The organism is Streptomyces sp. NPDC039423 (assembly GCF_055598725.1).
This window is the reverse complement of sequence record NZ_JBVKAH010000003.1, coordinates 560,958-618,404: the sequence shown is the minus strand read 5'-3', so window position 1 is coordinate 618,404 and position 57,447 is coordinate 560,958. Positions and strand designations below refer to the sequence as shown.

General features: G+C 74.0%; 47 protein-coding genes (2 of these 47 running past the window's edge). 19 read left to right on the top strand and 28 right to left on the bottom strand.

Features of this window, described 5'->3' with window-relative positions; genetic code table 11:
- Positions 1-632: the 5' portion of a peroxidase family protein gene (locus ACZ7LK_RS13465; RefSeq protein WP_471140407.1), read on the bottom strand. Its footprint begins 961 nt before the window's first position; 632 of the gene's 1,593 nt are visible here — the first part of the coding sequence; the start codon lies at positions 630-632; its stop codon lies beyond the left edge, outside the window.
- 124 nt (positions 633-756) lie between these two features.
- Positions 757-2,079 carry a cytochrome P450 gene (locus ACZ7LK_RS13460; protein ID WP_471140404.1) on the bottom strand — a complete coding sequence of 441 codons (1,323 nt, stop codon included), beginning with the start codon at positions 2,077-2,079 and terminating at the stop codon, positions 757-759.
- A 215-nt stretch (positions 2,080-2,294) separates the two neighbouring features.
- Between ACZ7LK_RS13460 and ACZ7LK_RS13455 the strand changes: the two genes are divergently transcribed.
- The 6 genes from ACZ7LK_RS13455 (at position 2,295) to ACZ7LK_RS13430 (ending at position 7,042) form a co-directional block, all read left to right on the top strand.
- Complete coding sequence (locus tag ACZ7LK_RS13455; RefSeq protein ID WP_392272740.1) at positions 2,295-3,287, top strand: acyl-CoA desaturase; 993 nt, start codon at positions 2,295-2,297, stop codon at positions 3,285-3,287.
- Positions 3,288-3,457: 170 nt separating this feature from the next.
- Positions 3,458-4,687, top strand: coding sequence for a beta-ketoacyl-[acyl-carrier-protein] synthase family protein (locus ACZ7LK_RS13450; protein WP_469465125.1), 1,230 nt, complete (start codon positions 3,458-3,460; stop codon positions 4,685-4,687).
- A gap of 126 nt (positions 4,688-4,813) precedes the next feature.
- Positions 4,814-5,050 carry an XRE family transcriptional regulator gene (locus ACZ7LK_RS13445; protein ID WP_471140399.1) on the top strand — a complete coding sequence of 79 codons (237 nt, stop codon included), beginning with the start codon at positions 4,814-4,816 and terminating at the stop codon, positions 5,048-5,050.
- A gap of 549 nt (positions 5,051-5,599) precedes the next feature.
- A complete protein-coding gene (locus tag ACZ7LK_RS13440; protein WP_469465126.1) occupies positions 5,600-5,992 on the top strand; it encodes a DUF2267 domain-containing protein in 393 nt (130 codons plus the stop codon).
- Positions 5,993-6,071: 79 nt separating this feature from the next.
- Positions 6,072-6,632 (top strand): VanZ family protein, encoded by a 561-nt coding sequence (locus tag ACZ7LK_RS13435; RefSeq protein WP_471140396.1) that lies wholly within the window; start codon positions 6,072-6,074, stop codon positions 6,630-6,632.
- Between the two features lie 248 nt (positions 6,633-6,880).
- Positions 6,881-7,042, top strand: a complete 162-nt coding sequence (locus tag ACZ7LK_RS13430; RefSeq protein ID WP_471140394.1) for a hypothetical protein — start codon at positions 6,881-6,883, stop codon at positions 7,040-7,042.
- An 8-nt stretch (positions 7,043-7,050) separates the two neighbouring features.
- On the opposite strand, the gene ACZ7LK_RS13425 is transcribed toward ACZ7LK_RS13430, so the two are convergent.
- Positions 7,051-8,502: a hypothetical protein gene (locus ACZ7LK_RS13425; protein WP_471140391.1), complete on the bottom strand. Its 1,452-nt coding sequence runs from the start codon at positions 8,500-8,502 to the stop codon at positions 7,051-7,053.
- Positions 8,503-8,759: 257 nt separating this feature from the next.
- Here ACZ7LK_RS13425 and ACZ7LK_RS13420 point away from each other — a divergent pair, with 257 nt between their 5' ends.
- Entirely contained in the window at positions 8,760-10,586 is a 1,827-nt protein-coding gene (locus tag ACZ7LK_RS13420) for a patatin-like phospholipase family protein (RefSeq protein ID WP_471140388.1), read from the top strand.
- Entirely contained in the window at positions 10,520-11,977 is a 1,458-nt protein-coding gene (locus ACZ7LK_RS13415; protein WP_471140385.1) for a hypothetical protein, read from the top strand. Before ACZ7LK_RS13420 ends, ACZ7LK_RS13415 begins: the two co-directional genes overlap by 67 nt.
- A 175-nt stretch (positions 11,978-12,152) precedes the next feature.
- On the opposite strand, the gene ACZ7LK_RS13410 is transcribed toward ACZ7LK_RS13415, so the two are convergent.
- Both ACZ7LK_RS13410 and ACZ7LK_RS13405 read right to left on the bottom strand, forming a co-directional pair.
- Positions 12,153-12,437: a hypothetical protein gene (locus ACZ7LK_RS13410; RefSeq protein ID WP_392272745.1), complete on the bottom strand. Its 285-nt coding sequence runs from the start codon at positions 12,435-12,437 to the stop codon at positions 12,153-12,155.
- Between the two features lie 39 nt (positions 12,438-12,476).
- Positions 12,477-14,696 (bottom strand): alpha/beta hydrolase family protein, encoded by a 2,220-nt coding sequence (locus ACZ7LK_RS13405; protein WP_471140382.1) that lies wholly within the window; start codon positions 14,694-14,696, stop codon positions 12,477-12,479.
- A 510-nt stretch (positions 14,697-15,206) separates the two neighbouring features.
- Here ACZ7LK_RS13405 and ACZ7LK_RS13400 point away from each other — a divergent pair.
- Complete coding sequence (locus ACZ7LK_RS13400) at positions 15,207-16,217, top strand: isopenicillin N synthase family dioxygenase (protein WP_469465130.1); 1,011 nt, start codon at positions 15,207-15,209, stop codon at positions 16,215-16,217.
- Between the two features lie 65 nt (positions 16,218-16,282).
- Here the strand turns inward: ACZ7LK_RS13400 and ACZ7LK_RS13395 are convergent, their stop codons facing one another.
- The 13 genes from ACZ7LK_RS13395 to ACZ7LK_RS13335 all read right to left on the bottom strand — a co-directional run bounded on the left by ACZ7LK_RS13395 (position 16,283) and on the right by ACZ7LK_RS13335 (position 34,075).
- A complete protein-coding gene (locus ACZ7LK_RS13395) occupies positions 16,283-17,086 on the bottom strand; it encodes an endo alpha-1,4 polygalactosaminidase (RefSeq protein WP_469465131.1) in 804 nt (267 codons plus the stop codon).
- Positions 17,083-18,042, bottom strand: a complete 960-nt coding sequence (locus ACZ7LK_RS13390) for an NAD-dependent epimerase/dehydratase family protein (RefSeq protein WP_471140379.1) — start codon at positions 18,040-18,042, stop codon at positions 17,083-17,085. Before ACZ7LK_RS13390 ends, ACZ7LK_RS13395 begins: the two co-directional genes overlap by 4 nt.
- 7 nt (positions 18,043-18,049) lie before the next feature.
- Positions 18,050-18,763 (bottom strand): nucleotidyltransferase family protein, encoded by a 714-nt coding sequence (locus ACZ7LK_RS13385; RefSeq protein ID WP_392272750.1) that lies wholly within the window; start codon positions 18,761-18,763, stop codon positions 18,050-18,052.
- Between the two features lie 31 nt (positions 18,764-18,794).
- Positions 18,795-19,796: a GDP-mannose 4,6-dehydratase gene (locus tag ACZ7LK_RS13380; RefSeq protein WP_469465133.1), complete on the bottom strand. Its 1,002-nt coding sequence runs from the start codon at positions 19,794-19,796 to the stop codon at positions 18,795-18,797.
- A 101-nt stretch (positions 19,797-19,897) separates the two neighbouring features.
- Positions 19,898-21,217, bottom strand: a complete 1,320-nt coding sequence (locus ACZ7LK_RS13375; protein ID WP_471140375.1) for a hypothetical protein — start codon at positions 21,215-21,217, stop codon at positions 19,898-19,900.
- Positions 21,214-22,725, bottom strand: coding sequence for a GT4 family glycosyltransferase PelF (gene pelF / locus ACZ7LK_RS13370; RefSeq protein ID WP_471140372.1), 1,512 nt, complete (start codon positions 22,723-22,725; stop codon positions 21,214-21,216). The genes ACZ7LK_RS13375 and pelF overlap by 4 nt, the downstream gene beginning before the upstream one ends.
- A gap of 85 nt (positions 22,726-22,810) precedes the next feature.
- Positions 22,811-24,973, bottom strand: a complete 2,163-nt coding sequence (locus tag ACZ7LK_RS13365) for a hypothetical protein (protein ID WP_471140369.1) — start codon at positions 24,971-24,973, stop codon at positions 22,811-22,813.
- Between the two features lie 431 nt (positions 24,974-25,404).
- Positions 25,405-25,941, bottom strand: a complete 537-nt coding sequence (locus tag ACZ7LK_RS13360; RefSeq protein WP_469465311.1) for a hypothetical protein — start codon at positions 25,939-25,941, stop codon at positions 25,405-25,407.
- A 318-nt stretch (positions 25,942-26,259) separates the two neighbouring features.
- Positions 26,260-27,450, bottom strand: coding sequence for a PP2C family protein-serine/threonine phosphatase (locus ACZ7LK_RS13355; protein ID WP_471140366.1), 1,191 nt, complete (start codon positions 27,448-27,450; stop codon positions 26,260-26,262).
- 159 nt (positions 27,451-27,609) lie between these two features.
- Positions 27,610-29,949, bottom strand: coding sequence for an Orn/Lys/Arg family decarboxylase (locus ACZ7LK_RS13350; protein WP_471140363.1), 2,340 nt, complete (start codon positions 29,947-29,949; stop codon positions 27,610-27,612).
- 101 nt (positions 29,950-30,050) lie between these two features.
- On the bottom strand, positions 30,051-31,640 hold the full coding sequence (locus ACZ7LK_RS13345) for a SpoIIE family protein phosphatase (RefSeq protein WP_469463434.1): 1,590 nt from the start codon (positions 31,638-31,640) through the stop codon (positions 30,051-30,053).
- A gap of 1 nt (position 31,641) precedes the next feature.
- Positions 31,642-32,226 (bottom strand): methanogen output domain 1-containing protein, encoded by a 585-nt coding sequence (locus ACZ7LK_RS13340; RefSeq protein WP_471140360.1) that lies wholly within the window; start codon positions 32,224-32,226, stop codon positions 31,642-31,644.
- Positions 32,227-32,404: 178 nt separating this feature from the next.
- Complete coding sequence (locus ACZ7LK_RS13335) at positions 32,405-34,075, bottom strand: sigma-70 family RNA polymerase sigma factor (protein WP_392272760.1); 1,671 nt, start codon at positions 34,073-34,075, stop codon at positions 32,405-32,407.
- Between the two features lie 166 nt (positions 34,076-34,241).
- Here ACZ7LK_RS13335 and ACZ7LK_RS13330 point away from each other — a divergent pair, with 166 nt between their 5' ends.
- Entirely contained in the window at positions 34,242-35,042 is an 801-nt protein-coding gene (locus ACZ7LK_RS13330; protein ID WP_471140357.1) for a DUF1206 domain-containing protein, read from the top strand.
- An 80-nt stretch (positions 35,043-35,122) separates the two neighbouring features.
- Here ACZ7LK_RS13330 and ACZ7LK_RS13325 read toward each other — a convergent pair whose 3' ends face one another.
- Entirely contained in the window at positions 35,123-36,892 is a 1,770-nt protein-coding gene (locus ACZ7LK_RS13325; RefSeq protein WP_471140658.1) for a S8 family serine peptidase, read from the bottom strand.
- Between the two features lie 387 nt (positions 36,893-37,279).
- Between ACZ7LK_RS13325 and ACZ7LK_RS13320 the strand changes: the two genes are divergently transcribed.
- The 3 genes from ACZ7LK_RS13320 (at position 37,280) to ACZ7LK_RS13310 (ending at position 38,868) form a co-directional block, all read left to right on the top strand.
- Positions 37,280-37,843, top strand: coding sequence for an antibiotic biosynthesis monooxygenase (locus ACZ7LK_RS13320; RefSeq protein WP_471140354.1), 564 nt, complete (start codon positions 37,280-37,282; stop codon positions 37,841-37,843).
- Between the two features lie 123 nt (positions 37,844-37,966).
- Complete coding sequence (locus ACZ7LK_RS13315) at positions 37,967-38,386, top strand: VOC family protein (RefSeq protein WP_392272763.1); 420 nt, start codon at positions 37,967-37,969, stop codon at positions 38,384-38,386.
- Positions 38,387-38,508: 122 nt separating this feature from the next.
- On the top strand, positions 38,509-38,868 hold the full coding sequence (locus tag ACZ7LK_RS13310; protein WP_392272764.1) for a phage holin family protein: 360 nt from the start codon (positions 38,509-38,511) through the stop codon (positions 38,866-38,868).
- Here the strand turns inward: ACZ7LK_RS13310 and ACZ7LK_RS13305 are convergent.
- From ACZ7LK_RS13305 to ACZ7LK_RS13295, 3 genes are all read right to left on the bottom strand, one after another.
- Entirely contained in the window at positions 38,865-39,407 is a 543-nt protein-coding gene (locus ACZ7LK_RS13305; protein ID WP_471140349.1) for a hypothetical protein, read from the bottom strand. The genes ACZ7LK_RS13310 and ACZ7LK_RS13305 overlap by 4 nt on opposite strands.
- Before the next feature lie 265 nt (positions 39,408-39,672).
- Positions 39,673-41,247, bottom strand: a complete 1,575-nt coding sequence (locus ACZ7LK_RS13300; protein WP_392272766.1) for a glycerol-3-phosphate dehydrogenase/oxidase — start codon at positions 41,245-41,247, stop codon at positions 39,673-39,675.
- Positions 41,244-41,843 (bottom strand): TetR/AcrR family transcriptional regulator, encoded by a 600-nt coding sequence (locus ACZ7LK_RS13295; protein WP_469463435.1) that lies wholly within the window; start codon positions 41,841-41,843, stop codon positions 41,244-41,246. Before ACZ7LK_RS13295 ends, ACZ7LK_RS13300 begins: the two co-directional genes overlap by 4 nt.
- Positions 41,844-41,917: 74 nt before the next feature.
- On the opposite strand from ACZ7LK_RS13295, the gene ACZ7LK_RS13290 reads away from it, so the two are divergent.
- Positions 41,918-43,513, top strand: coding sequence for an FAD-binding oxidoreductase (locus ACZ7LK_RS13290; protein ID WP_392272768.1), 1,596 nt, complete (start codon positions 41,918-41,920; stop codon positions 43,511-43,513).
- Positions 43,514-43,566: 53 nt separating this feature from the next.
- Positions 43,567-44,448, top strand: coding sequence for a diacylglycerol/lipid kinase family protein (locus tag ACZ7LK_RS13285; RefSeq protein WP_392272769.1), 882 nt, complete (start codon positions 43,567-43,569; stop codon positions 44,446-44,448).
- A gap of 205 nt (positions 44,449-44,653) precedes the next feature.
- On the opposite strand, the gene ACZ7LK_RS13280 is transcribed toward ACZ7LK_RS13285, so the two are convergent.
- The gene (locus ACZ7LK_RS13280) at positions 44,654-45,550 is read right to left on the bottom strand and encodes a GNAT family N-acetyltransferase (RefSeq protein ID WP_469463436.1); all 897 of its coding nucleotides are present in this window, start codon (positions 45,548-45,550) and stop codon (positions 44,654-44,656) included.
- Positions 45,551-45,767: 217 nt separating this feature from the next.
- On the opposite strand from ACZ7LK_RS13280, the gene ACZ7LK_RS13275 reads away from it, so the two are divergent.
- Entirely contained in the window at positions 45,768-46,445 is a 678-nt protein-coding gene (locus tag ACZ7LK_RS13275) for a hypothetical protein (protein ID WP_469463437.1), read from the top strand.
- Positions 46,446-46,455: 10 nt separating this feature from the next.
- Here ACZ7LK_RS13275 and ACZ7LK_RS13270 read toward each other — a convergent pair whose 3' ends face one another.
- Positions 46,456-48,699, bottom strand: a complete 2,244-nt coding sequence (locus ACZ7LK_RS13270) for an MMPL family transporter (RefSeq protein WP_471140344.1) — start codon at positions 48,697-48,699, stop codon at positions 46,456-46,458.
- Positions 48,700-48,988: 289 nt separating this feature from the next.
- On the opposite strand from ACZ7LK_RS13270, the gene ACZ7LK_RS13265 reads away from it, so the two are divergent.
- Both ACZ7LK_RS13265 and ACZ7LK_RS13260 read left to right on the top strand, forming a co-directional pair.
- Positions 48,989-50,833 carry a glycoside hydrolase family 15 protein gene (locus ACZ7LK_RS13265; protein ID WP_471140341.1) on the top strand — a complete coding sequence of 615 codons (1,845 nt, stop codon included), beginning with the start codon at positions 48,989-48,991 and terminating at the stop codon, positions 50,831-50,833.
- 146 nt (positions 50,834-50,979) lie between these two features.
- Entirely contained in the window at positions 50,980-51,204 is a 225-nt protein-coding gene (locus ACZ7LK_RS13260) for a hypothetical protein (protein ID WP_471140338.1), read from the top strand.
- Between the two features lie 2 nt (positions 51,205-51,206).
- Here ACZ7LK_RS13260 and ACZ7LK_RS13255 read toward each other — a convergent pair whose 3' ends face one another.
- Entirely contained in the window at positions 51,207-52,238 is a 1,032-nt protein-coding gene (locus ACZ7LK_RS13255) for a lactonase family protein (protein WP_469463440.1), read from the bottom strand.
- 67 nt (positions 52,239-52,305) lie between these two features.
- A complete protein-coding gene (locus tag ACZ7LK_RS13250) occupies positions 52,306-54,372 on the bottom strand; it encodes a discoidin domain-containing protein (RefSeq protein ID WP_471140335.1) in 2,067 nt (688 codons plus the stop codon).
- A gap of 200 nt (positions 54,373-54,572) precedes the next feature.
- Here ACZ7LK_RS13250 and ACZ7LK_RS13245 point away from each other — a divergent pair, with 200 nt between their 5' ends.
- Positions 54,573-54,959 carry a VOC family protein gene (locus ACZ7LK_RS13245; RefSeq protein ID WP_392272777.1) on the top strand — a complete coding sequence of 129 codons (387 nt, stop codon included), beginning with the start codon at positions 54,573-54,575 and terminating at the stop codon, positions 54,957-54,959.
- 65 nt (positions 54,960-55,024) lie between these two features.
- On the opposite strand, the gene ACZ7LK_RS13240 is transcribed toward ACZ7LK_RS13245, so the two are convergent.
- Both ACZ7LK_RS13240 and ACZ7LK_RS13235 read right to left on the bottom strand, forming a co-directional pair.
- Positions 55,025-55,870, bottom strand: coding sequence for a C40 family peptidase (locus ACZ7LK_RS13240; protein WP_392272778.1), 846 nt, complete (start codon positions 55,868-55,870; stop codon positions 55,025-55,027).
- A 134-nt stretch (positions 55,871-56,004) separates the two neighbouring features.
- On the bottom strand, positions 56,005-57,447 hold the final stretch of the coding sequence (locus tag ACZ7LK_RS13235) for an nSTAND1 domain-containing NTPase (RefSeq protein WP_471140331.1). The gene runs 2,517 nt beyond the window's last position; the window shows 1,443 of its 3,960 coding nt (coding positions 2,518-3,960); its start codon lies beyond the right edge, outside the window — the gene reads right to left on this strand; the stop codon is at positions 56,005-56,007.

The window sequence follows — 57,447 nt, the reverse complement described above, 5'->3', positions numbered from 1 at the left end:
CTGAGGGCGCCGAACTCCGCCTTGATCCGCCCGCCGTCGCACAGCAGGGGAGGGAACTCCCCGCCGTTGACGGTCCGGCTCTTCAGCCGGCCGCCCTCGAACTCCCGCAGGCAGGCCGTCATCTCCTGGGTCGCGCCGTAGAGCTGCACCATGTCGATGGTGTGCGGCGAGTCGGTGCGCCGCGGGTCGCCGCCCCTGCCGTGCCCCCGCAGGAACCCGTCCGTGAACCACTGGGCGAAGGCCGGCAGCAGTGCCGTCGACCGGGCGCAGGACCGGCCCTCGCCGTCCCGGCGGAACAGCTCGGCCGCCCGGTGCGGGGTCGGGCGGCCCGGGTGCGGCGCGCTGTCCGGGGGCAGGTGCCGGCCCACGTACGACCGGTCCGTCAGGGAGACCCACGAGGTGTAGGGCGCCAGCGTGCTCAGCGGGTTGGGCCGGGGCGGCGCCTTGAGGATGGCGAGGTCCGTCAGCACCGCGTTGGTCCTGCGGTACAGCCACCGATTGCCCTGCACGGCCCGCCACAGGGGCGCGTAGTGCGTGAGCACGTGCGCCTCCACACGGTTGCGCAACCCGTCCCTGGAGGGGTCGCGGCCGTCCTCCGCCCCGGTGCGCGCGCGGCGCGCGATGGTGGTCATCCGTCCCTGCTCCCTCGTCGGTGCGTCAGGTGCGTCAGGTGCGTCGGGTGTGGCGGTGCGTCGGGTGTGTGGCAGGGATGTCCGCCGCGCCGGCGCGGTGACCGGGTCCCGGCGGGCGGTAGCGTCACGAGGACGGCATCGCGCCCGCCGTCACCGTGTAGTGCTGGGGGTACGGCGTGCCCGCGAAGTCCAGCTCCCGCTCGGCGCCCGGCAGCGGCCTGATGCCTGGCCGCAGCAGCACCCGCCGCACCATCTCGGGGACGATCGCCCGGGCCGGGTACTTGCCCACGCACTCGTGCGCCCCGTACCCCAGCACCATGTTGTGCACCGGGGTCCGGTCCGGCCGGAAGGCGTACGGGTCCTCGACGACCGTCTCGTCGAACATCGCGGACGCCATGTGCGCGTGCACCACGGTGCCGGGGGCGAGCCGCGTGGCGCGCGGGGTCCCGGCGGCCAGCACGTGCTCGCGGACGCACAGCCGCGGCGTCGACGGCACGAAGGGGTGGAACCGCAGGGCCTCCCAGACGAAGCCGTCGAAGCCCGCCGGGTCCTCCTCGGCCGCCGCGCGCTCGGCCCGGGCCAGCTCCTCGGGGCGTGCGGCCAGCTCCTTCAGGGCCGTCACCGCGCACTGCGCGGCGTTCTGCTGGTAGCCGATCAGAAAGCCGACGAGCTGGTTGTTGATGCGCTCGTCGGTCAGCTCCGGCCCGGTCCCCGGCGGCAGGGCCGTACGCAGCATCCGGCCGAGGACGTCGTCCGTCCCGCCGTCCGCCGCCCCGGACGCGCCGTCCGGCCCGGCCCCGGCGGCCCGGCGCCGCTGGATGACGCCCGCCACGATGTCGTGCAGTTCCTTGCCGGCCGCGACACCCGAGGCGTGCACCTCCGGGTCCCGCTCCTGGTTCACGAACACCGCCCGCTGCACCCGCTGCGACAGCGTGTGCAGCACCTCCACCGGCACGTCCGTGAAGCCCAGGTACTCCACCGCCACCCGGGCGGCCACCGGGGCCGCGTACTGCCGCACGTGGTCGAAGGTGGTACGCCCCTCGATCCGCGCCACCGCCACCGCACGGTCCAGGGCGTCGTCGGCGATCCGCGCGGTCAGCCGGCGCACCGGGCCGAAGTCCTCCGCGGGCAGCATCAGCCGGGCGTGCGCGCGGTCGTGCCCGTGCAGGTCGGCACCGTCCCGCGCCAGCATGAACGGCCCGTGCAGCGCCTCCTCCAGCACCGGCCCGTACACCCCGACGGTGAACACCTCGGGGGTGGACAGCACCTCCACCACATCGGGCATCCGGGTGACGAAGACGCCCGCCGGTGTGTCGAACACCGGCCGCTCGGCCCGCAGTTCACGCAGCAGGGCCGGACCGTCCGCCTTCATCCGCCGCCTCAGCAGACCCACCCGTCCCGCGGCGTCGGTCTGCGGGATCGCGTCGTACGCCGCGAGGAACTCCATGGGACCACCCAGACGTCATCGGGCGACACCGAAGCGGTCGCCGGCGGATGCCCTCCCATTACGGCACGGCGCCCCCGGGGGCGCACCCGGACCGCGCCGGCGGTGTGAATATGCGCGCAGCACGCCGTCCCGGCCGCGCGCCGCCGCCCCGCCGCACCACCGGCGGCCCCAGCATGGACCCGAACCCGCCCCGCTCGGTCCAGGAGGCCGCACGCATGCTTCGACGAGGCGAACCCCCGAAGACGGCCACCGGCGACCCGGGGGACCCACCCACCGGCACACCGCCCGGCACCGTGCCGGTGTCGGGCGCCGAGTACACCGGCTACCTGGTCGGCATCATCGTCCTGCCCTTCCTCGTCCTGGCGGCCGCCCTGCCCTTCGCGTGGAACTGGGGCGCGAGCGGCCTCGACCTGGCCCTCGGGCTGGTCATGTACGCGATCTCCATCGCGGGCATCTCCACCGGCTACCACCGCCACTTCACCCACCAGTCCTTCAAGGCGAAACGGCCCCTGCGCATCGCCCTCGCCCTGGCCGGCGGCATGGCGATGGAGGGACCCGTCTCGCTCTGGGTCGCCGAGCACCGCCGCCACCACCAGTTCTCCGACCGTGCGGGCGACCCCCATTCCCCCTGGGCCTTCGGCACCGGGCGCCGCGCCCTGCTGCGCGGCCTGTGGCACGCGCAGATCGGCTGGTTCGCCCGCCGGCGCCGCGCCGACCTCGACCACTACGCGCCCGACATCCTCCACGACCCCGACATCGGCCGGCTGGACCGCTGGTACTGGCTAACCGTCACGGTGTCGTTCGCGCTTCCCCCGCTGGCCGGCGGACTGTGGACCATGTCCTGGCAGGGGGCCGCCACCGCCTTCTTCTGGGGCAGCCTGGTGCGCTACGCCGTCGTCCACCACGTCACCTGGTCGGTCAACTCCCTCGCCCACGCCTTCGGCCCGCAGCACTACCGCAGCCGTGACCAGTCGCGCGACACCGGCTGGGTCGCCCTCCTCACCTTCGGCGAGGGCTGGCACAACCTGCACCACGCCGACCCCACCAGCGCCCGGCACGGCGCCCTGCGCGGACAGCCCGACGCCACCGCCGCCCTCATCCGGCTCTTCGAACGCCTCGGCTGGGCCCATGACGTCCGCTGGCCCGACAAGGACCGCCTCGCCTCCCGCATGCTGCCCGGCACGACCCCACGTTGGAGTGAACGGTGAGGTCACCCCGCGTGTCGCGGTGACCGACCGGGCCCGGCGCGGGCCGGCGTGGGGTAGGCAGGGTCCGACCGTTCCCCACCCCCGCACAACGCCACGCACCCCCGTCCCGGGACGCCACCGGCCGGACGGGCGTGCACGGCCGTGCATGCCCCACCTCCGGAGGCCCCCCGTTGGACCCGCGCACGCGCGACGTCGCCGTCACCGGCGTCGGGCTCCTGTCCCCGGCGGGGACCTGCCCCGACTCGAGCTGGGCCACCCTGCTGCGCGGCGCCTCGGTGGCGCGCCCCGACCCCGTGCTCGCCGGGCTGCGCACCGACTTCTCCTGCGCGGTTCCCGACTTCTCGGCCCGTACGGTCCTCGGGCACGCCACGGCGCGCCGCCTGGACCCCTACGCCCAGATGGCGGTGGTGGCCGCCCGGCAGGCGGTGGACGACGCCGGACTGGACCCCACGGGGTGGCGCGGCGACCGGGTCGCCGTCGTCCTCGGCGTGGGCAGCAACAGCCTGCACTCCTACGAGGAACCCTTCCGGCTCCTCCGCGAGAACCGCGGCGACCGGGTCTCGCCGTACCAGGTCACCCGCAGCGTGCCCAGCATGGCCGCGGCCGAGGTGGCGCTCGACCTCGGGGCGCACGGCGTCAACTTCACCACCAGCAGCGCCTGCGCGTCCGGGGCCACCGCCCTGGGCACCGCGCTGGACCTGCTGCGGGCGGGCCGCTGCGACATCGTGCTGGCCGGCGGCAGCGAGTCGGCCCGCAGCCGGATGACGACCACCTGCTTCGGCCAGATGCGCGCCATGTCGTCACGCCGCTCCGACCCCGCCACCGCCTCCCGGCCCTTCGACGTCGAACGCGACGGCTTCGTCCCGGGCGAGGGGGCCGCCGTGATGGTCCTGGAACGCACCGACGACGCCCACCGGCGCGGCGCGGCGGTACGCGGCTACCTCGCCGGCTACGGGGCCAGCGCCGACGCCCACCACCCCGCCGCCCCGCACCCGGAGGCGCGCGGGGCCGAGGCGGCGGTGCTGGCGGCGCTGGCCGACGCCGGCTGCACGGCCGCCGACATCGACCACGTCAACGCGCACGCCACCTCCACCCCGCTCAACGACGTCACCGAGGCCCGCATGCTGCGCCGGCTCTTCCGGCACGACCCGCCGGTGACGGCCAACAAGAGCGTCATCGGCCACGCCCTGGGCGCTGCGGGCGCCATCGAGGCCGTACTGACCCTGCTGAGCCTCCAGCACCGCACGGTCCCGCCGACGGCGAACCTGACGCGCCAGGAACCCGGCGCGGAACTGGACGTCGTCACCGGGACGCCCCGTCCCGTCCGGATGCGCACGGCCCTCAGCACGTCGTTCGGGTTCGGCGGCCAGAACACCGCCCTCGTCCTCCGCGCCCCCTGAACGAAGCGGCACACGGCGCCCCGTGGCGGCCGGCGGCCGGGGGTCAACCGCCGGCCGGGCGGGGCCCCGCTACTCCGAAAGGGTTGGTTCCCGTATGACGGCGGTCGGCCGGGGCAGGCGGGATACATGGCCGACCTTGGAGAACTTCTGCGAGTAACCATGCGCCGCCGTCACCTGACCGCGCAAGCTCTTGCGGACCGGACCGGTATTCGCACTCCGCGTATCAGGGCGTTCGCCCAAGATGGCGCACAGGGCCCTGTTCCTCCCACCGAACTGGAATTGGCCGAGATCGCTACGGCGCTGAGGCTGCCGCTCACCGACATCCTTGACGCCGCCCGTAGTCCTGCCGGGACGATGGCCTGACACCTGAGTCCGCCGTGGTGGTAATGCCGGTGATGCTCCGCAAGGATCGGTAAGCAGCGACGATCGTTTGCGGTTCTGGATCACTTTCCGCGCAGTGCGATAGCGATCAGGAGTGCTTCGAGTGCCTGGAGGGCTGTCGCACTACCTGGCGCCGCTGCTCGGCGCCGTCCGCCCAGCCAGTCGCCAGTTCTGATCCGTCCTGGAGCACACGGTGCACTGCGAGCCCGGCCGACGTGCGGAGCAACGTCGGGAGTTCGGGCAGCAGTCCTCGCGATGGGGCTGACCGGGAGGACTGGCGACGAGCGCGCGGAGGCAACGGCTTCGGAGCCGTCTCCACCATATTCCGCACACCAAGCGCAGCCGAGGCCCGCTTGCCCCAGGAAGGCTCCATCACGACGCGCAGGCCTCACCCACTCGAAGGAACCCACTGCTCCGACGCGAGCTGGTGCAGGATTGCCGCCCAGGATGCCGGGTAGCTGGACGGTCACCCTGCGTATCCGCCACCTGTCCGGTGGTGCTGCGGTGGAGACAGCGAAGGAGGGAGCGTTTATGAACGCGTCCGTGGAAGTGCTGCTTGATCGGGTCCAGGAGCGCGGAGGTTACGCGGTCCGCCAGGAGGCGGCCGGAGCGGTACAGAGTGTGCTGGAGGTGCTGGGCGCGCATCTGGTGGGTGATGACCGCACGGACCTGGCCGCTCTGCTGCCCCGGCAGTGTGGCCCGCTGCTCACCGACATCGCCCCGGCCAGTGAACCCCTGACTCCTCCGGGTTTCGTCGAGGCGGTCGCCGCACGCAGTGACGTCGATGTCGCGCAAGCTCGCCGCGCTGTCACCGCGGTGCTCGCCACGGTCGCAGAGGTGGCCGACGACGCACTGCTGCGCCGCATCCTCACCCAACTTCCGCCAGGCCACGCGGGGCTGTTCGGCCGTACGGACCCTGTGTGAACCCGCCGCACACCGAGTAGCCCCCTCCGAGCGGGTTATCGGACGGTGCAAGCAGACCAACCCTGACTGGGGGCTCGTGATGGCACGGACAGTCCTGCACGACAAGACCGCGAAGGAACCAGAAAGACAAAACCTCCCCGGCAAACCGCCTCTCTCCAAGCGCGGGCGCGCGGTGGCCATGCTGCTGGCTCTCGCCGGGACTGTGATCTTCGCAGTGCTACTGGCCCGGCTGACGCTGGAGTCCTCGGCCGCTTCCGCACCGTTGACGCACACCAACCTGCGGCCGGGTGACTCCATCCGCGACTATCTCGCGCAGTCGGCCTTCCGTGACACCGTCAGACAACTTGGCGGCAACGTTGTGCTGGGCATGCCGTTCGGTCTGCTACTGCCAGTGCTGGTGCCCCGCGCCCGGGGACTCGTTCGCGTCATAGCGGTCACCGCGCTGGTGATGACGCTGGTCGAGTTGATCCAGGGCGCACTTATCGCCGGGCGTGCATTCGACGTCGACGATGTCCTGCTCAACACGACGGGCGCCCTCCTCGGCTACCTGCTGATCGGTCGCCGCCTGGGCCGCGCTGTCCATCCCCGCCGCCGGCACTGGTGGCACCGCTTCACCAAGCAACCGACCGCCGTCAGCTAGCGGTGGGCTGGGTGTCGCCCCCATGAGCGGGGCATCCGGCCGAGGCCGGACGGACTGTTGCCTCGCTGCTGTCCTGGCTTCTTCAGGATGAAGCCGACCGCGCCACGGACCCCAGCGGCCACAGCCACCAGCCACACGCCACGGCTTGAACGTGGTGAGATGCCGACGGAATCGGCGCCGAGGGCGCCAGTGCAGCGGCGGGCGTCATCGACGGTGTGAGGACAGCTGAGCCTCCCACCCTCGCCCGGGTGCAGCAGCACGTCGGCGCGCCGGCGTCCGCCCGGGCCGCGGACTTCAGGCTCTGCCTCATGACCGGCCGCACGCATGGCGGTGTCGACCTGGAGCTCGAGGAGCCGGTGTTCCATGCTTTGACGGGCAGGGTGCAGCACCGCCCCGTAGCCCTGTGCTGATTGTGTCGTCAGGTCCCGCCTGCGTCGCTCCGCCGACCCAGGCGGGTCCAGAAGCCGCGCCGCGGCGCGGCCGGTGTTTCAGGCTTCGCTGGCGCGGGCCCGCTCGGCTCCGTGCCATGCTGCTGTCCAAGGACGGCAGCACGCACAGCTTCCCAGTCCTCGGTCAGCCACCATCCGAAGAGGCCGATGGCGGGAATGACTGGGTGCCGGAGCGTGGCTACGAACTCACGGCGCCCGTACACCTCCCGCGTGCGCTGCGCCGGGTCGAGCCTGTGCTGATGGTTGACGACCAGAACTCCGCGAGTGACCGGCTGGTCAGGACGCAGCTTCGGCCAGGTGCCCAGATGGCGCTCCAGGTCGGCCACCAGAGCTTCCTTCGCTTGGCCGCCTTCAGACTTCACCTCTACCAGGCATGTCTCCTCGCCCAAGATCGCAAGCAAGTCCGCGGACTTCGTGCCCAGCTCCGCGTCCAGGTCGGTGACGTCGAAGCCGGCCGCGCGCAGCACAACTGCGACGGCGTCGACCAGCTCACTGCCGGTGCCGAACAGCAGCCCGTGTCGTACCGGCTGGGCCGCCTCCTTCGCTCGTTTCTGCTCGGCTTCCAGGCGGGCCTTCTCAGCGGCGTAGTGGCGTCTCAGCTCTTCCAGCGCGAGGCGCGCCGATGACTCGGCCTTCGTCTCCAGGTCGGGATTGACGCTGTGGGGCGAACGGACCCGGCGAAGCGCGCCCGGGACGTGCGCGGGCAGGGCCTGCTGGACGAGCCAACTAACCAGGGTGTCCCAGTTGATCCCGTCCGGGACGATGTACCAGATCTGCTTGCCGTCGTTGGGCATCCAACGGGCCACGACCGGTTCACTGAGGGTGTCCACCAAGATCGGGACAAGCTCACCCTCCGGCCGGTGGACGGTGGTTCCTGACGGCGCCTCCGCCGTCACTGGCTGAGCCTGCATGGCCCACCACGGGCCGTCACCTGAACTGTTGCGGATCCGGAGCGCGAGATCCTGATCAACCGGATCAAGGCCCGGCGCCAGCGTGATCTCGGAACCCGTTCCGAGCCGCTTGCCGACGATCGAACCAGCGAAGCCGCACAAGTACACGCTGGCAACATCCCCACCGAAGACCGAGAGCTGTGGCTCGCCGGTCTTGCTGCCTATCGTGGCGATGATCAAGGCCGTCTCGCCGCGTGAAGCTGCTCCGTCGAGGAACCGTGTGAACTCGTCCGCGCCCCGCCCGTGGAAGCAGCTCGGGTTGATGGCCGCGACACAGGTGCTGGTGTCCATCCCGAGCCACCGCGGTTGGGCACCCGCCTTGTCCCAATTGATGCCCTCGTACTTCTGAGCGGCTGCCCACAGCTCCCGCGCGTATTCAGCTGCGTCCGGATCGGGCTCCGGGAACTCGGCGGGGTTACGGACGGCGACGTGGACAGCGACGAGCCCGCTCCGGGCTGCGGAGTGTTCCATGCGATCACCGTAGCGGCCGCAGCCGTCAGCACGAACGCTTCGGCCGGCAGGCTCTCCCCGTCCCGCGCGCGGTGCTACCCATCGCTGCCTCTCCGGGCAGCGGCGGCTAGCAAGGACGGGCTACCGGGCGTCGCTTCAACGGCGTGTCAATGTCTAAAGTTCAAGGATTAGGGCGACCGATTGGACGATGTCGTGGCAATCGCGAAAGCCCCCGCGCGTCCACTGACATACTGTGCGCGTCTCACTACCGTGCATGGATGCCAAGTGGGACGACGGAGCCGACGCGGTACACGCAGCAGCTGCCTGATGTTTCGAAGCTGCAGGTAGGACTGTGCGCCACGGCGGCCGCTCTGGGGCTGGGGTGGGCACTGGTCTATTTGTGCCACCCGCTCTGGTGGAACCGGCCGAAGGCCGGGGAGGTGGGCCTGCAGCTCGCCGGGAACGGTGCGAGGGCCCGGGAGGTCCTCACCAAGCAGGAGGCGCCACTGTTCCTGGAGGGCATCTGGCAGGACTGGGTGATGTTAATCCCCGGGTACACCCTGCTCCTCGCCGGGGCCTTCAGCCTGGGCCGCCTCCTCCTCTACCGCGACTCCGCTCGGCTGTGGGCGCTGCGCGGCCTCGTGCTGACCGGGGTCATGGCACTGGCCGACGCGGCCGGCGAGAACCTGTTCCTCGCCGAGGCCCTCGGCCGAATCAAGAACGACACATATCCCGATCTGCCACTCGCGGCGGCCGCCTGCTTCGCCCTGCTGAAGTGGACTCTTGCAGTCCCGCTGGCCGTCACGGCCTTTTGGGTCCTGGGGCTCCTGCTGGCCAGAGGCCTCCGCCCACCGCAGAAGGTCATCAGCGGAAAGACGGGCCGGACCAAACCGGAGATCTCATACACCTACGACGTCGCCGCTGACACGGCGAGCGGCGAAGACAGGCCCGATGTAATCGTTCCGCCGCTGGCCCCGCACGACTGGGTACCGCGCGGCAAATGGACCGCCCCGCCGCCGAAGGGGGACAGCGGCACGGAGCCGGACGCCGCGAAACCGACGGACAGCACACCGCAGACCGGGGAGAGGAGCACAAATCCGGGCGTCGCGAAAGACAGCGAGCCTCCGACGGGAAACAGCGGTACACAGTCGGGCGACAGTGTCCTGGCCCGCTGGCGCACCCGTGCCTACCGACTGCCCGGACGGAAGCCGGCCGAGTCGGGCTTCTGCGTTTCTGGCGGCGGAATCCGCTCCGCCGCCGTCACCATGGGCGCGCTCCAAGCCCTGCGTCGACACCTGCTGCAGTCCCGGTATCTGGTGGCGGTGTCCGGCGGCGGCTATACGGCTGGCGCACTGCAACTCGCCCTCACCCCACAGCCCACCGGCCAGGACGGCAACCCGATTCGGCCGCAAGAGCATCTGGCCACCCTCGCGGATGCGTTCGCGGCTGGCAGCCCAGAGGAAGACCACGTCCGCCGGCACGCCAAGTACCTGGCGGACAGTCCCAAGGAATACCTGGTGGCCGCCGGCACCGTGCTGCGCGGTCTGGCCCTGTCTTTCGGCCTGCTGACCCTGGCCTTCGCCGCGCTCGGCCAGTACCTCCACCTCTTCTATACGCACCTGCCGCTCACCGACCTGAGGCGGTTCATCTGGCGGGCCCCGAAGTTCACCCCGACCTGCCGCGTGCCAGTCGAACCCGCCTGCTTCCGCGAGCAGCTGGTGTTCCCAGCCCTGAAGCTGTACCCGCATGCCTGGGTATCGGTCCTCGCCCTGCTCGGGCTCGCCGGGGTGCTCTCGGTGGTGTTCGCACTGTGGCAGGTCTACGGCTTGATGTTCCGCCGGCCCTGGCACGCCTCCGGCCGATCACAGTTGCGCGATGTGAAGTCCCGCCGGCCCTGGCAGCGCAGCACGGTCACGGCGGTGGTCGGGCTGGCGGCGGCGGTGTCCATCTACGTGATCGTGCTGCCGGCGGTGATCTGGTTCTTCACCTGGCTGGCTGGCAGTGGGTGCCGGGGAACGGCGGACGGGCGCTGGGGCTGTTGGGCGCGGTCACCGCCGCGGCGACCGCGCTCGGCACCCTGTTCGTTACCGCCTACCGCGGTGTGAAGAAGGTGCTGCCCACCGGGGAGAAGGCGCCGCTGCGCAGCGGCGGTAAGACGTTGCTGGCCAGCGTGGGCTCCCGCGGCTGGATCCGTGCCGTGGTCTGCTGGCTGGTCCTGCTGCTGGTGGCGTTTTTCGGCCTCGCGCTGATGTCCTGGACCGTGGTCCACTCGGGCCGGTGGCACTGGGCCTTGCAGGCGGGAGTGCCGGTGGTGCTGGTCGTGCTGGCGGTGAGCATCGACCAGACCGTGTTCAGCCTGCACCCCTTCTACCGGCGGCGGCTGGCCGGGGCCTTCTCCCTGCGGCGGGCAGTGCTCCGGGACGGTTCGGTCGGCGTGCTCCCATACGACTACTTTGCCGAGGGCACCCCGCTCAGCCGGTACGCGGCCCGGGTGGAGAAGGAGAAAGAGACCTTCCCGCAGGTGCTGTTCGTGGCCTCGGCGGCCGTGTCCACCCGCAACCGGACCGCACCCGGCCGCCCGGCGGTGCCCTTCACCTTCGCCGCCGACTACGTGGGCGGCCCCGACACCGGCTGGGTGCGCACCGACACCATGGAGAAGACCGCTCCGCCGCTGATCGCCCGGGACCTGACCGTGCAGTCCGCCGTGGCCGCCTCAGGGGCCGCGTTCGCCTCCGCGATGGGCACCCAGACCACGTTCATGGAGCGGCTCCTAGCGCTGACGAACCTGCGGCTGGGCACCTGGATCCCCAATCCGCTCTACCTCGCGGAGCTGGTTGCGCAAGGCCCCGACCACAGGCTGCCCCGGCTGCCCTGGGTACGGCGGCTGCGATACCAGCTCCAGGAACTGGTCAACCGATACTCCGACACCACCCCCCTGCTGCTGTGCACCGACGGCGGTCACTTCGACAACCTGGGGCTGGTCGAGCTACTCCGGCTACGCTGTCGGACGGTCTTCGTGATCGACGCCAGCGGGGACGACCCGCCACTGGCCACCACACTGGCCCAGGCCGTCACCCTGGCGTACGAGGAGCTCGGCGTACGGATCACGTTCGACGGCCCGGACGACCTCGACCCGCTGGACCTGGTGCCGGGCAGCGGCACACCCCGGGGACCCGAGGAGCCCATGAAGGCACTCAACGCCAGGTTCTCCAAGCGGTGCGCGGTACGCGGAACGATCACCTACCCCGAACGGCTTCCGTTCTCCGAGGGGAAGCCGCCCGACGACAAGGGCACAATCATCTTCGCCAAGGCCAACCTCACCTCAGACATGCCCTACGAGCTGCTGAGCTACGCCGTGGAGGAAGAGGCGTTCCCGCGCATTTCCACGATGGACCAGTGGTTCGACCACACTCAGTTCGACGCATACCGGGCGCTCGGCCACTTCATGGGAACGCAGGCGGCGGACTTGATTCCACGCCCGCCCCGCGAGCCGTAGCTGGCCACGCGGTCTGCTTGACGCGGCGACACATGCGCAGCTCTCGACCCCGCGCGTTGTCGGCCCCTAGAAGCTGACCGCGTGCAGGTTCCGCTGCTCTCAAGCGTGAGAATCTGCGAACCTGTGCGCTTTCGGTTGCGGGTCCCGCAAGCTCGCGCCGGGACCGGCAGATCCGTCAGGGCACGCGGCCGGCCACCGCCGGGCTTCCGTCCACGGCCCGGGCCGCGTGCCTGCCGAGGACGGCCGCCGCCTCCGCCAGGTCCGCCGCGGCCGCCCGGCAGCACTCCGCCTGCCGGCGCAGCGTGGGCACGCACCAGTCGGGCACCCCGGGCCGCCCCTCCAGCGCCGCCGCCCGCTCCAGCAGCCGGCGTGCCGTACCGGTGAGCACCTCGGCGTCGGCCCGCAGCCGCGCCTCGTGGGCGGCCGTGCCGCCGTCCCCGCCTGCCGGGTCCACGGTCATCCGGGTACCTCCCTCTCCTGGCGTCGTCCTGCCCGCAGCTCAGCGGGGCAGGGGTGCCCCGGCCCCCCGGCGGGCCTGGTACTCCGGCGTGCTCAGCACGCACAGCGGCCGCGCCCCGTCCAGCCCCAGCGCCCGGGCCTGCCGCACCAGCGGCTGCTCCGCCGCCCCGGGCCCCGGCGCGCAGCGCAACCGCAGCCGGGGCGCGGCGTGGAACCGCTGGCGTCCCGCGCAGTGCACCATCGAGCGCAGGGTGGCGTCGGCCGTACGCCCGTACAGCACCGAGTCCACGTGCGGGGCCGGCAGGTACGGGCCGAGGTCGCCGCTCAGCGCGAGGAGCGGCGGGGGCGCCTCGCCGTCCGGCCCGGGGCCCGACCCGGCCAGCACCGCGTGCAGCCGGTTGCCCGCCAGCCGCACGTCCACGAAGGCCGTCCCGGCCGGCTGGCCCCACACCTCCCGGCTCACCGCCGCCGCCTCCTCGGACGTCACGGCCAGCGCGGTCACCTGGCGCCCGGTGCGGCGGGCGTCCGCCCGGCGCAGCAGCTCGCGCAGCACGTCATGGGCGCGGGGCCGCCACAGGTCGTTCACCAGCACGGCCAGGCTCAGTTCGCGGTACGGACCGAGGCTCGCGCAGCGGTGCTCGTACGCGGACAGCGCCACCAGGACGCGCCGTCCGAACCGGCTCGGGCTCATCCACGAGGTCCCGGACAGCAGACAGGCAGCCCGGTCCGGGTCCACGGCGAACACCGCCACCACGGCCGTCGAGTCGTAGTAGCGCACCGGCACCTCGGCCGGGCCCGCGGAGGTGTCCACCGTGCTCACCGGCACCGCCATCAGGGGGTACCCCTGCGGCGGGTTCGCCCGGTCCTTGAGCTGGTACACCTGGGAGCGCAGCACCGGCCCCCGGTACGGCGCCAGCGCCTCGTCGATGTCCCGCCGGGCCTCGTCCAGGTCCGTCTCCAGGTTCCCCATGTACGTGCCGAGCGAGTGGCAGAGCGGGAAGTCGTGACTGGGGTCGGTGTAGTCCACCTCGTACCAGTCGGGGTGCGGGGTGAACACCGCCCCGGAGCCCGCGCCCCTGCCGTCCAGGGTGGGCACCAGGTCGTGCTGGTTGGTGACGCTCGCCACCCAGGTGCGGGCGTCGGCGGGCCTCTTGTTGTCGATCGGCGACCCCACGGCCACCACGTGCGTCACCCGGAAGCGGCGGCAGAAAGCGCCGTTCTGCGCCAGGTTCATCAGGGCGATGCCGCCCTCGCTGTGGCCGACGAGCGCCAGGTCCGCGCCGGCGGGCAGCCCGTACTCCTCGATCGCCAGCAGGATGCCGCGGGTGTACGGGGACTCCGGGTCGAACAGGTTGCTCCACGCGCCGACGAAGTCCTGGGGCGAGTCGTTGCGCGGCTTGCCGGGAGCCATCCCGGGCGCCTGGAGGACGTGCCGCACCACGCCGTCGGGCCCCCGCACGTCCTGGATCAGGATGCGCCCGTCCGTCCCCAGCAGGTCGATGTTGCGCAGGAACCCCATGAGGGAGCCCTCGCCGGCGAGCGACCGCCGCCCGTCCTCGGCCAGGTCCACCGCGACGGCGGCCCCCTCACCCGCGTCGAAGGCCGCCAGGTGGCGCGCCGAGATCCCGAACCACGGATCGGCGTGCAGCGCCTCACCGGTCGCGATCTGCCAGCCCACCTCGTCGTTGAGCGGGTTCTCGTCCAGCAGCGCCCGGATCGCCGACAGCTCCGCGAACAGCGGCGCCACCGTGGACATCGCCCGCTCGGCGCCCTTGTCCTTCAGCAGGGCCCGCAGCGCGCGCAGCGCCTCCACGTCCCGGTCGCCCGTCACGGCGTCCATCAGGCGCCGTACGCCCGGGTCCCGCCCCAGCTCCGGGTGCTCCGCCAGCACCGCGGCGGCACGCAGCCGCAGCGACGTCACCGCCACCCGGTTCGCGAGGCTCTCCCGGCCGCAGACCTCGCCGGCCTGGCCCACCCGCCTGAGCACCCCGTCCCCGGCGCCCAGCGCGAAGCCGAGCCCCGCCTCGCTGGTCAGCGCCCGGACGAGCGCCCACTGGGCGGCCATCCCGGTCCGCGGGTGCCGGAGGCTCGACCGGGTGAACCGGGACGAGCCCAGCACCGCCCCGGTCCGCGCGGCGACGTCCCGGATCTCCCGCGCACCGCGCGACACCTCCAGGGCCGCCTCGCGCAACAGTCGCGCGGTCCCGGCCGCGTCGGCCGCGCCGGGGTGCCCGGCACCGGCATGGTGGTGGGACGCCATGGCGGCCTCGCAAGGACGTGAGAGCCGGGCCGACCGGTTCGGCCCCTCCCGGCCGATCATCGGCCCTGCCCTCCGGCCGCGCATCCCGGGACCCGTCCGGATCCGGACACGGCCCACGGGCACGGGGGGCGAGCGTCACCGGGCCACGGCCGAGCGCCTCCGGGCCACGGCCGAGCGCCGCCGGGCCCGGGCGGGCGGCGGGCCCGGCGCCGTGGGCGGGGGGCACCGCCGCCCGGTGTGGCCAAGATCTCCGGGCCGGCCGCCCCGGCCCGGGTTAAGCTCACCGGGTGACTCTTCTCGTGATGCGCCGGCACGTGGACTACGTGCGCGTCACGACCATGAGCTGTCTGCCGCAGGACTGACCTCTTCCTCACCGTCCCCACCGGTCCTGTCGCGGACACGCGGCCCCTCGGCACACCCCTGCCGACCGGCCCTGCGTACCCCCGCGATCCCGCCATCTCCGGGAGCAGGGCCTCGTCACCGCAGAAACGGAAGGCCATCATGCCGTCCATGCCACCAGCATTCCCGGGCTCCCTGCCCGTCATCGATCTGTCCTTGGCCGACGACCCCGAGACCCGGGCGGCGTTCCACAAGGAACTGCACGACGCCGCGCACCACGTCGGCTTCCTCCACCTGACCGGGCACGGCATCAGCTCCGCGGAGACCGACCGGATATTGCGCCTCACCAGGGAGTTCTTCGCACTGCCGGAAGCCGACCGGCTGGCCGTCAGCAACCTGCGCTCGCCGCACTTCCGCGGCTACACCCGGATCGGGCACGAGCTCACCGGCGGCCGCTCCGACTGGCGCGACCAGCTCGACGTCGGCGCCGAACGGCCCGCGCCCGCGGTGGGCCCCGACGACCCCGCGTACCTGTGGCTGGAAGGCCCCAACCAGTGGCCGGCCGCCTTGCCGGAGCTGCGCTCGGTGGTGCTCGACTGGCAGGAGCGGCTGGCGGCGGTGGCCCACCGGCTGCTGCGGGAACTGCTCGTGTCCGTCGGAGCGCCGGCCGACTTCTTCGACGAGGCGTTCGCCGACCGGCCCCACCTGCACACCAAGCTGATCCGCTACCCCGGGTCGGCCCCCTCCGGCAGCGGCCAGGGGGTGGGCGCGCACAAGGACTACGGCTTCCTCACCCTGCTGCTCCAGGACGACGTGGGCGGGCTCCAGGTCCGCTCCGGCGACACGTTCCTCGAAGTGCCGCCGCTGCCCGGCGCGTTCGTGGTCAACCTCGGCGAGCTGCTGGAGATCGCGACCAACGGCTACCTCGCGGCGACCGACCACCGTGTCGTCAGCCCCCCGGGCGCGGTGGAGCGCTTCTCGGTGCCGTTCTTCTACAACCCCCGCCTCGACGCGGTCATCGACACCGTCCCCGGCGCCTACCTGAGCCGGGCACCGGGCATCGCGCACGACCACACCAACCCGCTGCACGCCGAGTACGGGCGCAACGAGCTCAAGGGCTGGGTCCGGGCCCACCCGGAGGTCGCCCGCCGCCACCACCCCGAGCTGGTCGGCGCCGGCTGACCCGCCCGGGCGGTACGGGGGGGCGGCCGCGCCACCGCCCCCCGCCCGCCCCGGTGCCGTCCCCGTCAGCAGGCCTGGCGCCAGGGGTCGAGCCGCAGCCGCTTGCGCATCGACGACAGGCCGAGCCGGCGCGTCTCGGCGCAGAAGTCGCCCGGCGCCAGCGCGTACTCGACGTGGAACACCGCCTTGCCCGCCCGGACGAACGGCACCAGCCGCGCGCACTCGTCGAACTCGGCGCACTGCTCGTTGACCGCGAAGTCGAACCGGCCCACCAGCTCCGGGATCTGCGGCAGGTCGTTCTTCAGCCCCACCGACAGGCCCCGCCGGTGCGCCGCGTCGGCGATCATGCGGTTGTACGCGAGCTGGTGGGCCGCCCGCAGCGGGAACCCGGTGTCATGGAGGTACCCGTCCATCAGGTCCGGCTCCACCGCGTCGAAGCCCTTGCGCCGGCACATGTCGAGCCGCCGCTCCATCAGCGGCCGCAGCACGTCCAGGCGCCGGACGTCGAGCCAGCGCTCACCGCTCCAGCCGTTGGGCCTGCCCCGTACGGACGCGGGGAAGTCGTCCTTGTCGGGCCGGAAGTCCTCCCACGCGCCGGCGTTGAGGTAACAGATGACGCGGCGCCCGTCGCGGTGCAGCCGCGCCACGTCCCCGGCGGTGTTCTCGAACCCGTCGATGTCGTACACGGGGACGTCGGCCCGCGGATCGACCCGCCCGTCGAGCTGCCACTGCCAGGCCGTGCCCGGGCGCGGCACCCAGCGCCCCGCCGGGGGCCGGGGTCCGGCCGGTGCCGTGCACCCGGCGACCACCAGCAGCACCACCGCGAGCAGCGCCGTCCACCGCGCCCCCCGTCCGCCGGACCCGGTCACCGCACCGTGCCCCTGCCGGACTCCGGCACCGCACCGGTCGGCGCCTCCGGTCGCGCGGGCGGCCGCGGACCGGCCAGGTCCGCCCAGAGCGCGGCCACCGAGTCGTCCAGGCCGAAGCGGGGCGACCAGCCGAGCGCCCAGCGCGCCGCCGAGACGTCCGAGCACTGCCACGCCACCGCGGCCGAGCGGGCCGACCCGTCGCCGGCCTCCTCGACACGGCCCGGGAAACCGGCCGTCCGGACCAGCCCGTGGACCAGGTCCCGCACCGGAACCGCCCGCCCGCCGCCGACGTTCAGCACCGGCGGCACCGGTCCCGGCCGGGTCACCGCCAGCTCCACCGCGCGGGCGACGTCCCGTACGTCCACGAAGTCGCGGTACCCGGAGAGGTCGCCGAGCCGGACCACCGCCTCCGCGTCCCCGCCCGCCCGCAGCAGCCGCCGCGCCAGCCCGCCCGGCAGCCCCGCGGCCGGGGCGCCCGGGCCGACCGGGTTGCCCACCCGGAGGACGACGGCGTCCAGCCCCGAGGAGGTGACGGCGACCGTGCCGGCGAGCTTGGTGGCACCGTAGGGGGCCACCGGCCGGGTCGGCGCGTCCTCGGTGACCGGCTCACCGGGCCGGCCGGGGCCGTACTCGGCGGCCGAGCCCAGGTGGACCAGCCGGGCACCCGGCACGGCCTCCCGCAGCGCGGCGCACAGCACGGCGGGCCCCCGGGCGTTGACCTCCGCCAGTGTCACGGGGTCGCCGCCCACGGCGCCCGCGCAGTTCACCACCGCGTCGGGAGCGAGCGCGGCGAGCGCCTCGGCGAGCGGACCGGTCCGGACGGTCGCGAGGTCCACCACGAGGTCCGAGCCGGGGGACCGGCCGCCCAGGAGCGGCCGTACCCCCTCCACGGCACGCAGCCGCTCGGTGACGTGGGCCCCCAGATACCCGGTCGAACCCAGGACGAGGATGCGCATGAGGTGCTCAGGCTCCCTTCAGCAGCAGCGACTGGTGGGTGGTGAACTCCGCGTTGGCGCGGTCGTAGTCGTCCGGGCGCCCGATGTCGAGCCAGTAGCCGTCGAACTCGTACGCCGCCGGGGGAGTCGGTGTCTTCAGCAGGTCCAGGATCAGCTCGTCGAAACCGAGCGGCAGTCCCGGGGTGTAACTGTCCAGCGTGGAGCGCGACAACCCGTACACCCCCATGGAGACGCGGTAGTCGAGGCTGGGCTTCTCCCGGAAGCCCACCACCTTGCCCGCGTCGGTGGTCAGCACCCCGAAGTCGATGTTCACCTGCCGGGAGTAGGTGGCGATGGTCAGCGGAGCACCCCCGGCGCGGTGCCGGTGCAGCAGATCGGCGTAGTCGAGGTCGGTCAGGACGTCCCCGTTCATCACCAGGAACGACTCGGGCAGCCGGTCCCGCATGGTCAGCAGCGGCCCGATGGTGCCCAGCGGGCTCTCCTCGGTGGAGTAGTCGACCTCCATGCCCCAGCGCGAGCCGCTGCCGACGTAGGCCCGGATGATCTGCCCGAGGTGGCCGATGGCCAGGGTGCAGCTCGTGAAGCCGGCCGACGCCAGTTGCCGCAGCACGATCTCCAGGATCGCGTGCCGGTCCCCGATGGGAACCAGCGGCTTGGGCAGCGCCGTGGTGTACGGCCGCAGCCGGACGCCTTTGCCCCCGGCGAGTATCACGACGTGCATGGGATACCTCCCTCTCCATGGGCCCATTGGGTCAGATGTTGTAGATGTCCGTCTTGTAGCGGGCGAGGTGCGCCGGGTCGCGGAAGAACTCGACGGTCCGCGCGAGGCCCTGCTCCAGGTCGTGGGCCGGTTCCCAGCCCGTCGCCTCCCGCAGCCGGGTGGCGTCGGCGACCAGCCGCATGACCTCCGAGGCGGCGGGCCGGATGCGCTGCGCGTCCTCCTGGACGTCCAGGTCGGCGCCCATCACCTTGCCGACGAGCCGGACGAGGTCACCGACCGAGATCTCCTGCCCGGTACCGGCGTTGAAGGTCCGTCCCACCACACGGTCGGCCGGGGCGGTGCCCACGGCGAGGAACGCCCGGGCCGTGTCGGCGACGTAGCAGAAGTCGCGGGTCGGCCGCAGGTCGCCGAGGGTGATCGTGCGCGACCCGGCCGCGACCTGACCGATGACGGTCGGGAGCACGGCACGCATGGACTGGCGGGGGCCGTAGGTGTTGAACGGACGCAGGGTGACCACCGGGGTGTCGAAGCTCGCGTGGTAGCTGTCCGCGAGCCGGTCGCCGCCCGCCTTGGAAGCGGCGTAGGGGGACTGGGTGTTGATGGGGTGGTCCTCGGTGATCGGCACGGTCCGGGCGGTGCCGTAGGTCTCGCTCGTGGAGGTGTGCACCAGCCGGGGCGTGCCCAGGACGCGCACCGCCTCCAGCACGTTGAGGGTGCCGGTGACATTGGTGTCGACGTAGCTGTGCGGCGCCCGGTAGGAGTACGGGATGGCGATGAGCGCGGCCAGGTGGTAGACCGCGTCCGCCCCTTCGGCCAGGGCGCGCACCGAGCCGGGGTCGCGTACGTCCCCCAGGACGATCTCGACCTGGTCGAGCACGTCGCGCGGCAGCACCTCCAGCCAGCCGTACGACGAGAAGGAGTTGTACTGCGCCATGGCGCGGACCCGGTGGCCCGAGGCCACCAGCGCCTCGGTCAGGTGGGAGCCGATGAAGCCGTCGGCCCCGGTCACGGCGGCGAGCGGTGCGGAGGTCACGTGGTCGTCCTTTCGTCCGGTGTGCGGTGTGCGGTGTGCGGCCGGCGCTCGTGCGCCGGCGGTCGCGGTGCGTGCGTGGTGCGGCGGTGCGCGGAGCGGCCTCAGGCGTGGGCCGAGGGGCGGCCCAGCGCGTACAGGGCGAGGCCCGCCAGGGCGACGGCGGCGACGGAACAACAGGCGGTCAGCAGCCATGGCCACGGGGGCGAACCGGTGACCGCCGCCACCGTCACGGGCGCCGCCGCCCCGAGACACACGACCGCCGGGGACAGCCCGACACCGAAGGCCTGCAACAGCAGGGCCGTCCACAGGGTCGCCCCCAGCGCGGCCAGCTCCCCCACGGGCGCCCCGGTCAGCAACGCCGCCGGTACGAGCAGCGCCATATACGTCACCAGACAGACCGTCAGGGTGCGCGCCGACCGCAGCCGGAACCCCCGGGGCGTGGCCGACGCCCGCAGCGCCGCCACCGACAGGCCCCGGAACCGGTACAGCAGCCACTCGGCGGGCCCCATGCTGACCGTCAGCGCGATCACCGCGTACGGGTGGCGGGCTCCCTCGGACAGCACGAGCGCCCCGGCGGCCAGCCCGAACAGCCCGTACGGCAGGGACGCCAGGTACCCGGTCCGGGCCGGCCCCGGCACCGCGGCCGACCGGAGCGCGTCCCGCACGGCGTGCGCGGCCAGGGCGGTCGACGCCACCAGGGTGAGCAGGGGCAGCCCGATCCGCGGGCCCGTACCCGGCTCCCCGTACAGCAGCAGCGCCCCGCCGGCGACGAGCGGCGACAGCGCCGCCGCCAGCAGCCGCTCCCGGCCCAGCACCAGCAGCACGCCCGCCGCCGCGAGGTACACGGACTGGCCCACCGCGAACAGGACCGCCGGCCCCGGCCCCACCATCAGCAGCGCGGCCAGCACGGGGAGGGCCGCGCCCACCGGGGCACCGGCCCGCAGGGTGAGCCCCGCCTCCCGGCGCCCGGCGGCCAGCCGCACATAGGTCCGGTGACTCAGCGCCTGGCCCCAGGCCCACGACAGCAGACCCGCGACGACCAGGGCGGACACCGCGCCCGCGCCCCGCCACAGCGGCGCGGTGAGCGGGTAGGCGAGCCCGGGCAGCGCGAACACCACACCGCGCAGGGCGCAGCGCACGTGGTCGGGCGCCCAGGGGTCCGTCGCCGGGGGAGGCTCGGGGAAGGCCCGGGGCACCCGCCGGTAGAGCTCCTCGGCGAGCGAGAAGATGTCGGGGTGCCCGTAGCGGGCGCGGATCTGTTCACCCGTCAGCCCCTCCGATTCGAGGAGCGCGGCCACCTCGTAGGGGTGCACCGCGGGGGCCGTCCGGTCGGCCAGCTCGGCGGCCAGTTCGTCGACGGGCCCCGCCAGGCGCAGCGAGACCGTGTCGCTGTCCGGCTCGGGAACGGGCCGCCCGCTCATCCGGCCACGCTCCCGTGCGCCGTGAGCCGCTCGCGGTCCGCGCGGGGGACGGCGCCCGTGCCGGCGGTGGGCGAGGAGAGCTCCAGGTAGATCGAGCGGAAGGTCTCCACGGTCTGGCGCAGCGTGAACTGCTCGATCACCCGCAGCCGTGCCGCCTCGCCCATCTCCGCCCGGCGCGGGGCGTCGGTCAGCAGCTCCAGCGCCGCGTCGGCCATCGCCCGCGGATCGCGCGGGGGGACGACGAGCCCCGCGGTCCCCACCGCCTCGCGGACCCCGCCCACATCGGTCGAGACGGTGGCCCGCCCGCACGACATGGCCTCGATGAGCGTGAAGGGGAACCCCTCGCTGATGCTGGACAGCATCACCACGTTGCCCGCGGCGTAGGCGTCCCGGATGTCGTCCACCCGCCCCTCGAAGGTCACGCCGTCGCCCAGGCCCAGGGACCGCGCCAGCTCCTCGCACCGCTCCCGGTAGGCCTCGCCGCCCCGGGGCGTCCCGCCGAACAGCCGGAGCGCGGCCCCGGGTATGCCCTCGCGCACCAGCGCGAAGGCACGGATCAGCGTCTCCAGGTCCTTGATCGGGTCGACCCGGCCGGCCCAGCTCAGGGTGGGCCGCTCCGGTTCCGGCCCGGCGGCCGGGAACGCGGCCGGATCGACGCCGTTGTAGACGGTACGGATCAGGGCGGGATCGGCGCCGCCCTGCTCCTCCCACAGCCGGTTGTAGCGGTTGCCGGGCGTGATCAGAGCGGCGCGCCGGTAGGTCTCGCCGGCCAGCAGCCGGAAGAAGCCCAGCATCACCGCCTTCACCGGCCAGCGGTAGGCGCCGCCGCGGTAGCCGATGTACCGCTCGCGCAGGTACACCCCGTGCTCCGTCAGCAGCAGTGGCACGCCGTGCAGTGCGTTGGCGGCGAGGCCGGGCAGCGCGGCGATGCCCCCGCTGACGGCGTGGGCCACGCCGTGCCGCGGCGGGTCCGCCGCCAGCGGACGCAGGGCGTGTTCCAGCAGGTTCGTCGCCGTGACGGCGTCGTGCAGGGTGGGGCGGGACTCCCGGACCGTCAGGCCCGGGCGGTTCCACACCCCGGTCAGCACGGCCACGGCACGGTCGGTCCGCAGCGCCGGGGTGAGCAGCCCGTCGCGGGCGGCGTGCGCCAGCTCGTGGAGCGCCGGACCGAAAAGGTCCTCCTGGGCGGGGTCGAGCAGGGCGGTGAGGAAACGCTCGTACGCTCCGATCAGCCGTCGCCCGCGGCGGCCGCCCGGGGCGGAACCGGTGGGCGTCGGCCCCCACATGGGGACCGACACGGGCTCGGCCACGTGCGGCGGGATCTGCCAGACGAGGGGTTCACGACCCGTTCCCGTCACCGCGATCACCTCGAAGTCGATGTCGGGCATGCCGCTGACGAGCTGGTCGCACCAGACGCTGACCCCGCCGTGGCTGTGCGGGTACGTGCCTTCGGTGAGCAGGGTGACGTGCGCCGCGCCGGTGCGCGGCGCGTGGTGCGTTACGTGCATGGACGTGCTCCGCGGCAGCAGGGATCGGCCCGGGAGGGCACCGGTGGCGGACCGGTGCCCGGGCCGGGTGGGGAAGAGGGTGCGGTCAGTGCCCGGGGCCGTACGGCACGGGCCGGGCGACGCCCGCGGGCACCGGGGCGCGCGGTGCCGGCCGGGCCGGGACCGGGGCGCGCGCGGTGTCCTGGGCGCGGGCCGTGTCGTGGGCGGCGGCGGCCGCGCCGGGCAGCGTCAGGGACGTCGTCCCGTCGGCGCCGCCCGCGACCCGTCCCGACGTGGTCCCGGCGTACGGCTCCCCGAACGGGGTGGCCCCGTCCCCGGTGCCGATGACGGTCCCGGCCGGCACGGTGGCCGCGACCGGGAGGCCGGCGGGCGCCCGTACGGTCACGGTGTCGCCGATCCGGTAGCCGGTGACGTCACCGGCCCGCACGGCGGCCTGCCAGGCCGCCCGGTCGCGCAGCTCGGCACCGATGCCGCCCATCGGCAGGTTCACCAGCGGGGCGTTGTCGGCGTGGAGCCCGGCGTACCGGTCCAGCACCCCGTCGAGGACGGGGTAGCCGATGCGGTCCTCGGCGAGGTTGGACTGGTGGATGAAGTGCGGCCGGGGGTCGCCGGACAGCACGTGGCCGAGCGCGACCCGGGTCTCCAGCGGGACGATGTGCCCGGTGTAGCCGGTGGTGGTGTCGAGGGGCCGGTCGAGGCAGGTGGTGCCGGCGAGTTCCTCGCACAGGCCGCTGCCGCCCTGGGCACGGCTGGTGTAGATCCAGTTGTACTCGTCGACCTGCTCGGCGACCCGGCCCGCGTTGTAGAAGATGTTGACCGGGTGACGGGCGACGGTGAGGGCGGAACCCACCGCGCGCTGGCCGGGGTCCCGCGAGTTGTCGGCCCCGAGCCAGGCGATGCCGTTGCCGGTGAGCGAGGGCGCCAGGTTCGGGTTGTCCTGCGGCTGCTGGGGCAGCAGCTTGAGCCCCGAGTGCTCGCCGGTGACCAGCTCGTCCGGGCGCAGCGGCAGCCCGGCCCGCTCGGCCCAGGTCCGGTTGTCGGCGATCTGGTGGTCGATCTCGGCCCGGCTCACATATCGGGGGGAGCCGTCCGCGTCGGTCGCGCACTTCCACGGCACGGTGCCGACGTCCTGCTCGCAGCCCAGGTACGGGTGATCGTAGGTGTGGTTGATCCAGCGGAAGGCGTCCCGGTCGGCGACCAGCCGGTCGGCGGCGGGGTCGGCGCCGCCGTGCTCCTCGCGGTGCTCCACGCTGCCGCCGCCGTTGAACGCCATGTCCAGGGTGAAGCCCCGGTCGCGCGACCACCGCACCGCCTGCTCGACGTCCGCGGCGGTCATCCGGATCGGGTCCGGGGTGCCGGTGCCGGGGCGGCAGTCGACGTCCCCGGGGGTGCAGTCGAGCGTGGTGTCCCAGCGGTCGTCGGCGGCGAAGACGTCGTCCACGTGGACCGCGAAGTAGTTCCGGGACGTGCCCAGCCGGGTCTGCCGGGTCATCCAGTCGACGATTCCGCGCGCCAGCAGCCGGAACTGCTGCTGGTACCGGTTGTAGGCGAAGGTCACCACCAGTTCCCGGCGGCCGTCGTGGCGGTACTCGCCCACCAGCACGCCCCGGGTCTGCCGGCCCGGCACGGGCGCGTCGACGTAGGTGGTGAAGTCGGCACCGGCGGCCGGCCGGGAGAGGAAGGCGTAGCTCTCGTTCACGGTGGGGGAGTTGTCCTCGAAGGGCACGGTGCCGTCGAGGTAGCCGAACGGCCCGGCCTTGCCCGCGGCCGTCACCTGGGCGCGGACCCCGTCCACCGGGCCCAGGTGGCCGCCGTTGACCGGGTACTCGAGCCCCACCTGGGGCCTGGCGTAGGTGTACGCGTCGACCTGCGGGACCGCGTAGGTCCTCTCGTACGCGACGAGCGCCGCCATCTCCCCCGAACCGGCGGCGAAGGGCGCGTCGTCGGGCAGCACCACCGCCTGGTACTTCGCCCTCGGGCGGCCGTCGACCGTGTCGGCGAGGAACGCCGCGTCGATCACGGGCCGGTCCGGCCGGGTGAGGTCGACGAGCGTGTACGGCGTGCCGGCGCCGTCCAGTTCGGCGGCGACCGCCGCGGTGGCCGGCCCGCCGTCCGTGACGACCAGCACGCGCAGGTCGACGCGGGGCGCCGGGTCCGCCGCCGCGGCCGTCGCGGGCGTGACCGCGGATATCGGTCCGAGTAACAGCGCGCCCATGGCGAGCGCGGTCGTGCGCAGAGTCCGCCTCATGCGGTGATGTCCCCTCCCGGAAGGGCGGTCCGCCTCCCCGGCGGTCGCGCCCCACCCCCCAGCGTCACGGACACCCTCACGGCTGCCGTTCCGCTCCGACGCGTCACATAGTGCGGCCTGTGTGGAGGATTCGTGAGCGTGATGTGGAACATGACGGAAAAGCGCAGGTGCCTCCCGGCGCGGAGGCGGTTCTCCGGGGCCCTCGCGGGCCCGTGCGCCGGACCCTCGCGGACCGGCCCCGCGCCCGGCACGGCGCTGGTGTCACGGGCGGGCAATCGCTTGCTCGCGGGAGCCTCGGCGGCCCCGTGCCGGGGGCCTTTCGGCGGTCCGGGGCGGGCGCGGCGACCGCTGCCGGTTTTCGGCCAGACGGCGGGGCGGCCGGTCGCACACGAGGTGCGGCCGGCCGCCCGACGGGGTACGGGGCGGACGGGTCAGGAGCGTGCGGCGGCGGTGGCCGGGGCGCAGGCCACCCGCGTCTCGGGGGTGTTGACGACCATGTCCTTCGTGGCCTGACCGTTGTTGTACTCGTAGTACAGGTACGAGTAGAAGCCGATGTTCCCGTTGCAGCCGGAGTCGGCGGCCAACTGCACGGTGAGCGTCACCGTCCGGGTGGCGCCCGGGGCGAGCGGGATCGCGTAACCGACGCCGAGGCTCGTGCCGCCGGTGCCCGAACACGTCACCCCGTCGCCCGTGCAGGAGGTGAAGGCGTACTTCAGGTCCTTGCGCTGGGTGGTGAGCCAGGTCGGCTGCACCGACTGGTAGACGAACCAGATGTCCGTCTCCTGGTTGTTGGTGAACGTCATGGTCAGGTTGACCGTGGAGCCCGGGGTCACGCTCTGCTGGTCGGCGGTGAACGTCAGGTCGGCCGCGGCCGGTTCGGCGGCGGCCGCCGGCCCGCTCAGGCCGAGCAGGGCGACGAGAGCGAACAACGCGGTCAGGGTCACTCGTGCGAGGTGTGTGAGGCGCATGGCGCGGGAGGTTAGGTCACGCCCGGCGCGCCCGTCTGCCCCGCCCGGCGCGGCCGGCGCCGTCCCCGGCTCGAACCGCACACGGCCCGGTGGCCCGGTCGGCGGGCGTCCCGGCCGCCGGCCGGAGCGCATATGCCCCGGATGGGGGCCTGGGGACGCCGGGCGACGACTGGTGACTCTGCGCACGCAAGCGATTGCCGCACGTCGTGAAGGAATGGCGTATTCCGCCACGTTGCGCGTCCCTCCAGCCCATGCTCCGGCCCCGCGACGAACCGCGCCCACGGGCGTACGCGGCGCCCGTCCGTCCCGCGCGTACCCCTACGCGTACTGGGGGGCGCGACGACCGGCCGCGTCGGCGCCGTACCAGTCCAGGCACAGCGCGGTCGCGTCGTCCTGGAGACGGTCCCGGCAGGCCGTCCGCACCGCGCCCACCAGGGCGGTGACCGTCTCGCGGGGATGCAGACGGCGGGTGTCCCGCACCAGCGCGGGCAGGTCGACCCCCGACGCGGCACGCTCCTGCATCCCGTCGGTCAGCATGACCAGCCGGTCACCGGGGCGCAGCTCCAGCTCCTGCACCCGGTACGGCGTCCGGGAGGGCACCCCGAACGGGAGGTTGACGGACAGGGGGAGTTCCTCCACCGTGTCGCCGCGCATCCGCAAAGGGCGCGGGTGACCGGCGTTGACGAGCTGGAGGCGGCCCGTGTCGAGCCGGATCCGGAACAACTGGCCGGTCGCCATGCCGTGGCTGTGGTCGACCAGGGCCTGATGGGCCCGGCGGGCCTGCTCCGCGATGTCGCACCCGGCCCGCCGGGCCCCTCTCAGCGCACCGACCAGCAGGGTCGCCAGCAGCGCCGACTCGGTGTCGTGCCCCATGGCGTCGGTGATGGACAGGTGCAGTGTGTCGCGGTCCAGCGCGTAGTCGTAGGTGTCACCGCCGATGTCGTCGGCGGGCACCAGGCCGCCGGCCACCGAGAACTGCGCCGCCTCACAACACGAGGCGGACGGCAGCAGGTTGTGCTGGATCTCGGCGGCCAGACTGGTCGGCGTGGTCCGCCGGCTGCAGTGGTAGAGATCGGTGAACCGCCGGTCGGTGACGATGATGTACGCCAGCGCCCGCGCCGCCTCCCCGACCTGGCGCAGCACCGCGTCGTCCGCGTGGGGGAGCGTCATCTCCAGCACCCCGATGCAGTCCCCCCGGTTGGTGACCGGCGCGACGATCCGCCGGGCGTCCTCCCCGTCCGGCTCCTCGTGCAGGCGTTGGGACAGCAGCACCTTCTCGTACACACTGCCGCGCAGGCCGATCCGGGTCGTGCCCCGCTCGCTCTGCACCCCGTCGGCGACGGCCAGCCGGACGAGCTGCTCCCCGATCAGGTCGGCGAACAGGAAGGAGACGCACACCGCGTGGAAGCGCTTCTGGAGGTGACGGGCGACGACGTCGACCGACTCCACCGGTGAGGCGTCCGCCGCCTCCGCCAGGACATCGCCCAGCCTCAGGTCCTCACCCTCCACAGCGGCCTCCCTTCGCTGCCGCTACTTCTTCCCCCGGCCGTCCGGTTCTCACCCGGACGCTGCCCGCCGCGACGTACATCACCCCCGTACCGGAGGGCCGCGACCGGCGGGGGCCGGGCGGCGCACGACCGCCCGGCCCCCGCCCGGCCCGCCCTCCCGTCAAGCCGGGGACACGCGCACACACTCGATCAGGTAATCCCCGGTCGCGGGGTCGACCGTGACGCCGTGGGCCTCGCTGTGGAAACCGGGGAAGGCCCGGTCGAACGCCTCCAGCGCGCCCAGGTACCGCAGCAGCGGCCCGTCCGCCGCGCCGGTGGACTCCCCGGGCATCAGCACCGGGATGCCCGGCGGGGTCACCGTCACCATGGCGGCCGCGACCCGCCCGGCGGCCTCGCTCAGCCGCAGCCGCTCGGTGCCGCCCCGGATCAGTCGCTGGTAGCACTGCCGGGGCGGCGCGACCGGCTCGGGGAGCTGCTGGAAGGCCGTGTCCAGCGCGCTGATCAGCCGCGCCCCGGTGAGGTGCTCGTGCATCTCCTGGCACAGCTCGCGCAGGGTGGCCCCGCAGTACCGGCGCGGGTACTGCTCGACCAGATCGGGCAGCACCTGGTCCAGCGGAGCGTCCGTGTCGTACAGGGCCTTGAAGTCCATCAGGGCGTCCATCAGCGTGCCCCACTTGCCCTTGGTGATGCCCATGGAGAACAGCACCAGCGTGGTGTAGCTGTCGGTCTTCTCGACGACGATCCCCCGGGTGGCCAGGTACGCGGTCAGGACGCGTGCCGGGATGCCCCACGGCGAGGTCTCACCCGTGGCGCTCACGCCCGGGCAGGTCAGCGTCACCTTGATCGGGTCGAGCATGCAGTAGCCGTCGCTCAGGTCGCGGAACCCGTGCCAGGGCGCGCCGGGCTCCAGGTGCCAGCAGGACGGCTCGCTCCGCAGCAGCGCGGCCGGCGCGTCGGCGAAGTCGAGACGTTCCCCGGTGGCCGGATCGGTCACCGCCTCGGGCTGCCACACCCCGAAGAACCACCCGGGACGGTCACCCGCGCCCGCGACGCGCCGTGCGGTGCGCACGACGGCCTGCCGGAACCGGATGGCCTCCGTCACCGCCTCGTCGATCAGCCACTGCCCCTGCGGACCGTCCATCATGGCGGTCGCCACGTCCAGCGAGGCGATCGCCGGATACAGCGGCGAGGTGGTGCCGTGCATCATGAACGCCTCGTTGAACCGCTCGTGCGCGACCGGCGCCCGGGGCGCCGACTTCACGTGGACCATCGCGGTCTGCGAGAGCGCGGCCAGCAGCTTGTGGGTGGACTGGGTGGAGAACACGGTGGGGCGCTCCGGTCCGGTGAAGGTCTCCGGGCCGACGGCCATCCCGTAACGTCCCGCGTACAGGGGATGGAAGCGGGCGTAGGCGAACCAGGCCTCGTCGAAGTGCAGGCGCGGCGTGCTCGGCGCGAAGGCCCGGGCCGCCGCGACCGTGTCGTAGCACAGCCCGTCGTACGTGGAGTTGGTCAGCACCGCGTACTGCGCCTCGCGCGAGACCGCCCCCGCCGTCAGGGGATTGGCCGCCACCCGGGCGGCGACCGCGGCGGGGTCGGTCTCCGTCGGGGGCAGCGGCCCCGCCAGCCCGTACCCGTTGCGCGTCGGGACCAGGTACACCGGACGCGCTCCGGAGATCACCAGGCCGTGCAGGACGGACTTGTGGCAGTTGCGGTCCACCAGCGCGATCTCGTCGGACGTGACGCAGTAGTGCCCGACCATGCGGTCCGCGGTGGAGTCGCCGTGCAGGACGAAGTACGTGCGGTCGGCCCCGAAGACCCGGGCGGCGTTGCGCTCCGCCTCACCGATGGGACCGTTGTGTTCGAACAGCGAGCCCAGTTCCCCGACCGAGATCGACAGGTCGCTGCGGAAGAGCCGCTCCCCGAAGTAGTCGAAGAACGCCCGGCCCGTCGCCGACTTGAGGAACGCGACGCCCCCCGAATGGGCCGGAGTGTGCCACGAGTACTGGTGGGCGTTGTCGAACCGGCGCAGCGCCTTGAAGAACGGCGGCAGGATGTCCTGGTGGTAGGCGCGCGCGGCGGTGACGACCCGGCCGGCGATGAACGCGGCGGTGTCCTCCAGCGGCCAGATGTACCCGACCACCGCCTCGGAGACCCACAGCGGCAGCCGCTCCAGGTCCTGGTCGGAGTCGTCCGCCATCAGCAGGAAGACGGGCAGGTTCTTGAACCGCCGCTGGATCCGGCGCAGCACGTCGGCCCCGCCGCCCTCGCCGTCCCGGTCGTCCTCACCGTCACCGCCGCCCGGCAGGTCCCAGGCGACCACGGCCGCCGCGAGCCCCGACTCCGTGTGCAGGGTGGCGCGGGCCTCCCGCGCCCCGGCGGCCCACCGGAGCTCCATGCCCTGGTTCTCCAGCTCCTTGCCGATGCGGCGGAGCTGCTCGGTACTGACACCACCGCCCAGCGGGTTCTCCCGCACCGCCAGCAGGACCGTGCCGTTCGCCATGACGTCCGCCTCCTCGATAGGTGGGCCCCCGGGTTGTATCCGCGGCCCGCGGCACAGTCTTGTGGCGTCATGGCGGGAAATGCCGCTCTTCGCCCCGTGCTTCACCCGCAGGGGGGCACCCCGTCGCCGCCCGGCGGGAAGCGGACGATCAGCAGGGCCCGGTCGTCGGGCATCTCCGTGTCGGGCTGCTGGTGCAGCAGCAGCTCGCAGGTGCCCCGGGCGTCGAGTCCCGCGGTCGTGGCCGCCGTCCGGGCCAGCCGGTCGAGCCCGACGTCGAGGCACTCGCCCCGGCGCTCGATCAGGCCGTCGGTGTAGAACACCAGCGTGGCGTCCGGCGGGACGGTGATCTCCGCCTGCGGGTACCGGGTGAACGGCACCGGGCCGAGCGGCGGGGCGAGCGCGCCCTCCAGGTACGTGGTGGAGCCGTCGCCGTGGACCAGCAGGGGCGGGGGGTGCCCGGCCCGGGTGTAGCGCAGGGTCCGGGTGCGCCGCTGGTAGGTGGCGTAGCAGGCGGTGGCCATGAGGCCCTCGTGGTAGGTGCCCAGGAAGTCGTTCAGCTCCGCCATCACCGCCGGCAGGTGCTCGCCCAGCCGCCGGGAGATGCTGCGCAGCACGGTGTTGATCTGCGCCATGGCCGTGGCCTCGGCGATGCCGTGCCCGGCGACGTCCCCGATGGTGAAGCCGACGACGTCCTCGCCCAGCGGGTGGACGTCGTACCAGTCGCCGCCGACGTCCACCATGTGTGTGCCCGGGGCGTAGCCGCTGGCGATGTCCAGGCCGGAGACCTCCGGCAGCCGGGGCAGCAGACTGCGCTGGAGCCGTACGGCCAGGCGGTGTTCGTGCTCGAACAGGCCCGCCCGCCGCACGGCCTGGGCGATCTGCTGGGCGATGGCGGTGATGTGGTCGGTGTCCGGCTCGGCGCCGGCGGCGTGGTGGATCACCAGGCTGCCGAGCACGACCCCCTCGGCCTCCAGCGGCACCCGCAGCGCGGTGTCCGGCAGGGGGGCGGCCGGCGGGGCGCCGTGCAGCCGGTCGAGGTCGGTCCAGGCCGCGGTCGTGACCGGGAGGGTGTCCGAAGGGGCCAGCGACGGCACGATGCGGCGCGGGTGCAGCTCCAGGGTCACCCCCGCCGCGTCCAGGGCCTGCGGCGCGCTCTTGTGCACCGCCTCGCACACGTCGGTGAGGTCGGCGCTGGACGCCAGCGCGGCCGTGAGCCGGTAGAGGCGCTGCATCCGGGCGCGGGCCTCCGTCTCGCCGCGCAGCAGCCGGTCCCGCTGCTCGGCGATGGCCCGGCGGTAGGCCATCTGCTGGTGCATCAGGCCGACCCGCTGGCTCAGGGCCACGAAGCGGTCGCTGATGTCGAGCCGCGACAGGTGCAGCTGGAGGGCCGGCTCCGGCCCCTGCCACCAGGTGGCGCGCGCACCGTGGCACCGCAGGCGCACCGGGGTGCCGTCCGCATCGGGCACGGTCATGACGCCGGGCAGGGGCGATCCGCTGCGCAGCCACTGCTTCAGCCGCTCCGCCACCCGCTCCGGGTCGAGCACCAGTTCCAGGAGCTGCGCACCGGGCCGGAGGGTGCCCACCGTGCGGCGCGTGGCGGGGTTGACGGCCAGGATGGTGCCCGAGGCGGTGCACACCACGACCGCGTGCGGGAGGAGCTTCGCCATGGCGCGGAACGCCGCCAGGTCCATCTCACGCCCCGGCCGGGGGCGTAGGGGCGGAGCCGCCGTGACCGGCCGGCGCGGTGGGGCCGGGCGGGTGCTCGTCGCCGAAGTACTCGCGGCCCGGCTCGTCGTCCATGTCCAGGTCGGGCGTGAGGTGCACCACCACCCGGCAGCCGGAGCTGCCGCGGGCGATCGTCTCCTCCAGCTCGACCCGGGCGTATCCGAGGTTCTGGGCGGCGATGGTGCCGAAGATGTTCGACGTCATCATGCACATCGACTCCCTCCCCAGCACCTTCTCGGCGAACGGACAGCTCCGGCTGCCCAGGACGATCCGCTCGTCGTCCTGGGAGATGACGTAGAAGTCCCCCTCGATCCGCTGCTTGAGGTCGACCATGACGTCGGCGACCTGCTCCCGGGTGAGCCGGCGCACCCCGAGGGCGCCGGCGTAGGCGTCGTTGATCTGCGAGCCGACCGACTGGCCGACCAGACTGATGTAGCCGGAAGCCTCCTCCAGACCGACCACGGACTCCAGCGACGTCGCCAGCTCCCGGATGAGGCCGCGCATGAAGACGTCGCGATCGAGGCCCACGTCCGCCGCCTTCGCCGGCTTCACGGCCGCTCCCTTCCACGCGGTGGAGCACCGTGCGGTCAGCCGGCGCTGCGTCATCGGCGGGGCACACGATCCCGCCGGCCCCGGTTCCCGAGGATAAGCCTCTCGTCATCCTTCGCTGAACCCTCTGCGCGGCAACCCCTCGTTCGGGGCATGGCGGAAGCCGGCGCGGCCCGCCCGCTCAGCCGCGCGCGCCGAACACCTGCGTCCACCACGGCCCGCCGGACCCCTCGTGGAGGCCGAGGCCGATCTCCTTGAACGAGCAGTTGAGGATGTTGGCCCGGTGGCCCGGGCTGTTCATCCAGGAGTCCATGACCGACGCGGGGGTCTGCTGGCCCCGGGCTATGTTCTCGCCGTACGTCGACCACTGGTAGCCGGCGGCGGTGATCCGCTCGCCCGGGCCCTCGCCGTCGGGGTTGGTGTGGTCGAAGTAGTCGCGTGCGGCCATGTCGTCGGAGTGGCCGCGGGCCGCCGCGTCCAGCAGGCCGTTCTGGCTCACCGGGCCGCAACCGTTGTCCGCCCGGGCCGAGTTGACGAGCGCGGTCACCTGCTCGGCGAACGAGCCGGACGGCGCCTGGGGCCGTTCGGGCCGCGGCGCGGAACGCGTCCGGGCCGGCGTCCGCTCGGGGCGGGGCGCCGACGCCGTCCGGCTGGGCGACGGCTTCTTCGTCGCCGGGGGCGAGGCCGAGGCGGAGGGCGACGGGCTCGCGGAGGCGGACGGGGACGCCGAGGCGGACGGGCTCGTGCTGGGCCGGGCCGGTGAGGCCGGCGGCGGCAGCGGAGCGCGGGAGGGGGCGGTCGCGGTCTCGGTACGCACCTGCCGGGCGCCCTCCTCGGGCTTCAGTAGCTGCCACCCGGCCACCCCGCCGCCCGCCACCAGCAGCGCCGCGGCGGCGGCCGCCCCCCGGCGCTGCCGCCGGCGCCGGGCGAATCGTTCCTGCCGCCGATTGCCCGGCCCGTCGCCGGCCCGTCCGCCCCGTCCGCGTCCCGCCCCGGGAGCGGTCGCCGGTGCCGCGGCCGATCCCGCCGGGGAGCCCGACCCGGCGAGCACGAAGGCGTCCCCGTCGCCGGCCGGCAGCGCCGCCCCGGCCCCGGCCAGGGCGGCCCCCAGCGGCACCAGGCCCAGGCCGACCAGCAGCCCCTCGGCGGGCACCAGTCCGGCACCGTGACCGGAACACACCGTGCAGTCGCGCGCGTGCCGTGCGATCCGCTTGCGCCACAGCGCGGACGGCACCCCGTCCCAGCCGGCCAGCGCGTCGTCCAGCAGCACACAGCGCGGCCGGGCCGCCAGCGCCCGTACGACGATCCGCGCGGTCTCGAGCTGGGCCTTCATCCGCTGCACGCGCACGGCCGTGTGCTGGGGCGTGAGCTCCATGGCGTCGGCGACCTCCGCACGGCTGAGCTCGCCCGCCGCCTCCAGCCACCACAGCGACAGCAGCTCCCGGTCGGCGTCGTCCAGCCACCGGGTGGCCTCGGCCACCTCCCGCCGCTGCCCCGACAGGCCCAGCCGCAGGATGGTCAGGTCCACGAAGTCGGCGCCCGGGTCGGCGAGGTCGGCCGCCTCGTGCGGGGCGCCGGCGAGCGCGGGGTCGAAGCGGTGGTCACGTATCTGGTTCATGGTGATGGCCACCAGCCACGACCGGAACCGCTGCGGGTCCCGCAGCGAGCCGAGACCGCCGAGCGCCCGGATCATCGTCTCCTGCACCACGTCGTCCACATCGGCGTGGCCGCTCAGCGCCCGCCCCGCGATGTTGTAGACGAGCGGCAGGTACGCCGCGACGAGCTCGTCCTGCGCCCGCTGGTCCCCGGCCCGGGCCGCCTCGACCAGCCGTACCTCGTGTGTCTGGCTCATCCCTCGCTCCTCTTTCCCCCCGGACGGCCGTCCCGCCCGGTACATGGGAGACCGGTCGGCGGGCCGGTGATAACGAAAACCACGGAGGACTTCGGGAATCCGCCCCCGGGCCGCCCCATTGTTTCCCGGCCGCTTCCCGGGGCAGCGGGGGAGGGGAGGTGTCGAGGTGAGCGTACGCAGCAGGGCGAAGGGCAAGAGCGGCAGAACCGCGGTCGAGGTCGCGGGGCGGTGGGGGTTCGCGGCACGGGGGGTGATCTTCCTGCTCGTGGGCGTGCTCGCGCTGCGGATCGCCTTCGGCGACAACGGCGAGCAGGCCGACCGGGGCGGTGCCCTCACCGAGGTGGCGGCGCAGCCCCTGGGGTCGGTGCTCCTGTGGCTGCTGGGCGTCGGCCTGGCGGGGATGGCCCTGTGGCAGCTCACCGAGGCGCTGTGGGGACGCAAGACCACCAAGCGCGTGCTGGCGGCCGGCAGGGCCGTCTTCTACGCGGTGGTGGCGTGGTCGGTGTTCGTCTTCGCCGGCGGTGACCACAGCAGTGGCGGCGGGGAGAGCGACCGGCAGTCCCACGACATGACGGCGCGCGCCCTGGAACTGCCCGCCGGGCAGTGGCTCGTCGCGGCGGCCGGTGTCGCGATAGCGGTCACGGGCGTCGTGGGCGCGGTGCAGGCGGTCCGCCGCAGCTACCGCAAGCACCTCCGCCTGGGCGAGATGAGCGCCCGGGTGCGGACCGCCGTGGACGTGGCGGGCGTCGCGGGCGGAGTGTCCCGCGGTCTCGTCTTCGTCGTGGCGGGCGGCTTCGCGCTGCGCGCGGCGGTCACCTACCGGCCGAGCGAGGCGAAGGGCCTGGACGACACGATCCGCTCCTTCGCCGACACACCCGCCGGCCCCTGGCTGCTCGTGGTCGTCGCCCTGGGCCTCGCGCTGTACGGGCTGTTCTCCTTCGCCATGGCGGTGTGGCGCCGGGTCTGACCGGTGCCGCCCGTGACGACGCCGCCGCACGCCCCGCGCCGGAGGCGGGACGCGCGACGGCGGGCCGTCGGACGCGGGGATCAGAAGGTCAGGTTCCAGGCGTCGATCGTGCCGGTGTCCTGGGTCGCGATGTCACGGACCCGGAGCTTCCAGGTGCCGTTGGCGGCCTCGGCGGAGGCGTTGACCGTGTACGTCTTGGCCACGTCGTCCGTGCCGTCGTTGTCGGCGAAGTCCTCCAGCGGGTAGACCGTGCCGTCGGGCGCGACCAGCGAGAGGACCAGGTCACCGCGGTAGGTGTGCCTGATGTCCACGCCCACCTTGAGGGTGGCGGGCGCGTTGCCGCTCAGACCCGAGACGCTGAGGGGGCTGTCCACGGTCGCGTTGTCCGCGATGGCGACGTCCGTCGTGGACTCGAAGTACGAGCCGGGCGGGGGCGTCGTACCGGAGACCGCCTTCAGCGCGTCGGTCTGGCCCTCGCCGAAGAAGCCGTTCTTCGCCGTGGTGCCCGTGCACCGGGTGTCCGAGGGGCAGGACGTGTCCACGGCCTGGACGCCCAGCCGGGTGCGGAGGTCGGCGGGGGTGGCGGCCGGGTCGGCGCTCGCGAGCAGCGCGGCCACACCGGCGACGTGCGGCGACGCCATCGACGTACCGTTCATGTTGCCGTACTTGCCGCCCGGGAGGGTGGAGTAGACACCGGACGCACCGTCGCCGCCCGGGGCGGCGATGTCGATGACGCCGTTGCCGTAATTGGAGTACGACGCCTTGACGTTGCCCTTGCCCATCGCGGCCACCGTCACGACGCCCGGGAGCTCGGTGGGGATGTCGAGGCAGGCGTTGGTGATGGTGCGCCGGACGGGGGTGGAGTCGTTGGGGCTCTCCGTGTCGACCGTCTTGTTCGCCAGGTCGAGGTTGGAGTTCCCGGCCGCGGCGACCTGGAGCGAGCCGCGCTTCTCGGCGTACTCCTGCGCACGCCGCACACCCTCGATGATGGCGGCCTGGTCGGCGTTGTCCGGGCAGTTGAACTGCCACGGGTCCGTGTAGTAGCTGTTGTTGGTGACCTTGAAGCCGTGGTCACCGGCCCACATGAAGCCGCAGACGGTGTTCTCCGCGAAGAACAGGCTGGTGCCCGGTTCGGCGATGCGGACGGAGGAGATCTTCACCCCCGGGGCCACGCCGACGACACCCTTGCCGTTCTTGGCGGCCGCGATGGTGCCGGCGACGTGCGTCCCGTGCGTACCGACGTCACGCCAGGCGCCCGCCCGCGTGTCCGCCCTGCCGTACGCGCAGGAGACGGAGTCCGCCGCGTTGAAGTTGGGGGCGATGTCCTGGTGCTTGTCGTCCACGCCGGTGTCGAGCACACCGACCTTGACCGTCGCCGAGCCGGTGTTCACGGCCCAGGCCCGGTCGGCCTTGATCTGCGTCATGTCCCAGCGCGTCAGGCTCTCGGCGAGCGTGGTCGGCGACTGGGCCGGGTTCGCCGGGAGGGCCGGGTCGTACGCGTCGGCCGGCACGTCCGAGGTGCGGGTGGCGCCGACCTGCTGCACGCCGGGCACCGCGCGCATGGCGGAGGCGAAGCCGGCCGAGGCGGAGTGGGCGACGATCACGCCGATGGCGTCGTAGGAGGCGAACACCGAGCCGCCGTTGGCGGTCACGGCGGCCCGGACGGCGGAGGTGTCGCCGGGAGTGGTGATCACCAGGTGGGCACGGGTGCCGGCGACCCACGCGGCGGTCGCCGCGGGTGCGGCCGGAGCGGCGGTGGTGGCGGCGGTGGCGGGAACCCGCGGCGCGGCGCCGAGGGCCGCGGCGGGCGTCCCCAGGGCGAGGGTGGTGCCGAGGGCGGCCACGGCCACCGTGAGCGGCTTCGCCGGGAGCCAACGGGATATGTGACGTATCAACGCGTCCTCCGAGTCCCGGCGTGCTGGTCGGGCCGCCGGGCCGAATGTGTAAGGGGCGAACGCAAGATGTCAGACCGGCGAACCCGCTGAGAAGGAGGGGAAACCCTTGCTGCTCCCGTACGGGACACGAGGGTTGCCGGCCCGCCCCGCGTCCTGACCCCCGCCCGGCCGGTGCTCCGCCCGGCCGGTGCTCCGCCCGGCCGGTGCTCCGCCCGGCCGGTGCTCCGTCCCGCGCCCCGGCCGGGCCCCCCGGAGCGTGGGAGGGGAGCGGGACGTGCGGCGGGGCGGCCCCGTAGAGTGCTCCCGGGCGCGGCACGAGCATCAGGAGAGCAAGTGACTGCGGTGAGTCTTGAGCACACGGCCGTGCCCGCCGACACCGGCGAGGTGACCTTGCTGATCGCCCGGCAGGTGCAGCCCGGCTACGAGGCCGCGTTCGAACGCTGGGCGCGCGGCATCCTCGCCAGCGCGGCGGGCTTCCCCGGGCATCTGGGGCACGGCCTGTTCCGGCCGTCCGCCGAGGGCGCGCCCTGGTTCCTGGTCCACCGTTTCCGGGACGCCGCCGCGTGCCGCGCGTGGCAGGAGTCGCCGGAGCGGGCGGCCTGGTTCGCCCGGTGCGAGGGCCACCACCACACCGAGATCGCGCGGCGCGAGCTCACCGGGATGGAGACCTGGTTCGCCAAGCCCGGAGCCACGTCGCCGGCACCCCCGCGGTGGAAGATGGCCATCAGCGCGACCCTCGCCATCTACCCGATCTCCCTGCTCGGCGGTTACCTCCTGGTCCCCCGTCTGACCGGACTGCACCCGGTCGTCAGCAGCGCGGTGATCGCCTGCGTCTTCAACGTCCTCATGACGTACGCGGCGATGCCGGCCGTGAGCCGGCTGCTGCGCGGCTGGCTCGGCCGCTAGGTCGTGTCCGCAAAGTCTCGCCTGGCCCGCGGTGTCCGGCACGCGGACGCTCCCTAGGACCACCGTGCCGTTGCGCCGTGCCACCGGTCCGCGAGGATGGGGGCGCACAGAAAGGGGCACAACGTGGCATCTCGCCTCAACCCGTACATCAGCTACGACGGCAACGCGCGCCAGGCCTTGGAGTTCTACCAGCAGGTCTTCGGCGGTGACCTCACCCTCAACACCTACGGCGACTTCGGCGCCGACGCCCCCGGCCGGGCGGAGAAGATCATGCACGGCATGCTCGAGACCGACCGCGGCTTCACCCTCATGGGCGCCGACCACCCGCCCGGTTCGGAACACCGGCCGGGCAACGACATCGCCGTCAGCCTGAGCGGCGACAGCGCGGACGCGGACACCCTGCGCGGGTACTGGGAGAAGCTCTCCGACGGCGGCACCGTGGCGGTGCCGATGGAGGTCCAGATGTGGGGCGACGAGTTCGGCATGTGCACGGACCGCTTCGGCATCACCTGGATGGTCAACATCGGGCAGTCACAGGGCTGAACCCCCGGCGGCGGGGGAGGGCCGGGCCGCCCACCACGGTGCGCGGCCCGGGCACGGCCGGGCGCGGCGCGCACAGGGGCCGGCCCGGCATGCCCCGGGTGCGGCGGGGTACGCGCGCTGTCATGGAGCAGTCGGTCCCGGACGTACACACCTCGCTGCGCGAGGACATCGACACCGCGCGCGAGGAAGCCGCCCTCGGTGTGGCGGAGGCGCGGCACGGCATGGCGGCGCTCGCGGCCGGCGGCGCGTGCGGCCTGCTCGCCCTCTGGTCGGCGCACCAGGTGCTGCTGCGCGGCCTGGAGCGCGTCTGGCGGCCGGGACCCGCCGCCGGCGCCCTGACGGTCGTCTACGCCTCCGGCGCCTCGGCCCTCCTCCACTACGGCTCGAAGCGGCTGCGGGTCGCCCAGGACGCGTCCCGTGAAGCCGTGCACGCCTCCGTCGACGTGGTGCGCCACGTGGTCGAGGAGCTGAAGGACTCCTAGGCCGTGCGCCGGGAGTCCCCCGATCGGCCGTCCCGGTCCAGGACGGCCAGCAGGGCCCGCGCCTCGGCGTGCGCGCGGGGGACGTCGACGTCGTCGCAGACCACCTCCAGGCCGAGGGACGTCATGCCCGGCCCGCCAGGGAGGGCGTAGTACGACTGGTACGCGAAGTAGGCCCGCAGCCCGTCCTCCGGGTCGCGGCCCACCCACAGCGTGGCGAAGCGCTGTTCCTCCACCGGGCCGTGCGCCATCGCCCTCGTCACCGTCTCCGCGAGGTCCATCCGGTACTCGTAGGGAGCGGGCGCCGGCGGCAGGGCGAGCACCGCCCGGGCGAACTCCCGGGCGTGCGCCGCGTCGTCGAACGCCAGCAGCTCGCTGAACACGGGCAGTCCGGCCAGCAGCAGCCAGCGCCGCGGCCCGTCCCCCTCGGCCGGCTCGTGGGCGACGGACAGCACCGAGGTGCCCCCGTCCGCCCCGTCGTGCCGCCACGCGTAGGTGAAGACCTGCTCGAAGTCCACTCCGTCCCCTTCCCGCCCGTCCATGGTGCGTCCACCCGTCCACCGCCCCTGACGGCAGCGGTGCGTGAGGGCGCGTCACCCGCCCGTTACGGGGTAGGCGCGGAACGTGACACGACACGACCACCACGGCGACCGCGCCGACCACGAAACGATCAGGAGGCATCGATGAATACCATCATGGCCGCTTCGCAAGACGCCTCGGCCGCACCCGCGTGGCTGCACGTGACGGTGATGGCCGTGGCGGTGCTGGTCCTCTTCTACAGCCTGGCCCGCCGCAGCAACTGAACCCTCATGACGTCCGCAGCACCTCGCCGGCCGTGGCCAGGGCCGCCCGCCGGTCGTGGGGCACCATGCCGATCCGGGTGCGGCGGTCGAGCAGGTCGGCCTCGTCGAGGGCGCCCTCGTGCCGTACCGCCCAGACGAGTTCGGCCACCGTGACCGGGTGGCCCGGGACCACGGGGCGGGCCAGGTCCGGGTCGGCGACCCCCAGGGCGTGCACCGCCGGGGCCTCGGTGCCGTAGCGGCGGACCAGCCGCCCGGGGACGTCCAGGGCGGCGAGCGTCGCCGGGGCGGCGGCCCCCACCAGGGGCAGGCGCGCCGTCCGGCAGGGGCCCGCGGTGAGACCCCGCGCGGCGACGGCCGCGTCCAGCGCGTCCTGCGCCATGCGCCGGTACGTGGTGAGCTTCCCGCCCACCACGGTCACCACCCCGTCCGCCGACGTCAGCACGGCGTGCTTGCGCGAGATGTCCGCCGTACGGGACGCGCCCGCCGTGGCCGAGGTGTCGAGCAGCGGCCGCAGCCCGGCGAAGGCGCCGATCACGTCGTCGCGGCCCAGCGACACGTCGAGGGCCGAGCCCAGCACGTCCAGCAGGAAGCCGATGTCCGTCTCCGGCACCTCGGGCACGTCCGGGACGTCCCCGTCGACGGGTTCGTCGGTCAGCCCCACGTACACCCGTCCGTCGCCCTGCGGGAGGACCAGGACGAAGCGGTTGGCCTCCCCGGGGATGGGGATGTGCAGGCCCGCCGTGAGCGAGCCGAGGTCCTCGGAGCGGAGCACCAGATGGGTGCCCCGGGAGGGGCGCAGCCGGATGTCGTCGATCAGGCCGCCCGCCCAGACGCCGGTGGCGTTGATCACCGCGCGGGCCCTGATCCGGGTCTCCTCGCCGGTGAGTTCGTCCCGCACCAGGGCGCCGCCCCCGTCGAGGGACAGTGCCCGGGTACGGGTCAGGATCCGGGCGCCGTGCGCGGCGGCCGTGCGGGCGAGGGCGGTCACCAGCCGGGCGTCGTCGCTGAGCCGGCCGTCCCAGGACAGCAGCCCGCCGCGCAGCCCGGAGGACCGCAGCACGGGAGCCATGTGCCGGGTCTCCACGGGCGACAGGGCGCGCGGCGCCGGCAGGGTGGACCGCGACGTGCGGGCCGAGGCGCGCAGCAGGTCTCCGGCGTGCAGCCCCGCCCGCGCCAGGGCCGCCTGCGCCCGGGAGACCAGGGGGGTCAGCGGCAGGACGAACGGCTGGGCGCTCACCAGGTGCGGCGCGGTCCGCTCCATCAGGACGCCCCGTTCCACGGCACTCTCGTGGGCGACGTCCAACTGCCCGGAGGCCAGGTACCGCAGCCCGCCGTGGATGAGCTTGGAGCTCCAGCGCGAGGTGCCGAAGGCCAGGTCGTGGGCGTCGATCGCGGCGACGGACAGCCCCCGGGACGCGGCGTCGAGCGCGGCGCCCGCGCCGGTCGCCCCGAGGCCGACGACCAGGACGTCCACCTCGGTTCCGTCGGCCAGTTCGGCCAGCTCGCGGCGGCGGCGCGCCGCGGTGAGGGACGACGGCACGCGGTCGGGGGCGGGGGCGGTGTCACGCGAGGGGCTCATGGGGCGAGGGTCCTTTCCAGGAGGGTCCGCAGTTCACCGAGGAAGGCCGCTTCGTCGAGCCCGGGGTCCGAGTCGTCGGTCATGGTGCGCAGCGAGAGCGTGAAGGACTGGACGATCAACAGCACGGACCGGGCCTGGAGGTCGGGGCGCACCGTCCGGACGGACCCGTCCGCGTGCCCCTCCTCCAGCGCCCCGGTGATGAGGCCCAGCAGGGCGTCCTGGCTCGCGCCGCGCCGGTCGAGCACGTAGGGCAGCAGGAGTTCGGGGTCCACGTCGAGGATCTTGTGGAAGAGCGGGTGGGCGCGGAACGCCTCGACTCCGGTCACCAGCCCGTCGACCAGCCGCCGCCGGGCGGGGGCACCGGACTCGCGCCCGGGCATGGCCGCCACGGCCAGGGCGACCCACTCACGGGTCATCACGTCGCCGACCAGGGTCCGCACATCGGGCCAGCGGCGGTAGAGCGTCATGCGCGAGACCCCGGCGCGGCGGGCCACGTCGGTGAGCGTCGTACGGCGCACGCCGACGGCGAGGACGCAGTCGCGGGCCGCGTCGAGGACGGTTTCCCCGTCCGAATGGTTGTGACGAATGGGCGTCATCTGTCACAGTGTACCGCCAGTGCGGGCCTCAGAGCACGCCTCGATACGGAACCGACGGTGAGGAACCGAACCCCGTGGACATGTTGTGGAGCGGCTGGGGCGACCCGGCCAAGGCGGCACCCCTGCCCGACACCGTGACCGGCCTGCTGCGCGACCTGCTCGGGGTAACCCCCCGCGACCGGGGCCCCGCCGCACTGGAGGACATCACCGTCCCCGAGCCGCCGCTCACCGACGCGGCCCGCCGCGCCCTCGCCGACTGCCTCGGCGACCCCGCCCTGCTGCGCACCGACGCCGAGACCCGCGTCCGCCACACCCGCGGCAAGTCCACCCCCGACCTGCTGCGCATCCGCGCGGGCGAGGTCGACGACATCCCCGCCGCCGTCCTGCTGCCCGGCACGCACGAGGAGGTCCTCGCCGTCCTCCGCGTGTGCGCCGAACACCAGGTGGCCGCCGTGCCGTTCGGCGGCGGCACCTCGGTCGTCGGCGGCCTCGCCCCCGAGCGCACCACCTTCGTCGCCCTCGACCTGCGCCGCATGAACGCCCTGCTCGACCTGGACGAGGTCTCCCGCACGGCGACCCTCCAGCCCGGGATGCGCGCCCCCCACGCCGAGGCCCTGCTCAACGAGCGCGGCTACACCCTCGGCCACTTCCCCCAGTCATACGAATGGGCCACCATCGGCGGATTCGCCGCGGCCCGCTCCAGCGGCCAGGCCTCCGCCGGGTACGGCCGCTTCGACGAGATGGTCCTCGGCGTCACCGTCGCCACCCCCCAGGGCACCTGGGCCGCCGGACAGGCACCCCGCTCGGCGGCCGGCCCCGACCTGCGCCAGCTCGTCCTCGGCTCCGAGGGCGCGCTCGGCGTGATCACCTCCGTCACCGTACGGATCCGCCCGCTGCCGTCCGCGCGCCACTACGAGGGCTGGCGCTTCGCGTCCTTCGAGGCCGGCGCCGCCGCGCTGCGCAAGCTCGCCCAGGACGGCCCCCGCCCCACCGTCCTGCGCCTGTCGGACGAGACCGAGACCTTCGTCGGCCTCGCCCACCCCGACCGCATCGGCAGCGGCGGCACGGAGTCCGCCGGCTGCATGGCCGTCGTCGGCTACGAGGGCACGGCCGCGTCCACCGAGGAATGCCGGGACGCCGTCCACCAGGTGCTCCTCGCCGAGGGCGGCGAACACGTCGGCACCGAACCGGGCGACCGCTGGGCCCACGGCCGCTACGACGCCCCCTACCTCCGTGACGCGCTGCTCGACGCCGGCGCCTTCGCCGAGACCCTGGAGACCGCCGCCTTCTGGTCCGCGATCCCGGACCTCTACCAGGGCGTGCGGCAGGCACTCACCACCGCCCTCACCGACGCCGGGACGCCCCCGCTCGTCATGTGCCACATCTCGCACGTGTACGAGAACGGCGCCTCGCTGTACTTCACCGTCGTCTCCGCCCAGGGCGAGGACCCCGTCGCGCACTGGGCACCGGCCAAGCACGCCGCCAACGAGGCCATCCTGGCCGCCGGCGGCACCATCAGCCACCACCACGGCGTCGGCACGGACCACCGCGACTGGTACGCCCGCGAGGTGGGCCCGCTCGGCGTCCGCGTCCTCCAGGCCGTCAAGACGGAGCTCGACCCGGCGGGCGTGCTCAACCCCGGCATCCTCGTCCCCGTCCGCCACCCCTGATCCGGCCCGGCCCACCCGGCCGCCGGCCCGCCCTGCCCTACGGAGGCGCGCACATGCGACAGTTCACCGCCGTCGTCAACCCGGCCGCGGGAAGTTCCAGCGGCACGGCGGCCCTGCTGCCCGTGGCCCGGCTCCTGCGGGAGGCGGGCGCCGGACTGGAGACCCGGTACAGCCGCAGCCTCGACCACGCCCGTGAACTGGCGCGCACGGCCGCGGCGCGGGGGCACACCGTGCTCGCGGTCGGCGGCGACGGCATGGCCGGCGCCGTCGGCGGCGTCCTCAGCGGCACCGACGCCGTCCTCGGCCTCGTGCCCTCCGGCCGCGGCAACGACTTCGCCCGCGCCCTGGGGCTGCCCACCGACCCCCCGGCCCTGGCCGAGCTGCTGCTGCACGCGACGCCGCACGCCGTCGACACCATCCAGGTGGAATCGGCCACCCACCCCGGGACCGCCGTGCTCGGCAGCGTGTACGCCGGGGTCGACGCGGTCGCCAACCGGTACGCCAACCGGTCCCGGCTGCTGCGCGGCGCCGCCTCGTACTACGCCGGCGGTGCGCGCGCGGTGGCTGGCTGGCGGCCGGCGACGTACCGCATCACCGTCGACGGCACCGTCCACGAACGGCGCGGCTACACCGTCGTCGCCGCCAACTCCGGCTTCTACGGCTTCGGCCGCCGGGTCGCGCCGGACGCGCGCGTCGACGACGGACTGCTGGACGTCGTCGTGCTGGGCCACGCCTCCAAGCTGCTCTTCTTCACCATGATGAACGAGCTCAAGACCGGGGCGCACCTGCGGCGCCCGCAGGTCGAGGTGCTGCGCGGCAGGGAGATCCGCATCGAGGCCGACCGCGACCTCCCCTACGGCGCGGACGGCGAGGTGGACGCGGCCCTGCCGGTCACCGTACGGGTCCGGCCGGGCGCGCTGCACGTCCTCCGGTGAGGGGGTGGCGAGTGGAGTGCCGCAGGGTTCTCGGGGGGGGACCTGCGACACTCCCTCCCTTCCGGGCGGCGGCTGGAGGCGCCCACGCCCCGGCATCCGTCGCCTGCCCGGCCCCTGCCGCCGCACACGGGGCCGTACGGCTGACGCGGCGGCGCCGGGCCGCCGGGGCCGGCGCCGCCCCGCCTCGCCCCGGTGTGGCGAGACGTCAGTCCGGGCGGCCGGGAACCAGATTGACCCGCTCCCGGACCACCGGGTACCCCGCCTTGGTGAAGTTCGCGGCCATCGGGGTGTTGCCCTGGTCGGTGGCCCCGGCGATGAAAGCGGCCCCCCGCTCGGCCAGGAAGTGGGTGCACTCGGCCAGCAGGTCGTAGGCGTAGCCGCGCCCGCGGTGCTCCGGGAGCACGCCGATGAAGCCGACGCAGGGCCCGGCCGGGTTGTGCGCCGGGACGTGGAGGCCGGCCAGGTCACCGTCCGGGGCGTACGCCACCTGCCACCACTCGCGCGGCGACGGGCACCAGTGGAAGAAGTCCAGCTCCTCCTGCGCCGCTTGGTCGAGCCCGCCCTCCTCGACGGCCCGCAGCGCGTGGGCGTCCAGCGTCACCGCGTGGACGCGCCGCAGCGCCTCGAAGAACACGGCGTCGTCCGGCTCCGCCGCGAACGTCAGCCGCCCGGGGCGCTTCGGGAGGCCGCACTCGGGCGTCCAGCGGTACATGTACCGCTCGACCAGCACCTCGTAGCCGGCCGCCCGCGCGGCCCGCAGCCGGGCCTCGCCCGCGGCACGGGTGACCGGGTCCTCCCGCCAGCCGGCGGGCAGGTTGAGCTCCAGCTCGACCCGGTGGGGGGCGGTCCGCAACAGCGCGGAACCCGCGTCCTCCTCGCCCTCGGCGACGTCGAACCAGTTGATGTTCAGGGGGGTGCGGTCGTCGGGACCGCCCCACCAGGCACCCCGGGCGACCACACGGCCGTCACGGAGCGCGACCCGCTTCCACTCGGGACGGTGCGTGGTCCGGGCGTGCACGGTACGCGCGCCGAGCGGGTCGGGCAGGGTGTCGAAGAGATGGGCGTCGCTCGGACCGAGCGCGCGGATGACCGGATCGGTCATGGGAGTCGTCCTCCGGTACAGATGCGTACGGAGCGCTCCCGGTCAGATCGTGGACGCCGGGGAGACGGAACGGGAGCGCGGGGAACGTGACTGGTGCACGGCACTCGCCTCCTTCCGTCGTCGTGGGGCGTCGCCGCCCACCCTAGGTGCCCCGGTCCGGCCGCGTCCACGGGTTTGTGTGAGGCTGTTCCCCGCACCGTCCGAAGGGGGAACCACCATGCACACGCCGAGCCTGCCCGACGACCTGGAGGCCCCGGACCGCCTCTGGGCACGGGCCGTCACCTTCGCCCTGCTGGAAGAGGCGTGCGGCGACGGCCGGCCCGAGCACGTCCTCGACCGGCACGGACTGTGGTGCCACAGCACCGGCGCCTGCGGCTGGTGGCGGCTGACCCTGCTCGACGGCGGGCGGGCCGTCCTCGTCGGCCAGGACCCCGACGGCAGCCACACGCACATCGACGGCCGGCAGATCGACTTCCTGGCCGGCGGCCCCGACTGGCTGCCCTGGGAGCAGTTGCGCGAGGACGCCGAGGGCAACCTCCTCGGCTTCGCCTACTGGTGGGAGAACGGCGCCTGGCAGCGCATCCCCTATCCGGAGGAGCTCGACGAGGACGGCCTGGAGGGCGCCGCGCCCTGGGTCGGGTCCGAGGACGAGTTCGTGGTCCTCACGGCCGTCCTCGCGGACGCCGACGAGCTGACGGGGGACCAGCGGCGGGCACTGGACGGGGCCGTCACCCGGTTCCGCGAGCGCGCCGAGGCACGCACCGTCGACGCGGCCGCCGTGACCGACCTCCTCACCGCCGCAATGCCCGGCGGCGTACCGCCCGGGCGGCCGGAGGCGGCGCTGGACCTGGCCCGGCGGGCCGGACTGACCGGCGCCGCGAGCACCGGGGCCTGACCCGGGCCGGTCACCGGCCCGCCGGGGGAGGGGTGCCGTCGCGGACGGCCCCCTCGCCCTCGGCGTCGATGTGCGGCAGCACCCGGTCCAGCCACCCCGGCGCCCACCACGCCGACCGGCCGAGCAGCGTCATGGCGGCCGGCACGAGCAGCAGGCGCACGATCGTTGCGTCGATGAGCACACTCGCGGCCAGGCCCAGCCCCAGCATCTTGACCACGATGCTGTCGCTCAGGATGAAGGCGGCGAAGACGCTGACCATGATGAGCGCCGCGCAGGTGATGACCCGTGCCGTGATCTCCAGCGCGTGCGCGACGCTCGCCTTCGGGTCCCCGGTGCGCAGCCAGGCCTCGTGGACCCGGGACAGCAGGAAGATCTCGTAGTCCATGCTGAGTCCGAAGACGATGGCGAACATCATCATCGGGACGTAGCTCTCGATGGGCACCTCGCCCGAGACGCCCAGCGCGGGCCCGCCCCACCCCCACTGGAACACCGCCACCACCACGCCGTACGAGGCGCCGATCGACAGCACGTTGAGCACGGCCGCCTTGACCGCGACGAGCACCCCGCGGAAGACGACGAGGATCACCAGGAAGGCCAGGCCGACGACGACGGCGATGATCAGCGGCAGCCTCCTGGACACGATGTCCAGGAAGTCCACCTGGGCGGCGGTGGTCCCCGTCACGTACGTACGGGCGCCGGTCCCGCCGACCGCCTGCGGAAGGACGTCGTCCACGAGGTGGTTCACCAGGTCGGTCGTCCTCTCGTCCTGGGGGTCGGCGACGGAGTAGGCCGTCGCGATCAGCACGTCGCCGTCCTGGGTGGGCTTCAGAGGGGTGATCACCGCCGCGTCCGGCACGTCGGCCAGCGCGCTCGCGGCCTTCGAGGCCAGGGAGGACCGGTCGGCGGACGGCACGTCCGACTGGTCGATCACCAGCGTCAGCGGGCCGTTCGACCCCGGCCCGAAGGCCGAGGACATCAGGTCGAAGGCCCGCCGGTCGGTGAACGACTCCGGGTCCGCGCCGTCACCGATGTGCCCGAGCCGGATGAACAGCAGCGGCACCGCCAGCACCGCCAGCACCACGACCCCGGAGACCAGGAACCACCACGGCCGGCGCTCCACCCGCTGCGCGTACCGGTGCCAGGTTCCGTGTGCCGCCTGCCCCGGTCCGGTGTCCGTCTCGGCGATGGGCCGCCGGACGTGGAGCCGGTCGATCCACCGGCCGGCCAGGCCCAGGACCGCCGGTACCAGGGTGAGCGCCGCCAGGACGGCGGTGACCACCGTGACGGCCGCGGCGAGACCCAGCTTGCCGATGAAGTCGATCCCCGACACCCACAGCCCGGAGAGCGCGATGACCACCGTGCAGCCGGACACCAGCACCGCCTTGCCGCTGGTGGCCGCCGCCAGCCCGGCCGCCGTCACCGGGTCCCGCCCGTCCAAGAGGTTCTGCCGGTGGCGGGTGATCAGGAACAGCGCGTAGTCGATGCCCACGCCCAGGCCGATCATCGTGGCCAGCGTGGGCGAGACGGTGGCGAACGTGAACGCCGCGGCCAGCAGCCCCAGCAGGGCGATCCCGCAGATCACCGCGATCAGCGCGGTCAGCAGCGGTGCCACCGCCGCCACCACGCTGCCGAACCCGATCAGCAGCACCAGGATCGCCACCCCGAAGCCGATGGCCTCGCTGGTCCGGTCGTCCGGTTCGGGCCGTGCCAGCTCGCCCAGCGGGCCGCCGTACTCCACCTCCACGCCCGCCGACCGCAACGGCTGGACCGCCGTGTCCACGCCGCCGAGGTAGGACGAACCGAGCGTGGAGGGCTGGACGTCGAACCGTACGGTGATGTAAGCCGTCTTCCCGTCCGAGGACAACGGGCCGACGTCGGTGGCGCCCTGCGCGGGTGGTGGTGTCCCGGGCGGCGGCAACGGGTTCTGCGCGCTGAGGACGTGCGGCAGCTTCTGGAGGCCGCTCACCGCCGTGCCGATCTGCCCGGAGAAGTCGGTCAGCGGCTTCCCGGCGTCGTGCAGCACGACCTGGGCGCTGTATCCGCCGGCCGCCGGCTCGTGCGCCTGGAGCACGTCGAGGCCGTCCTGCGACTGGGACCCCGGCAGGGCGAAGTTGTCCGAGTAGTCGCCCCCGTACGTCCGGTCCAGCACCTGGAGGCCCACCAGAGCCGCCAGCCACAGCACGACGACGGTCACGCAGTGGCGGGCGCACCAGCCCCCGACCTGCCGGAGGATGCCCTTCCGCGACGAGGCCACGCGCCCTCCCGGACTGCCTGCCCGGCGGTGGGGCGCGGGCGCGACGACGCACGGCACCCGGCGGCGGATGACGCACCTGTTGACGCCATTCAAGGACGACGGGCACCGGGTGGCACCTCCCGCGCCGCCCGAAGGGTGAACCCGCGCCGGCCCGAAGCCCGTCCGCGTCCCGTACCACCGCCCTACCGCCGCCATGCTCCCGCGGGGCGTCCGCCCGCGCCGCACCGCGTGCACGGCCGTGCGCCCGGACGTAGCGTGGGGTGACGGGCGAGCTCGCGAAGGGACCGCCATGCGCCGCTACCCACCGATCGCCGACCACGGGCTCGTCGGCGACCTGCGGACGGCCGCCCTCATCTCGTCGGACGGGGTCCTCGACTGGTTCTGCGCGCCCCGCTTCGACTCGCCCAGCCTGTTCGCCGCCCTGCTCGACCACGACCGGGGCGGCCACTTCGCCATCACCCCGCGGGCCGACGGGGCGACGACACGTCAGCTCTACCTCGCCGACACCGCCGTCCTGGTCACCCGGTTCATGACGGAGGAGGGCGTCGGCGAGGTCGTCGACTTCATGCCGCCGGCCGGGACCGGCCCCGGCGACCGGCAACGGATCGTCAGGATCCTGCGCGTCACCCGCGGCGAGGTCCGCTTCCGGCTGGAGTGCCGGCCCCGGTTCGACTACGGACGGGCCCCGCACCGCCTCGACCTCGACCACGACACCGCCCGCTTCACCGGCCCGGACACCACCGTCTTCCTGCACCTCGGCGGCGAGGCGGCCCAGCCCCCGCGGCTGCTGCGCGACCCGCGCGGCCACGGGGACGTCCGGGCGGAGCTGACCCTGCGCCAGGGGCAGCGGGCGGCGGCCGTACTGACCGTCTGCCCCGGCACCGACCCGCCGCCGCCCCCGCGGCCGACCGCGGACACCGTCCGGGAGGCGTTCGGCGCCACGTACGACCACTGGCACCGCTGGGTGCGCCGCAGCCGGTACCGGGGCCGCTGGCAGCAGGTCGTCAACCGGTCCGCGATCACCCTCAAGCTGATGACGTACGCCCCCACCGGCGCGCCCGTGGCCGCCGTCACCGCGGGCCTGCCCGAACGCCTCGGCGGCGAGCGCAACTGGGATTACCGCTACACCTGGGTGCGCGACGCGTCCCTGTCCGTGAAGGCGCTGCTGGACCTCGGGTACGAGGAGGAGGCGGACGCCTTCCGGCGCTGGCTGGGCGCCCGCGTGGCGGCGGGCGCGACGGTGACCGGGGAGCCGCTTCAGATCATGTACCGGGTGGACGGCGACCCGGAGCTGGGCGAGGAGGTCCTCGGTCACCTGGCGGGCTACCGGGGGTCCGCCCCGGTACGGGTCGGCAACGACGCGGCCGGCCAGCTCCAGCTCGACATCTACGGCGAGGTCGCCTTCGCGCTGAGCCACGCCCACGACGCGGCCCAGCTCGCCGGATACGACGGCTGGCGCGGCCTCGCCGCCCTCCTGGACTGGCTGGCCCGCACCTGGGACCGGCCCGACCAGGGCATCTGGGAGACCCGGGGCGGCCGCCACCACTTCACCTTCAGCCGCGTGATGTGCTGGACGGCCTTCGACCGGGGCATCCGGCTGGCCCGCGACCTGGCCCGCCCCGCCGACGTCGCCGGCTGGACCGCCGCGCGGGACGCCGTCTTCGAGCAGGTCATGGAACGCGGCTGGAGCGCCCGGCGCCGGGCGTTCGTCCAGCACTACGACACCGAGGTGCTGGACGCCTCCCTGCTGCTGATGCCGGTGGTGGGCTTCCTCTCCCCGAAGGACCGCCGCTGGCTGTCGACCCTGGACGCCATGGAGGCCGAGCTGGTCTCCGACAGCCTGGTCCACCGCTACGACCCGCTCGCCTCACCGGACGGGCTGCGCGGTGACGAGGGCACCTTCTCCCTGTGCAGCTTCCTGTACGCCGGGGCCCTCGCCCGCGCGGGCCGGCTCGGCATGGCGCGGTACGCGTTCGACAAGATGCTGACCTACGCCAACCACGTCGGGCTGTTCGCCGAGGAGATCGGGCCGAGCGGCGAGCAACTGGGCAACTTCCCGCAGGCCTTCACGCACGTGGCGCTCATCATGGCGGCCCTCGCCCTCGACGAGGAGCTGGACCGCGCCGGCGACTGAACCCGGCCGGCCGGCGAGGGAAGCGGCGGCCACGGAACCGCGCCCCGCCGGCGGAACCGCGCCCCGCCGGCGGAAGGGTGCCCCGGACTGCGCCGTACGGGCGACGGCGGTGGTGACCCGGGCGGCGCGGCGGTCGTTGGCCGGGCATGTCACGCGCCGCGCAGCACACCCTCGTCCTGCTCGCCCTCACCGGTGCCGCCCTCGCCGTCCCCGGCACCGCCCACGCCGACTCGCTCAACGAGGGACTCGTCGACCGGGTCCACGTCGGCGTCGACGGCAAGGCCGGACAGCACGTGGTGGACGAGGCCGTCCACACGCTGGACGCCGTGCAGTCCAAGGCGTCGATCCGGCCGGGCGGCCACGGCCGCTGAGGTCAGGCGAACACCACGCACGCGGCGGCCGGCACCTCCACCGCGCCGCCGCGCCGCGGCTCACCGCTCTCCGTGTCCACGTCGAACCAGGTGACGTCGCCGGACCACTCGTTGGCGACGTACAGCCGCCCGCCCGGGCCGGCCACCAGATCGCGCGGCCACACCCCACCGCAGTCCACCGCGCCGGCCGGCCGCGGCTTCCCCGGCCCGTCGGCCAGCGAGAACGTCAGGATCCGGTTGCTGCCGCGCACCGCGGCCCGGACGAAACGGCCGTCGGGGGAGACGGCGACCACCGAGGGGTACACCCGCTCCCCGGCGGGCACGCCCTCCGGGTCGACCGCCACCTCCGCGAGCGGCTCCAGGCGCCCGGCCGCCCCGTCCCAGCGGCAGACGGTCATCTGCGGCTCCAGCTCGTGCAGCACGTACACCTCCTCGCCGTCCGGGTGGAACGCGAGGTGACGCGGCCCGGACCCGGCCCGGAGCACCGTCTCCGTGTGCACCCGGAGCTCCCCCGACGGGCCGGGCGCGCACACCCGCACCGCGTCGGTGCCCAGGTCCACGCCCAGCACCCACCGCCCGCCGGGGGCGGGGAGCACCTGGTGGGCGTGCGGCCCGCGCTGCCGCTCGGGGTCGGGGCCCGCACCGTGGTGCGCCAGTACGGCCGGGGGCCCCGTGACGCTCCCGTCCGGGCCCACCGCGAGGCCGCTGACGCTCCCCGAGCCGTAGTTGGCGGTGAACAGCCGGCCACCGGCCACGGCGAGGTGGGTGGGGCCGGCGCCCGCCACCTGGACCGGGGGGCCCAGCGGGGTCAGGCTCCCGTCGGCCCCGGCGCGAAAGGCCGTGACGGTGCCCGGATCCGTGTCGGCCACCGCGTACAGCGTCCTCGTCTCCGGGGCGAACGCGAGGGACGAGGGGTTGACGACGGTGGCGACGCTCGTGTGCGGGGTGAGCGCCCCGGTCGCCGGGTCGACGGCCGCGACCGTGATGCCGCGGCCGCCCCCGGAGGTGAACGAGCCGATGTATGCCCAGTGCACGCCGATGCCCTCTTTCCTGCCGTTGCCGACGACGACTGGCTGGGCACTGTAGGCGCGGGCGCGGGGGTCAGCGGCCGTACACGCCGACCTCGCGCAGCGAGTAGCCCCATCCGGTCCCGCGCGCGAGGCCCGTCAGCCGGACGTGCCGGGCCGGCACGGGGGTGAACCGCGCGGTGTCCAGGCCGCCGTCACCGGTGGTGGTGGACAGGACGGTCCGCCAGTCCGCCCCGTCGGCGGACACCTCGATCCGGTACGCCTTGGCGTACGCGCGCTCCCAGTCGAGGGTGACCCGCCCGACCGTGCGCGTGGCGCCCAGGTCGACCGCCAGCCACTGGGGGTCGCGCCAGTCGCTCGCCCAGCGGGTGCGCGGGTCGCCGTCCACCGCACGGGCCGGCGCGTAGCTGGTGAAGGGGTTCCACTCGGCGCTGCTCGCCGAGGCCGCGGCCCCGGCGGCCAGGTTCTCGTCCGGGCGGTGGCGCTCGGAGGCGCCCCAGGTGGTGAGGTAGGACTCGGCCCCGCGGAACAGGTCGTCGACGACGTCCTGGCCGCCCACGCTCCGGATGTCCTCCAGCCAGTCCGGCACCAGTCCGTAGTGGGCGGCGCCGTCGGTGTTGAGGTCCCAGGTGCGTTCACCGGTGGTCTGCCGGTCGAGGAGCGAGCCCCCGTCGGCGCTGCGGAACGGGTAGCGCACCGGGTGGGGGGCGTCGGCGCCCCGGGGGCCCGGCCAGCCGCCGACGCCGTTCATGTCGGTGCCGTAGCCGTAGCCCACGCCGTACTTCTCGCGCAGGGCGTCGGTGCGCCGGGCCTCGGCGGTGAAGCCCTCGGCGCCGTGCATGTACTGGGCGATGAAGCCGCCGAGGCGGTAGACCCGCTCCGTCCAGTCCGAGTCCATCCAGCTGTGCGAGGAGATCACGCCGGGGTACGACTCGGCCTCCAGGACGTCCAGGACGCGGCCCGCCGCCTTGACGCTCATGTGGTCGATCTCGACCATCATTCCCCGCCGCGCCATGCCCCGCAGCGCGTACTCGCCGAGCGCGCTCAGCCCCCGGGTGTTGCAGCGCGCGCCGGCGGCGTACGAGGGGACCGCCACCCCGGGCGGCAGCTTGCTCTCCGCCCCGGGCGCCGCGGCGAGGCCGATGGGGTTGTCGGCTTGCGGGCCGGCGCACTTCTCGGTCTTCCAGAACGTGCCCGTCGACAGGAACTGGCCCACGTTGATGGCCGTGCCGAGGGTGCCCTCGTCGAACCTGACGCCGCACAGGGCGTTGTCGAACTTGTGGCACAGGAACATGCTGCGGACACCGAGCGCGTGCAGTTCGTCGAGGCCCCGGTCGATGTCGTCCCTGCCGCACTGCGGCACGTCGAGGATCTGCTTGCAGCCGAACGGCTCCGAGGTCTCCACGCCCAGTACCACGGCCAGTTTGCCCCGCTCGATCACCTCCCGGGCCTGTGCCGAGTCGGTGACGATCCGGAACCACCCCTTCTCGGGGCCGCCGTACATCCGGTCGACGAAGGCCTGCATCTCGTACGTCTTGCGGGCCTGGAGGCGGATGGAGGTCATCTCGTCGCAGCCGCGGTCCTTGAAGAAGTAGACCGAGCAGATCACGCCGTTGGTGACCAGGTCGTTGACGAGGACGCGCTGGCCGCCGCGCCAGGCGCGCTCCACCCAGGCGTAGTAGTTCTGCTGGTGGGTGAGGGAGTCGTGGGCGGGCCAGTCCTTGAACGTCGGCCAGCCGTGGGGGTCGTGTTTGCCGTCGCCGCCCTTGGTGATGAAGTCGAAGACGGCGAGGGAGCCGTCGGGGTAGTGCTCGGGGCAGTCCTTGAGCGCGTCGGCGACCCCGAGCTCCGAGAAGGGCTTGCCGCAGATCAGCCGGCCGCCGAAGGCCTCGTTGGACATCAGGTGGTCGTGCGCGTCGACGAAGCCGCGCACCCGCCCCTGGGCGTCGGTGCCCCTGAACGGTTCGCCGGTGACGCCCACCCGGGAGTCGGGGGCGGGCCGGGCGACCGGATCCCACCACCCGGAGGCGGGGGAGGCGCCGGCCACGGCGGGCGCGGGCCCGAGGGCCACCAGTGTGAGGAGCAGGGAGAGGGCCGCGAGGACCTTCACCCTGCCGTGCGAGCGTAGCGACGAGGTCATCACCCGTGTCCTGTCCCGGCCGGAGGGGCACCGCCGGACGCCGGGACGGGGGGCCGTCCGGCGGCCGCGGCACTGGTCATGTGCTTGTCATGTCCTCATAAAGCGTGGAAGAGGATCGCCGCTGCGGCCCGGGCAGTCAAGACATCCGGCGCCGCCGCTCGGGCAGGCGCGCCACGGAGGACGCGGCGTAGGGTCGCCCCATGGTGCACGTACTGAGCAGCAGGGTCCTGCTGCGGCCCCGCGATCCGCACGCCTCCCGCGTCTTCTACGGCGAGACCCTGGGCCTGGCCGTCTACCGCGAGTTCGGTACCGGACCGGAGCGCGGGACCGTCTACTTCCTGGGCGGCGGGTACCTGGAGGTGTCCGGCCGGTCGGACGAGCCGCCGACCGGCACGCTGCGCCTGTGGATGCAGGTCGCCGACTGCGCCGCCGCCCACGAGGAGCTGACCGGGCGGGGGGTGACGGTGCTGCGGGAACCGGTGCGGGAGCCCTGGGGCCTGATCGAGATGTGGATCGCCGACCCGGACGGCCACCGCATCGTGCTGACCGAGGTGCCCGCCGATCACCCGCTGCGCTACCGGCCCTGACGTGCCGTTCGCACCAGTGGCCGACCCCCGTGGCGGTCACTGGTGCGAACGGCGGTTCAGGTGCGTCAGAAGGTGCAGGTGGAGACGTCCTTCAGCCACGCGGGGCCCTGGATGTAGATGTTGGTGACCCAGGCCTTGTAGTCGGGCAGGTAGGACCAGGCGTCGTTGGTGTAGCCGTCGGAAGTGACCTTCTCGGCGTGCTTCTGGCACTGGACGCGGATGGTCGTCGGACCGGGAAAGGCGTACACCCGGGCGGCCTTCGTCGACGGCTCCGCCTTGGTCCAGACGCCGGTGCCCCAGGTCCGGAACAGGGGGCCGGACACCGGACCGGTGTCGACCCGGACGGCACCGAAGTAGCCGCCGGTCAGCCGGACGTCGCTGACCATCAGCTTGGTGCCGGACTGCCGCGCCTCCACCATCTTGCCGGCACCCAGGTAGATGGCGATGTGGTGCAGGTCCCGGGACGTGCCCCAGACCAGCAGGTCACCCGGCAGCAGCGGGGCCAGGCCCTGGGCGGCGGTGAAACGCTCCGCGGCCCGGTGCGTGTAGAACTGGGCACTGGCGTCCCCGTTGAGCGGGTCCGACCCGGTGGCCTCGGCGTAGGCGTGGCGGACCAGACCGGAGCAGTCGAAGCCGAGCCGCTCCGGGTCGTGTTCGCTGGCCGGGTCGGTCGGGTCCACCTGACCGTACGTCGGACCGGGCCGCGGGCCGTGCCCGCCGCCCCACGTGTACCAGACGCCCGCGGCGACCTGCGCGCAGGCCGCGGCGACGGCCCGCTCGGCCGCCGCGGAGGCCCCCGGCGCCCGGACGCCGCACGTGTCGTCGGCCGCCGCCGACGCGGACCCGGGCGCCCAGAGGAACAGGGCGACCAAGGCGAGGAGTGTGCCGATGAGACCGGAGCGGCGAAGCATGCGAAACCCCTGTTCCGTGTGGACGTGCTGCCGGACAGCAGCCTGACGGGCGTGGCCCGGGCCCGTCGACACTTCCGCGTCGCCCACCCGGACGGGCAACGGGAAACACCCGGGAAACCCCCGGTGACCAGGTGTCAGCCGTCGGCGCACGCCGTGCCGGAGGCCACCGGCAGACCGGACGCCGACGGCTCCCGGCCCCCGGGACCGGCGCGCTGCCGCACCCGGCAGACCTCCGCCAGCCGGGCACCCACGTCCGGACTCCACAGCCTGACCGTGCCGTCGTTGCTGCTGCTGGCGAGCGTCCGCCCGTCGGGGGAGAAGACGACGCCCCACACCGCGTTCGTATGACCCGTCAGCGCCGCCCACAGCCGGCGCGTGCCGACGTCCCACAGCCGCACCGTGCGGTCGTTGCCGCTGCTGGCCAGCGTCCGCCCGTCGGGGGAGAAGGCGATGCCCCGCGCGGAACCGGTGTGACCGGTCAGCGCCCCCACCGGGCGCCGCAGCCGGGGGTCCCACAGCCGCACCGTCCCGTCGTTGCCGCTGCTCGCCAGCAACCCCCCGTCCGGGGCGAACGCCACACCGCGCACCGCGCCCGTGTGCCCGGTGAGCGCGGCCAGCGGCCGGCGCGTGCCGACGTCCCACAGCCGCACCGCCAGGTCGTCACCGGCGCTCGCCAGAGTGCGCCCGTCGGGGCTGAACACCACGTCGTTGACGAAGTCCGTGTGGCCGGCCAGCGCGGTCAGGTGGCGGCGCGTGGCCACGTCCCACAACCGCACCGCACGGTCGGAGCCGGCCGACGCCAGGGTCCGCCCGTCCGGGGCGAAGACCACCGAGAACACGTCCCCGTGCGTCCCGGTGAGCGCGCCCAGCGGGCGGCGCCCGGCCACGTCCCACAACCGGACCGTGCCGTCGGAGCCGGCCGACGCCAGGGTCCGCCCGTCGGGCGAGAAGTCCACCGAGTACACCGATTCACGGTGCCCGGTGAGCGTCGCGGGCGGCCGGCGCCCCGTCACGTCCCACAGCCGCACCGTGTGATCGGCGCCGGCGGCGGCCAGCAGCTTCCCGTCCGGGCTGTAGGCGGCCCGGAGGACCTCGGTGAACGGGTGCGACGTCAGCACCGGACCGCGCAGGTCCCACAGCACCACGGTCTGGTCGAACCCGGCCGTGGCCAGCACCGCGCCGCGCGGGTCCACGGCCACCCCGAGCACATAGTCCGTGTGCCCCGTCAGCGTCGCGGTCGGCCGGCCGCCGCGCACGTCCCACAGCCGGGTCGTGCCGTCGCCGCCCGCGCTGACCACCCTCGTGCCGTCCGGGGTGTACGCGACCGCGTTGACGTCGTCGTCGTGCCCGGTCAGAGTCTTCACGGCACGGTGCGAGCGGGTGTCCCACAGCCGCACCGTCCGGTCCATGCCCCCGGTGGCGACCGTCCCCCCGTCGGGCGCGAACGCGGCTCCCAGCACCTCGTCGGTGTGCTCCCCGAGGACGGCGGGCGGCCGGTCGCCGGCGGTGTCCCACAGCCGTACGGTCCGGTCCGAGCCGGCCGACACGAGCGTCCGCCCGTCCGGGGCGTACGCCAG

What these genes read in the sequence shown, in the direction of transcription:
- ACZ7LK_RS13425 (WP_471140391.1), bottom strand. Translation starts at nt 8,502, where the DNA reads ATGGAACACTCCGCAGCCCGGAGCGGGCTCGTCGCTGTCCACGTCGCC.
- ACZ7LK_RS13300 (WP_392272766.1), bottom strand. Translation starts at nt 41,247, where the DNA reads ATGAGCCCCTCGCGTGACACCGCCCCCGCCCCCGACCGCGTGCCGTCG.
- ACZ7LK_RS13345 (WP_469463434.1), bottom strand. Translation starts at nt 31,640, where the DNA reads ATGGACCTGGCGGCGTTCCGCGCCATGGCGAAGCTCCTCCCGCACGCG.
- ACZ7LK_RS13275 (WP_469463437.1), top strand. Translation starts at nt 45,768, where the DNA reads ATGCACACGCCGAGCCTGCCCGACGACCTGGAGGCCCCGGACCGCCTC.
- ACZ7LK_RS13350 (WP_471140363.1), bottom strand. Translation starts at nt 29,949, where the DNA reads ATGGCGAACGGCACGGTCCTGCTGGCGGTGCGGGAGAACCCGCTGGGC.
- ACZ7LK_RS13310 (WP_392272764.1), top strand. Translation starts at nt 38,509, where the DNA reads ATGGAGCAGTCGGTCCCGGACGTACACACCTCGCTGCGCGAGGACATC.
- ACZ7LK_RS13400 (WP_469465130.1), top strand. Translation starts at nt 15,207, where the DNA reads ATGCCACCAGCATTCCCGGGCTCCCTGCCCGTCATCGATCTGTCCTTG.
- ACZ7LK_RS13245 (WP_392272777.1), top strand. Translation starts at nt 54,573, where the DNA reads ATGGTGCACGTACTGAGCAGCAGGGTCCTGCTGCGGCCCCGCGATCCG.
- ACZ7LK_RS13360 (WP_469465311.1), bottom strand. Translation starts at nt 25,941, where the DNA reads ATGCGCCTCACACACCTCGCACGAGTGACCCTGACCGCGTTGTTCGCT.
- ACZ7LK_RS13365 (WP_471140369.1), bottom strand. Translation starts at nt 24,973, where the DNA reads ATGAGGCGGACTCTGCGCACGACCGCGCTCGCCATGGGCGCGCTGTTA.
- ACZ7LK_RS13455 (WP_392272740.1), top strand. Translation starts at nt 2,295, where the DNA reads ATGCTTCGACGAGGCGAACCCCCGAAGACGGCCACCGGCGACCCGGGG.
- ACZ7LK_RS13265 (WP_471140341.1), top strand. Translation starts at nt 48,989, where the DNA reads ATGCGCCGCTACCCACCGATCGCCGACCACGGGCTCGTCGGCGACCTG.
- ACZ7LK_RS13335 (WP_392272760.1), bottom strand. Translation starts at nt 34,075, where the DNA reads ATGAGCCAGACACACGAGGTACGGCTGGTCGAGGCGGCCCGGGCCGGG.
- ACZ7LK_RS13250 (WP_471140335.1), bottom strand. Translation starts at nt 54,372, where the DNA reads ATGACCTCGTCGCTACGCTCGCACGGCAGGGTGAAGGTCCTCGCGGCC.
- ACZ7LK_RS13440 (WP_469465126.1), top strand. Translation starts at nt 5,600, where the DNA reads ATGAACGCGTCCGTGGAAGTGCTGCTTGATCGGGTCCAGGAGCGCGGA.
- ACZ7LK_RS13385 (WP_392272750.1), bottom strand. Translation starts at nt 18,763, where the DNA reads ATGCACGTCGTGATACTCGCCGGGGGCAAAGGCGTCCGGCTGCGGCCG.
- ACZ7LK_RS13285 (WP_392272769.1), top strand. Translation starts at nt 43,567, where the DNA reads ATGCGACAGTTCACCGCCGTCGTCAACCCGGCCGCGGGAAGTTCCAGC.
- ACZ7LK_RS13295 (WP_469463435.1), bottom strand. Translation starts at nt 41,843, where the DNA reads ATGACGCCCATTCGTCACAACCATTCGGACGGGGAAACCGTCCTCGAC.
- ACZ7LK_RS13280 (WP_469463436.1), bottom strand. Translation starts at nt 45,550, where the DNA reads ATGACCGATCCGGTCATCCGCGCGCTCGGTCCGAGCGACGCCCATCTC.
- ACZ7LK_RS13435 (WP_471140396.1), top strand. Translation starts at nt 6,072, where the DNA reads ATGGCACGGACAGTCCTGCACGACAAGACCGCGAAGGAACCAGAAAGA.
- ACZ7LK_RS13375 (WP_471140375.1), bottom strand. Translation starts at nt 21,217, where the DNA reads ATGAGCGGGCGGCCCGTTCCCGAGCCGGACAGCGACACGGTCTCGCTG.
- ACZ7LK_RS13410 (WP_392272745.1), bottom strand. Translation starts at nt 12,437, where the DNA reads ATGACCGTGGACCCGGCAGGCGGGGACGGCGGCACGGCCGCCCACGAG.
- ACZ7LK_RS13420 (WP_471140388.1), top strand. Translation starts at nt 8,760, where the DNA reads ATGCCAAGTGGGACGACGGAGCCGACGCGGTACACGCAGCAGCTGCCT.
- ACZ7LK_RS13240 (WP_392272778.1), bottom strand. Translation starts at nt 55,870, where the DNA reads ATGCTTCGCCGCTCCGGTCTCATCGGCACACTCCTCGCCTTGGTCGCC.
- ACZ7LK_RS13390 (WP_471140379.1), bottom strand. Translation starts at nt 18,042, where the DNA reads ATGCGCATCCTCGTCCTGGGTTCGACCGGGTATCTGGGGGCCCACGTC.
- ACZ7LK_RS13260 (WP_471140338.1), top strand. Translation starts at nt 50,980, where the DNA reads ATGTCACGCGCCGCGCAGCACACCCTCGTCCTGCTCGCCCTCACCGGT.
- ACZ7LK_RS13305 (WP_471140349.1), bottom strand. Translation starts at nt 39,407, where the DNA reads ATGGACGGGCGGGAAGGGGACGGAGTGGACTTCGAGCAGGTCTTCACC.
- pelF (WP_471140372.1), bottom strand. Translation starts at nt 22,725, where the DNA reads ATGCACGTAACGCACCACGCGCCGCGCACCGGCGCGGCGCACGTCACC.
- ACZ7LK_RS13405 (WP_471140382.1), bottom strand. Translation starts at nt 14,696, where the DNA reads ATGGCGTCCCACCACCATGCCGGTGCCGGGCACCCCGGCGCGGCCGAC.
- ACZ7LK_RS13460 (WP_471140404.1), bottom strand. Translation starts at nt 2,079, where the DNA reads ATGGAGTTCCTCGCGGCGTACGACGCGATCCCGCAGACCGACGCCGCG.
- ACZ7LK_RS13445 (WP_471140399.1), top strand. Translation starts at nt 4,814, where the DNA reads ATGGCCGACCTTGGAGAACTTCTGCGAGTAACCATGCGCCGCCGTCAC.